This is a genomic window from Streptomyces apricus (assembly GCF_008369065.1).
Taxonomy (GTDB): domain Bacteria; phylum Actinomycetota; class Actinomycetes; order Streptomycetales; family Streptomycetaceae; genus Streptomyces; species Streptomyces apricus.
The window spans coordinates 1-46,923 of the sequence record NZ_VDFC01000001.1 but is presented as its reverse complement, the minus strand read 5'-3'; the positions used below and the strand labels follow the sequence as shown (position 1 = coordinate 46,923).

The window sequence follows — 46,923 nt, the reverse complement described above, 5'->3', positions numbered from 1 at the left end:
CCCCAGCAGGTCCAGGAGGGCGAGGACCCCTGGGACGTCATCGCCCCGCCCGGCTTCGAGCAGGACGGGGGCTCCGGACGGACCGGGGGCTCCGGTGACGGGGAGCGGGGCGCGGAACCGGACGGGGAGACGGGCGCCGGTACGGACGCGCAGGCGCGGCCGGACGGCGACGGGGCCGACGCCGGTGTGCCCGACACCGACGAGGCGGGCACCGGCCGCCAGGGCGACCAGGGCACCAGCACCGTGCACCCCGAGGACCCGGAGCCGCAGGAGTCCCCCGGCTGAGAGTCGGCGGCGCCGCGGGAACGGGAAAGGCCCCGACCGGACGGGGGAATCGCGGTCGGGGCCGTCTGTGGGTGGCCACGGATGGCGGTCGCCTCTCGGCGGTGTGCTCCACAGGGCTTCAGCCGAACGATCTTCCCTGTGGGCGGAAGGTGAGGCCCGGGGACACTGTCCCATCCGCACCCACAGCTGATTTAACGGGAAACTACCGACGAGTGTTCCCAGGTCGGGAAGGTGCGGGCCGTGACGTACGTCACGGCCCGCGGGCGTCGGCGACGACGGTCGCCCGGGGCTAGCCGCCGGTCGCCAGCGGGCTGCCGGACAGGGACGCCAGGAGATGGGCCGGGTCCCGGTAGACGGCGCTCGCCCCGGCCTCCTCCAGGTCCCCGCGGGGGATGCCGCCGCACAGCACCCCCACGCAGCGGACCCCCGCCCGGGAGCCCGCACGCATGTCCCAGACCGTGTCGCCGACGAAGACCGAGTGCTCGGCGGAGGCCCCGACGAGCRCCAGCGCGTGCTGCACCGGCTCCGGGGCGGGCTTGCCCTCCTCGACGTCGTCGGAGCTCGCCGTCGCCCTGATGACGTCGTCGGCGTCGATGGCCCTGCGCAGTGCCGTCAGCTCCGCTCCGCCCGCGGAGGTGGCCAGCACGACGGACCAGCCGTCACGGTCCAGGCGCCGCAGCAGGTCTCCCGCGTCCGGGAACGCGGGCAGCCGTTCGTAGTACGTGCCGTACAGGGTCGTGTGGGCGGCACTGATCGTGTCGTCCTGCGCCGGGTCCCGGTCGTCGCCCAGCAGGTGGGCGACCAGGTCGTCGGAGCCGAGGCCCACCGCCCGGTGGACGGCATGCATCGACACCTGGTGCCCGGCCTGCCGGAACGCCTCCCACCAGGCCGTCACATGGAGGTGGTTGGTGTCGACGAGAGTGCCGTCCACGTCGAACACGGCCGCCCGCTCCATACGCTGTCCCTTCGTCGTGCCGTGGCGCCGTCGTGCTGTCACGCCGTCGCGCCGTTCTCGATCCGCGGGTACCGCGTCGGCGGGCCGGTACGCGTGAGGGGACCGGTCGATCCCGGGGCCGTTCCTCCAGCGTGGCCCAGCCCGGCCGGGACCGCACGGCGGCCGGTCCGGGCGCGTACGGCAGGAGCCCGGCCGGGTGGCCCCGGCCGGGCTCCTCGCAGCCGGCCCCGCGCGCAGGGCCGGCCGGTCCTCGGTGGTGTGCTGTCCCGCGCCGTTCAGGGGCGCGGCCCGGTCAGCCCACCGTCCACTTCTGGTTGGCCGTGCCCGCGCAGGTCCACAGCTGCAGCCGGGTGCCGTTGGCGGAGTTGTTGCCCGTCACGTCCAGGCACTTGTTCGCCTGGGGGTTCACGATGTCGCGGGCCCCGGTCACCACCCACTGCTGCGCGGGCACACCGGCACAGTCCCAGAGCTGGACGGGTGTGCCGTCGGCCGTGCCGCCACCGGCGGCGTCCAGGCACTTGCCCAGCGCCCGGATCGTACCGTCGGAGCCCACGCTCCACTGCTGGGCCGCCGTGCCGTTGCAGTCGTAGAGCTGGACGGGCGTGCCGTTGGCGGGGTTGGCCCCGGCCACGTCGACGCATTTGTTGGCCAGACCTCGGATGGCCGAACCGCCCCCGGAGCTGTCGCCCGTCGTCACCTTGACCTCGTCCACGACGAGCTGCGAGGGGAAGGGGGTGGAGCCGTTGGGGTCACCGGGCCAGTAGCCGCCGACCGCGAGGTTGAGGATCAGGAAGAACGGCTTGTTGAAGACCCACTGCCGGCCGCCCAGGTCGGCGGGGGTGCGGGTCTGGTAGACGGTGCCGTCCACGGACCAGGTGACCCGCTCGGGCGACCAGTCGACGGCGAAGGTGTGGAAGGCGTCGGCGAAGGCCTGGCCGCCGGGCAGGGTGTAGCCGGCGCCTATGCCGCCCGAGCCGGAGTAGCCGGGCCCGTGGAGGGTGCCGTGCACGGTGCCGGGTTCGAAGCCGACGTTCTCCATGATGTCGATCTCGCCCGAGTTGGGCCAGCCGACGCTGCCGATGTCGTTGCCGAGCATCCAGAAGGCGGGCCACATGCCCTGGCCGCGCGGCACCTTCAGCCGCGCCTCGACCCGGCCGTAGGTGGTGGTGAACTTGCCGGAGGTGTTGAGGCGGGCCGAGGTGTACTCGCACCGGCCGTACCAGCACTGGTAGTTGTTCGGGTTCTCGCGGCGGGCCTCGATGACCAGGTGGCCCTGGCCGTCGAGCTTCGCGTTGTTGTTGCCGGCCGTGTAGTACTGCCGCTCGTGGTTGTTGACGTTGTCGCCGGTCTCGACCTGCCACTTGGAGGAGTTGACGCCCGACCCGGCGGGGCCGTCGAAGGTGTCCTGGAACGTCACCGCGGCGGCGCCCGGGGCGGCGGCCGCTCGCGCGGCGTCCGTGCGGCCGGGGTCCGCCTGGGCGGGTCCGATCGCGGCGGACCCGACGAGGACGGCGGAGAGGGCGGCGAAGAGGCATCTGCGGAGCAGGCGTGGGGAGTCCACGGCTCTCCCTTCCGTACGGCGGTCCCGTGGGGGAACGGCCGACTGAGGAGGTGGGGGGTGTGCGCGCTTCGCTTCTTGATTTAAGAAGTGAAGTAAGGGCGCGTCAAGACTCTGGTACAGACCAGCCGTTCACACCCGGGCGTCCCCGGCCCGGGTGTCACACCCCTCGCGGACCCGACCGCGCCGGCTCAGGCCTCGGCCTTGCGGTTCAGCCGCCGTGGGTGCACCGCCCGGCTCATCCGCCGGCCGAGCAGCAGGTAGCCGATCAGCGCGCCGGAGGTGTTGAGGATGACGTCGTCGATGTCGAAGGCGCGTCCGGTGATGAACGTCCCCTGCACCACCTCGACCAGGAGCATCGCCAGGGCGGTCAGCAGGGTCACCCGCAGGATGCCGCGCGTCCCGGGGACCAGCAGCGGCAGCAGCACGCCGAAGGGGATGCCGAGGACGATGTTGCCGCCGATCTGCTTGACCGCGTCCCGCAGCTCCGGCTGGTCCAGGTAGGCCTGCAGCGAGCGGCCCGGGTGGATGTTGTTGTGCGTCAGCGCCTCGGAGGCCGGCGACGGCTGGAGCGTGAGCTTGGCCAGCACGGCGGCGAAGGCCACCATGGCGGCGAGGGCGACGAGCATCACGAGGAGGCGCACGATCAGGGGCGGCCGGCGCCGCTCGCGGGCCGGCTTCGGCTCGCGGGGTGGCCGCGAGGACGGCTTGCGGGCGGCCTTCGGAGCCGGCCGGTCGGCCTTTCCGCCGCGGCGGAGGCGTGACAGCACGGTACGGGGGGCCGATTTCGCGGTGCCCGGGCCCGACGCCGAACGGAGACGGGAAGTGGTGTGGGGGCGTAGCGCTGCGCGGGCCATGCAACCCTCCTGTTTGGAACGGTGATCCGGTGGAACCCGCCTACCCTTTGCGCGGCCGAAGATGCCGCCGGAAAAGGCCACTTGGAGGCACGGCGCCCTGACACGACTGCGCACACGACTGCGCCCACGGCTGCGCACACAACTGCGCCCGCGAACAGCGCAGGGCTGCTCGCGGGCGCGGTACCGGCCGGCGGCTCAGCTGCCGTAGATGACGGTCACCTCCTTGAAGCCGAGCGAGCCGAGCAGGCCCTTGAGCATGCTCGTGGTGTTCTCCTCGGCGCGGGCGGTCAGCTCGCTGTCCTTCGCGGCGTCGCCGATGTGCTTGGCGGCCAGGCGCTGGACGGCCCGCTCGTCGTTGGGGTTGTCCGAGAAGACGTCGCCGAGCCGGTCCAGCAGACCGCGCTGCTTGGAGACGGCGTACGAGTGGTCGGGGTCGAGGGCGGGTTTGCCCAGTGCGGCGTGCGGCAGCCTGAGCACGGCCGACGTGCGGTCCTCGTCGACCTTCACGTCCTCGTCGCGGATCTTTCCGAGATCGACGTAGGAGTCGACGGTGCCCGCGCCCACGTACAGGGTGCGTTTGCCGCGGATCGCGTCCGGCAGGTACTTGGTGTCCTTCTCCAGGTCCACCACCACCTGGAAGTTGCCCGAGGCCGCGTCGTAACGGCTGATGTCCTTGATGGACTTGAGGAGCGTGGGCCCCGTCCGGTCGTGGGTGTCCTCGCGGAACACGTCGCCCAGCCCGGGCAGCACGCTCCACCGCAGACCGGCGAAGATCACCACCAGAACCAGCACGACGGCACTCAGGACCTTCGCCCATCCGGGCACACGCTCAAGGGACGTCGTCATGTGGACCGTCCTCCTTCCTCCCTCCTTCTGCCCGCCAAATCCGGTCACAGACCGTCGTGTTGGCCGAGTGGTGGTGAGAGCGGGGGCAGGCGCGCCGGGGCGGTCCGCCCCGCCCCGGTCGCGGGTCCCTCAGGAGGGCTTCGAGGCGGCCTCGGGGCGGCCCAGGGCCTCGTCCAGGCTCGACCGCGGTGGCATCAGACCGGCCAGTTCGGTCACACGCAGGATGCGCAGGGTCAGCGGATGGGTGCAGACCAGGTGGATCTGCCCGTCGTGGTCCAGGACCCGGCGCCGGGCGCGGTACAGCAGGCGCAGGCCCGAGCAGTCGAAGAACTCGATGTGCCGCAGGTCCAGGACGACCCGGGCGCCCGGACGGCCCGTCGCCGCGTCCAGTGCCGGGATGATGTCCAGCGCGGCGAGGATGTCGATCTCGCCGAGGAACTCCAACACGGTGTGACCGCGGTCCTGGTGGACGCGCAGGTGCGGGGAGTCCGGCCGGGAGTGGTCACGCACGACGACATCACCTCCATAGGGTCACCGGGGACCAGGGTGACGTCGTGCCGCGAGCATAGAGCCGACCTTGGGCGGCGGAAGGCCGCTCCACTGTCCCTCACCCTGCAAGCTACCCTCGTTAGGGCGAATTTCAGCATGTTCGATTGACATATGTCTGCTCTTTAAGAGATGCGCCGCGCGGTGGGTGCGCTCCGTGTCGCTCCACGGCGCTCCGTGCCGCACCGGGAACGCCGGGTGCCCCGTGACGTCCCAGGGAGGTCACGGGGCACCGGACGCAGGTCGACCGGATCTACCTGATCTACCGGACCCGCAGGACCAGCTTCCCCACGGTGCGGCCGGTCTCCCCGGACGCGTGCGCCTTCGCCGCCTCGGCCAGCGGGAACACCTCCGCGACCGTGGCCCGCAGCCGCCCCGCGGTCATCAGCGAGGCGATCGCGGCCATGCCGGCCTGGTCGGCCTCCACGAGCATCTCCGCCGCCCGCACCCCGAGCCCCCGCGCCTCCTCGGCGAGCTCCGCGGCCCCGGACACCAGGAGCGACACCAGCAGTCCGCCCGACCGCAGGGTGCGCAGCGAGCGCGAGCGGTAGTCGCCGCCGATCGTGTCCAGGACGACGTCGACGTCCCGCACGGCCTCGGTGAAGTCCGTCTCCCGGTAGTCGATCAGCTCGTCCGCACCGAGGCCCCGCAGGAACTCGTGCTTGCCGGAACTGGCCGTACCGATCACGTACGCCCCCCGCTCCTTGGCGATCTGCACGGCCAGGTGTCCCACCCCGCCGGCCGCGGCGTGGATCAGCACCCGCTGCCCGGGGCGCAGGTCCGCCGTGTCGACCAGCGCCTGCCACGCGGTCAGCGCGGCGAGCGGCACGGCGGCCGCCTGCGTGTGGTCGACCCCGGCCGGCTTGCGCACCAGGGCCCGCGCCGGCGCGGTGACGTACTCGGCGTGCGCCCCTACGCCGAACGGGTAGGGCAGCATGCCGAAGACCTCGTCGCCCGGCTGGTGGAGCGTGACGCCGAGGCCGACCGCCTCGACGACGCCCGAGACGTCCCAGCCGAGGACGAACGGCGGCTTCCCGAGGAAGTTGCCGTGGGCCCGGTGCTTCCAGTCGGTCGGGTTCAGGCCCGCCGCGTGCACCCGCACCAGTACCTCGCTCGGCTTCGGCCGCGGGACCTCCAGCTCCACCTCCTTGAGGACCTCGGGTCCGCCGAGGACGTCCTGACTGATCGCGCGCATCGTGTTCGCAGTGCTCATGCGCACCAGCCTGCCCGGCTCGGACGGCCGAGGAAATGGCACGATTGCCATTGTCCGATAGGATCGTGCCATGCTGCAGACGCCCCGCGGGGAGCGCCCCGCCCGGACCGGGACCTCCGGCCATCGCGAGCGCCCGGTGTACGACGGACCCGTGGAGCGGGTCGTCGTCCTCGCCCTCGACGGGGTCTACGCCTTCGAACTGGGCATCCCCAACCGGGTGTTCGGCTCTGCCGAGGGCCGGTACGAGGTGCTGACCTGCTCGGTCGACGGACGTCCGGTGCGCAGCAACTCCGACTTCTCGATCATGGTCGAGCACGGCCCGGAGGTGCTGCGTACGGCCGGCACCGTGGTCATCCCGCCCTTCGCGCTGACGGGCGTCGTCGACGGTCTTCCCGGGCCGGTGGCCGACGCCCTCGGGGCCATCGGCCCGGACACCCGGATCGTCTCCATCTGCACGGGCGCTTTCGTGCTGGCGGCGGCCGGGATGCTGGCCGGCCGCCGGGCGACGACGCACTGGCGGCTGGCCGGGCTGTTCCGGCAGCTGTTCCCGGAGGTGGACCTCGACGCCGACGTGCTGTTCGTCGACGAGGGCTCGCTCCTCACCTCGGCGGGGGCCGCGTCCGGCGTGGACGTCTGCCTGCACCTCGTGCGCAAGGACCACGGCAGCGAGCTGGCGAACCATGTGGCGCGGTGCTGCGTGGTGCCGCCCTGGCGGGACGGCGGCCAGGCGCAGTACATCGAGCAGCCCGTTCCCGAGGCCGCGGCGGCGAGCACCGCGGCCACCAGGCACTGGGCGCTGGAGCGCCTCGGCGAACCGCTGACCCTGGCGGGCCTGGCGGACCACGCGGGGATGAGCCGGCGCACCTTCGCCCGCCGCTTCAACGACGAGGTCGGCCTGAGCCCCGGCCGCTGGATCGTCCAGCAACGTGTGCTCAGGGCACGGCAGTTGCTCGAATCCAGCGACCTGTCGGTGGACCGGATCGCCGGGGAGGTCGGGTTCGCCACGGGCGCCTCCCTGCGGCAGCACCTGCACGCGGCGATCGGGGTCTCCCCGCAGGCGTACCGCCGTACGTTCCGGGCGGGCGCCGCGAGCTGACCACCGGCACCAGCACCGTACGGACGTGGTGGGAGCCGCCCGGCCGCTCCGGTGGCGGGTCGGACGCCTCGGGCCGCTACCGGGGCGCGTCCCACGGGACCGCGTGCAGGGCCACGAGCAGGCGCCACACCTTGTGGGCGGTCTCCTCCGGGGTGCCCTCGACGAGCCCGTGCAGCCAGTCGGCGAGGACCCCGGCGAAGGCCGCGGCCACGGCGGAGGCGACGAGCGGGGCCTCGGGCGCGCCGGCCAGTTCGCGTTCGGCGAGGCTGCGGGCGCGCAGGTCCCGGTGCAGGACGAGGCCGAGCGGACCGCCGCCGCCCGGGCTCAGCAGGGCGCGGTACAGCGCCGCGTGCGGGGGCAGGTCCGCGAAGAACGCGAGCAGGGCGGCCGGCGCCGACGCGGGGTCGGGCCGGCCCCGCCACGCGTGCAGGGCGTCCACCGCCTCGCGTACGACATCGGCGCAGGCGTCGACGGCCAGCGCCTCCAGGTCGGCGTAGTGCAGGTAGAACGTGGCCCGCCCGACCCCGGCCGCGCGCGCCAGCGCCGCGACGCCGACCTCCGCGAGCGGCCGCCGGGCGCACTCGTCGAGGAGCGCCCGGCGCAGCTTGGCCCGGGTCCGCTCGGCCCGGGGGTCGGAGGTCACCGGGCGACGAGGACGGCGGTGAGGGCGAGCGCGCCGGGCAGGGCCTGCGCGAAGAGGATGCGGCGGTTGGCGGTGAGCGCCCCGTACAGGCCGGCGACGACCACGCACACCAGGAAGAAGACCTGGGCCTGGAACCGCGTCGGGTCGTCGGCCACCAGGCCCCAGACGAGGCCCGCCGCGAGGAAGCCGTTGTAGAGGCCCTGGTTGGCGGCGAGCGGGGCGGTGGCCCGCGCCATCTCGGGGTCGAAGCCGTGCAGCCCGCGCCCCGGGCCGCGCTGCCACAGGAACATCTCCAGGACCAGGATGTACGCGTGCAGGGCGGCGACGAGACCGACCAGCACATCGGCGAGCGTCTGCATGGGGAGGGCTCCTTCGGGGGTGCGCGGAACGGCCGCGCGGAGAGGAAATTTTTCCTGGACAGGTGTCCAGCTTACATGGACACCTGTCCAGGAAGTGCGGCATCGCGTTCCGTCCCCGGCTCCTGGCCGGAACGTGCCGAGAGCTTCGCGGAGAGGGGCGGCCGGGTTGATCCTTTGGAGATCAAAACCGATAAGGTTCCCCGGAGTGCGGCGAGTTGACGCGAGCGTAAACAGTTGACGCCCGCTGCCCGCGCACACCCGTCGCGGGGCCGACCCCCACGTGACGCAGGCTCCCACCAGAGCTTTTCCCCAGGGCTCTCCCCCCGGAGCCCTCCCCCCGTTTGATCGGGTTGCTCTGAAGGATGCAGATGGAACTCGCCCCTCCCCCGCCGAAGCAGACCAAGGCTCCGGAGGAGACCGCGGCGACCGCCGTCAAGGAACTCGCCGCGCAGGACCCGGGCGGGCGGCACATCTGCTACCGGGCCTTCGTGTCCGGCACGGGCTGGACGGACGCGGTGTGCGACGGTGAAACAGCCGGCACGGTGGGCAAGAGCACGCCGCTCAAGGCCGTCAACATCGCCGTGTCCGGCACCAAGGGCACAACCAGTCGTGCCTACCTCCCCGATCCCGGGTCGGCCGACGGCGAGGGGCACTATCCCGATCCGTTCTCGGACGCCGCCGACGGCATCGACAACTACGTCGGCAGCACCAAGAAGGACGCCCCGAATCTGCTGGGGTTCAGCATCAGCGTCGACGGCGGCGCCGGCAACGTCTGCCAGAACGCCCATGTCCACAACGACGCCTGGCTCGGCCTGCAATGCGACGAGCCAGGCGTCGGGCTGGAGTTCACCTACGCCGGCGCCCACAAGAACGACTTCTGGATCGAAGCGTTCCAACTCACGGTGTGACCTGAACCGATCGCCTGGCCCGCGGCCACCACCGTTACCGTTTCCGTGGCTCCGCAACAGGGCCCCCGGCCTTCGGCTCCGGAGGCATCGACGGAACGCTGACGGGGACGCGTGTCCAACCGCTCGCCACACCTGCTGGAGGCCGAACGGGATCCCAAGCCGACCGGGTTGGGCCTCGCGCCGTTCAGGCAGCCCGGCGCTGAGCGGTGGCAGTGGGGTAGCGGTCTTCCGCTGGGGTCTTTGGCTGTCGTCCTAGTCGGCTCAGGAGCAGGGCGGAGGCCGTTCTCACGCGTGAGAACGGCCTTTCCCGTGTCCGTCCGCCGTCAGGACAGGCGGCCCACATGGGCCAGGGCCTGCTTCAGCAGGGCGCCGTGGCCGCCCGGCATCTCGTTGAGGACCATGGGGGACGAGGCCTCCTCGGGGCTGAACCAGACCAGGTCCAGCGCGTCCTGGCGGGGGCGGCAGTCGCCGGTCACCGGGACGATGTAGGCCAGGGACACGGCGTGCTGGCGCGGGTCGTGGAACGGCGTGTCCCCCAGCGTCGGGAAGTACTCCGCCACGGTGAAGGGCTGCAGCGAGGCCGGCACCCGGGGGAGCGCGACCGGGCCGAGGTCCTTCTCCAGGTGGCGCAGCAGGGCGTCCCTGACCCGCTCGTGGTGCAGCACCCGGCCGGAGACGAGGGCGCGGCTGACCGCTCCGCCCGGTCCCATCCGCAGCAGCAGTCCGATGCTGGTCACTTCACCGCTGTCGTCGACGCGTACCGGCACGGCCTCGACGTACAGGATCGGCATCCGGGCGCGCGCCTGTTCGAGCTCGTCGTGGGGCAGCCAGCCGGGCGTGGTCTCGGTCATGTCAGACATTGGGTGATCATACTTTCAGCCTCTGGTGTCGCGAGCGTGTCGCCCGACACAGCGAATCCGGGGCCGCGGATCGTCCGTGGCCCCGGATCTTCTGTCCGCTCCTCCCCGCGGCAATCGCGGGGTCACTCTCAGGAGGACGGCTGGGCCACCTTCGTCGCCGTGTCGCCGTCGACGGCCGCGGCCAGCTGCGGCACCAGGCGCTCCAGCATGTACGGCAGGCTCAGCACCGAGACGAAGGAGACGGAGTTGCCGTAGTCGGCGCTCTCCTCGACGAAGACCTCGCGGCCCTGCTTCACCACGTCCAGGTCGGAGTAGAGGGCGTTCTTGTGGAGTTTCGCCTTCTCCTTCTCGACGTCCGAGACGATCCAGACGGCGGCATCGGTGTCCAGCAGGTCGGTGCGCTCCTTGCTGATGTTGGCACCGAACTCGTCACCGATGACCTTGTCCAGGTCCGTCGGCAGCTTGAAACCGAGGTCGGTCAGCACCCGGGAGCGCGGGTCCTGGCTGCCGAAGACGAAGATGCCCTCGTACGGCGTCGCCATCACCCCGGTGGACTTCCCGAACTCCGGGTTGTCCTTGGCGGCGGCCGCGAACTCGTCCTCGACGCCCTTCACCAGGTCCTTCGCCGCGGACTCCTGGCCGAGCGCCTTGCCGATGATCTCGGTCTGCTGCTGCCACGGCACACCGAAGTCGTTGAACTCCTTCGGCTGGGCCACGACCGGGGCGAACTTCGACAGGGTCGTGTACTGGTCCTTCGTGATGCCGCCGTAGACCGCGAGGATCAGGTCGGGCCTGAGCGCGGCGATCTTCTCCGTCTGCGGACCCGTGCCGGTGTCCTTCAGCACGGTCGGGACCTTCGCGTCGCCCAGCTTGTCGGCAGCCCAGGGGCCCACGGCGCCCTTGTAGCCGCCGAGCCACTCGGTGGTCCCGACGGGCACCTTGCCGAGGGCGAGCACGGCGTCCTGGTCGGTCAGCCCGACCGTGACGATCCGCTTCGGCTCGGACTTGACGGTGGTGCTGCCGTACTTGTGGGCGAGCGTCACCGGGAAGGCGCTGTTCGCGGACGCGGACTTGTCGGCACCGGCCGAGCCGGAGTCCGAGTCGTCGTCGGAGCCGCAGGCCGCCGCGGTGGTGAACAGGAGGAGCGCGGAGGCGAGCGCCGCGACGAGGCGTGCGCCTCTGGAGGAGCCGGGCATCAGTGGTCCTTCACGGTGGTGGTGTCAGGGCGGTGGTGGTGCGTGGGGGTCCGGTGGGCCGTGTCGCGGGTGCCGGACCACGCCTGCCACAGGGAGGCGTAGGGGCCGGCCGCGGCGCACAGCTCGTCATGGGTGCCGCTCTCCACGATCCGGCCGCCGTCCATGACGACGATCCGGTCCGCGGTGGCGGCCTGGGTGAGGCGGTGGGCGACGACCAGCGCCGTACGCCCCTCGACGGCCCGGTCGGCCGCCTGTTCCAGCAGCCGGGCGCCGGTGCTGCCCGCCTCGGCGGTGGCCTCGTCCAGCACGGCCACCGGGGGATCGGCCAGGACCAGGCGGGCCAGGGCCAGCTGCTGGACCTGCGCCGGGGTGAGGCGGTGCCCGCCGTCGCCGACGACCGTGTCCAGGCCGTCGGGCAGCGCGCCGGCCCAGTCCAGGGCGTCCACCGCGGCCAGCGCCGTACGCAGCTCCTCGTCGCCGGCGCCGGGCCGCGCGAGGCGCAGGTCGTCCGCGAGCGGTCCGGCGAAGACGTGGGTCTCCTGGGTGACCAGGGCGACCGCCAGGCCCTCCCGGGGCGCCGCGCCGCCGGACGTGACCCGGACCGACCCGGGGGGCGTGACGCGGACCGAGCCGGGCGTGACGCGGACCGAACCGGACGTGACGTGGACCGAGCCGGACGTCGGGCGGTGCACGCCCGCGATGAGCTTGGCCAGCGTGGTCTTGCCGGCGCCGCTCACGCCGACCAGGGCCACCCGCTCGCCCGCCCGCAGGGTGAGGTCCACGCCGTGCAGGACGGGGCGGCCCGGCTCGTAGGCGTGGTGGAGGTCCGTCACGGTCACGGTGCCCGCACCGGCACCGGCACCGGCACCGGCACCGGCACCGGCACCGGCACCGGCACCGGCAGCGGCACCGGCACCGCTGTCGTGCTCGGTGTCGATGTCGGTGTCGGGGGCGCGTCCGGCCTCCGGCGGCTCGGGGGACGGCTGGTCGGCCACGCCGACGAGCCGGGCCAGCGCCGCCGTCGCCGACTGCGCGTCGTCGAGGAGGACGAGCGCCGAGTTGACCGGCGCGAACAGGCTGTGGAAGTAGAGCGCCGCGGCCGTGGCCGTGCCGATGGACACCGATCCGTCGCGCACCAGCAGGAACCCGGTGACCAGGACCGCCGCGAGTCCGGCATACTCGGCCACGTGCAGCCGGTTGTAGAAGTCGAGCACCAGCCGTACGCCGCGCAGGGTCAGCTCGACCGCCGCCGACGAACGCCGCTCCACCCGGGCGGTGTGCTCCTCCTCAAGCCGGAACGCCCGTACGGTGCCGGCGCCCGCGACGGTGTCCAGCAACTGCTGCTGCTGGGCCCCGGTCGCGATGCGCTGCTCGGCGTAGAGCGGCACGGCGTTGCGCACGTACCAGCGGGCGGTGGAGGCCTGGACGGGCACCGCGATCAGGGCCGCCAGGAAGAACCGCCAGTCCAGCGCGGCCATCGCGACCAGGGTCAGCGCGATGGCCAGCAGGGAGCGGGCCAGTTCGGGCAGGGCGGAGCGCACCGCCTCGCCGACCACCGAGACGTCCCGGGTGACCCGCGCGGTGAGGTCGCCGGCCCCCGCCTTCTCCACCTGTTCCAGCGGCAGCCGCAGCGCCTTCTCGACGAACCGCTCGCGCAGCCGGGCCAGTACGGTCTCGCCGAGCCGGGACACCAGGGCCAGGCCCGCCATGGTGGCCGCGCCCTGGACGAGGGCGACCAGCACGAGCAGGAGGACCGGCGTGGTGACGCTGCCCGGCGGGCGGTGGTCGGCGACGAGGTCCACGATCCGGCCCAGCAGCGGCTGCACGAGCAGGCCGACCCCGGTGGCCAGGACCAGCACGGCGAAACCGCCGAGTGCCAGCCGCCGGTGCGGGCGGATCAGCTCGCGCACGGCGGCACGGGTACGGGCCTGGGTCGCCGTGGGCAGCAACACCCGCTCGGAGGAAGGGTGTTGCGTTTCGGTCGGAGCGCCGGGCATGCCGTCGCGGGACGGGTCGCTCATGACAGCACCGCCGCTCGGTAGGTCTCGTGACGGGCGATCAGGTCGGTGTGCGGGGCCGTGTCGGTGACACGGCCGCCGTCGAGCAGCGCCACCCGGTCGGTCACGGACAGCAGCGCGGGGCTGGTGGTCACGAGGATCGTGGTGCGGCCCTTGCGGACCTCGCGCAGACCGGCGGCGATGCCCGCCTCGGTCACCGCGTCGACGGCGGTGGTCGGGTCGTGGACCACCAGGACGGGGCGGTCGGCTGCCAGCGCCCGGGCCAGCGCCACGCGTTGGCGCTGGCCGCCGGAGAGGGAGCGGCCGCGCTCGCCGACCGCCGTGTCCTCGCCCCGGGGCAGGGTCTGCGCGACCTGGGTGACCGCGGCGGCCGTCATGGCGGGTTCGGGGTCGGTCGCCTCGGGGGCGGCGGCCGTGACGTTGCCGCGGACGGTGCCCTCGAAGAGGTCCGCGTCGTGGTCGGCCACCAGCATCGCGGTGCGCAGCTCGGCCGGGTCCAGGTCCCGCAGGGGGATCCCGTCCAGCTCGACCGTGCCGGTGCCGGGGTCGGCCCGCCGCGCCAGGAGGTGCAGCAGGTCGGTGGCGTGGGCCGGGTCGGTGGCGACCACGCCCAGCAGTTCGCCGGGTGCGACGTCCAGGTCCACCCCGCGCAGTCCGCCGTGGCCGACGCCGCTGAGGCGCACCGCGCCGCGCACCCGCTGGGGCAGGCTCCGGCCGCCCGCCGTGACGTCGCGGTCCGCGGCCAGGACCTCCGCGACCCGCCCGGCCGAGGCGCGGCCCTGGGCGAGTTCGGCGTTGACCCAGGCGAGGACTTCCAGGGGACCGAGCAGGAAGAGCGCGAGGCCGACCGCCGACACCAACTGGCCCAGGCTGATGCTCCCCTGGGCGGCCAGCCGGCCGCCCACCAGGGCGACGACGGCGATCAGGCAGCCGGTCAGGGACAGCACCATGCCGCTCTGGAAGGCCTGCGCGCGGGCGGCCTTCAGGGTGGCCGCCAGGGAGTCGCGGCTGGTGGTGCGGTAGCGGGCGACGGCCGCGGACTCGCCGCCGATGCCCTTGAGGACCCGCAGGCCGGCCACCAGGTCGGCGGCGACGGCGGAGGCGTGCGCCGCGCGCTCCTGCTCGGCCTCGCTGCGGGCCTCCAGCGGCTTGCTCAGCAGGTGGCCCAGCCACAGCAGGACGGGTGTGCCCAGCAGGACGACGAGACCGAGCAGGACCGAGGTGCGCAGCAGGACGACGGCGCAGGTGAGGATGCCGGCCAGGGCCGCGATCCCGTACATCACCGCCGTGTTGACGCCTCCGACCCGCTTGGCGTCCTCGGTGGCGATGGTGGCCAGCGCCCCGGGCAGCCGGCCCTTCTCGGCGCCGCCGCCGGGGTGCAGCACCCGTCGTACGAGGGAGAGGCGCAGGACGTGCTCGGAGCGCACCGCCGACCGGTCACCGGCCCAGGCGCCGAAGCGGAAGGACAGGGCGAGCGCGACGTACACGACGGCGAGGACCCCGAGCCACAGCAGGAGGGCGCCGGTGTCGGACCCGGTGACGGCCCGGTCGATCACCACACCGATCAGCACCGGGACCAGTGCCTCACCGACCTGGTGCCCGGAGGCGAGCAGCGAGCCGAGGGCGACGTCGCGACGCTGCCCTCCGACCGACTCCCGCAGGACGTCACGTCCCGACGGACTGGTAGGACTCACCCGCAACCCCTCCGGGATCGGACGTAGATAACTTAGGTGAGGCTACTCTAAGTTGCTGGTCTCGGCATGGCCCAGCCCGGCATCACCCGGCGCGACATGGCCCGGCTCGGCATCGCCCAGTGCGGCCCGAGCCGTCCGGGCCGTCCGGACCCCACCGCACGGCTCCCCGGCGCGGCGGCACGGGGAGTCGTGTCGCCGCACCCGGCCGGGGCCGGCCCCTCAGGCGGTCGGTACGGCCACGGGGACCGCGTCGTGCGCGCGGTGGGTGAGCAGCGAGTCGAGGATCTCGCCGGACCGCACCGCCGTGGTGGACAGCAGGGTCGAGGTGAGCCCGTGGGTGTGCTCCGTCGCGCCCTGCAGGTAGATGCCCGCCGTGACGTCGGGGGTGAGTTCGACCCGGTGGTCGCGCCCGACGCGGACGGCGTCCTTGTCGTCCCGCAGGCAGAGTTTCGCGGTTCTGCCCAGGAGGGAGTCGAGGTCTCTGGGGCGGTAGCCGGTCGCGTGGACCAGGAGGTCCGCGGAGATCACCTCCCGTTCCCCGGTGGGCAGGTACTCGACGGTGACCTCCAGGTGGTCGTCGAGGGTGCGCACGTCCCGGATGCGGGAGACGTTGCGCAGCTGCAGCCGCTCGCGGCCCTGGACCTTCTCGCGGTACATCGTCGCGTACAGCGACTCGATGAGATCCATGTCCACCACCGAGTAGTTGGTGCTGCGGTGGTAGTCGACCAGGGACTGCTTCACCTGCGGCGTGGACCGGAAGTAGACGTCCACGGCCTCCGGGTCGAAGATCCGGTTGGCGAACGGGCTGTCGTCGGCGGGCGTGTACCCGTACTTCGCGAAGATCGCGCAGATCTCCGCCCCGGGGAAGGACCGGTGCAGGTAGTCGAGCGCCTCGGCGCCGCTCTGGCCCGCGCCGAGCACCAGGACGCGGCGCACCGCGTCGCCGTCGCCGGAGGCGTGCAGCTCGCGGACGCGCGGCACGAGCTGGCTGTTGTGCCAGATGCGGTCCGACAGGGCGGTGTCCGGGGGCAGATGGGGCTCCAGGCCGACCGCCACCGAGATGTTGCGGGCCCGCCGGGTGACCGTCCGGCCCGGCTCGCCGGGCACGCGGCTGACGACGTCGAGCCAGCGGACCTCGCCGTCAGGTCCCGTCACCGGCTCGACGGAGACCACCTCGTCCGAGTAGTCGACGAGGTGCGCCACCCGCGCCGCCGCCCACTCGAAGTACTCGTGGAACTCGATCCGCAGGGGGAACAGCGTCTTCGCGTTGAGGAAGTCCACCATCCTGCCCCGCTCCCGCAGGAAACACAGGAAGCTGAAGTCGCTGGTCGGGTTGCGCATGGTGACCAGGTCCTTGAGAAAGGAGACCTGCATCGTGGCGTCCTCGATGAGCATCCCCCGGTGCCATCCGAACGACGGCTGGCGCTCCAGGAACCCCGCGCGGATCCGGTCCCCCGGAGCGGCGTGGGCGTTGTGTTCCTCGACCGCGATGGCCAGTGCGAGATTTGACGGCCCGAAACCTATTCCGAGCACGTCAAGAACAGCGTCGGGCTCGTCGTGCAGTGCGTTCACCGCGACTTTTCCTTCCCCTAGACGCCCTGATGGTAAATAAGGTTAGCCTTACCTTGCAATGGTGTGTCCTAGGAGAGGATCGAGTATGCGGGTCGTCATGTTCGGCTATCAGACCTGGGGGCACCGCACCCTCCAGGCTCTGCTGGAGTCCGACCACGAGGTGGTCCTGGCCGTGACCCACCCCAGGAGCGACCACGTGTACGAGAAGATCTGGGACGACTCGGTGGCCGACCTGGCCGAGAAGCACGACGTGCCGGTGCTGCTGCGCAACCGGCCCGACGACCCCGAACTGCTCGCCGCCCTCAAGGACGTGGAACCGGACCTGATCGTCGCCAACAACTGGCGCACCGTCCTGCCGCCCGAGGTCTTCGACCTGCCGCCGCACGGCACGCTCAACATCCACGACTCGCTGCTCCCGGCGTACGCGGGCTTCTCGCCGCTGATCTGGGCGCTCATCAACGGCGAACGCGAGGTGGGCGTCACCGCGCACCGGATGAACGCCGAACTCGACGCCGGGGACGTCCTGTTGCAGCGGGCGGTGCCGGTCGGCGCCACCGACACCGTCACCGACCTGTTCCACCGCACGGTCGACCTGATCGCCCCGGTCGTCGAGGAGTCGCTCGACCTCATCGCCTCGGGGCGTGCCCGGTGGATCCCGCAGGACCGCAGCAGGGCGAGCTTCTTCCACAAGCGGTCCCTGGAGGACAGCCGCATCGACTGGACCTGGCCCGCCGAGGACATCGAGCGGCTGGTGCGGGCCCAGTGCGACCCGTACCCGAACGCCTTCACCCACCACCGCGGGCAGCGGATCGGGATCGTCGGGGCCGCGGTCTCGGAGGGCTGCTACGGCGGCACCCCGGGGCGCATCTTCATCCGCGAGGGCGACGGCGTGGTGATCGTGGCCGGCGCGCAGGCCAGGAGCGGCCGGCTGCGCGGGCTGGTCGTCAAGCGCGTACGCACTGAGGACGGGGCGGAGCACGCGGCGACCGACTACTTCCGCACGATGGGCGGCTACCTGACCGCGCGCCCGTGAGCGGCACGGCGGTCGCCGGCCCGGCGCCGGTGGCCGGAGCGGTGGCCGGAGCGGCGGCAGCCGCGTCCGCCCCTGCGGCGGGCCGCGCCGAGGCGCTCGCGTCCCTGCGCGGGCACACGGTCCTCGTGAAGTACGGCGGCCACGCGATGACCGACGACACGCTCCGGCGGGCCTTCGCCCAGGACGTCCTCACCCTGCGCGCGGCCGGCGTCCGGCCGGTCGTGGTGCACGGCGGCGGCCCGCAGATCGCCGCCCACCTGGACCGGCTCGGCCTCAGGTCCGACTTCCTGGGCGGGCTGCGGGTCACCACCCCCGAGACCATGGAGGTCGTACGGATGGTGCTGTCCGGCAAGGTCCAGAAGGACCTGGTCGGACTGCTGAACGAGCACGGGCCGTACGCGGTCGGCCTCAGCGGCGAGGACGGGCACACCCTCACCGCGGTCAAGCGGTACGCCGAAGTGGCGGGCGAGCGCGTGGACATCGGCCTGGTCGGGGACGTCGCCCGGGTCGACACCGGGGTGGTGCGCCTCCTGCTGGAGGGCGGCCACATCCCGGTGGTCTCCTCCGTGGGCCGGGGCGAGGACGGGCAGGTCTACAACGTCAACGCGGACACGGCGGCCGGTGCGCTGGCCGCCGCGCTGGGGACCCGGGTCCTGGCCGTCCTCACCGACGTGCCCGGGCTGTACGCCGACTGGCCTACGAGCGAGCGGGTCGTCGACCGGATCGGCGCGGCCGAGCTGGAGCGGCTGCTGCCGGGTCTCGGCGGCGGCATGGGGCCCAAGATGGAGGCGTGCCTGCGGGCCGTCAGGGGCGGGGTGGGGGTGGCCCGGGTGCTGGACGGGCGCGCCCCGCACGCCCTCCTGGACGCGCTGGCCGGCGCCGCCGGGACCGGCACGACGGTCGTGCCGGACGCGACGGCCTCCGCGTCCCCGGGGTCCTCGGCGTCCCCGGAGTCTGCGGCGTACCTGGTGTCTTCGGAGGCCTCGGTGACGTCGGCGCCCCCGCTGCCCTCGACGGTCCCGGTGGCCTGAGACGTACGCGGTGGCCTGAGACGTGCGCGGTGCCCGGCCGGAGGACGTTCCCGGCCGGGCACCGCGTGTTCGGGGCTTGAACACGATCCGGCGCTCAGCCTTCGGACCGTGTCGTCAGCGGCTCCGTCAGCCGTCGCTGGTCGTCACCTTCACCTCGTCCACGACGAGTTGCGAGGGGAAGGGGGTGGAGCCGTCGGGGTCGCCGGGCCAGTAGCCGCCGACCGCGAGGTTGAGGATCAGGAAGAACGGCTTGTCGAACACCCAGGCGTTGCCGTTCAGGTCGGCCGGGGTGCGGGTCTGGTAGACGGTCCCGTCCACCGACCAGGTGATCTTGTTCGGTGCCCAGTCCACCGCGAAGGTGTGGAAGTCGTCGGCGAATGCCCGGCCGTCGGGCAGGGTGTAGCCGGCGCCTATGCCGCCCGAGCCGGAGTAGCCGGGCCCGTGGAGGGTGCCGTGCACGGTGCCGGGTTCGAAGCCGACGTTCTCCATGATGTCGATCTCGCCCGAGTTGGGCCAGCCGACGCTGCCGATGTCCTGGCCGAGCATCCAGAAGGCGGGCCAGATGCCCTGGCCGCGCGGGATCTTCATCCGGGCCTCCACGTGCCCGTACGTCGCGGTGAACTTGCCGGAGGTGTTGAGGCGGGCCGAGGTGTACTCGCACCGGCCGTACCAGCACTGGTAGTTGCCGGGGTTCTCGCGGCGGGCCTCGATGACCAGGTGGCCCTGGCCGTCGAGCTTCGCGTTGTCGTTGCCGGCCGTGTAGTACTGCCGCTCGTGGTTGTTGACGTTGTCGCCGGTCTCGATCTGCCACTTGGAGGTGTCGACGCCGGATCCCGCGGCGCCGTCGAAGGTGTCGGAGAACGTCACCGCCGCCGCTGCCCGCGGAGTGGGGTCCGCGTGGGCAGGGGCGACGGCGGCGGCCGCGACGAGTGCGGCGGGCAGGGCGGCGAGGAGGCATGTGCGGAGCAGACGTGGGGAGCCCACGACTCTCCCTTCCGCGGGCCGCTCCGGACGGAGGCGGGCCCACTGAGGTGGGGGGATGCTTCGCCTCTCGTTCTAAGAAGTGAACGAAGCCGGTGTCAAGGCATAGGTACGGACCTTCGGTCCCACCGGCCTCATCTGCCTCTTACGGTCACCGTTCGGCCATACGACGCACACAAGCCCCGTCCTCGGCGCCGCCCCTAGTCGGCCGTCCGCACCGCTTCCGCCGGGGCCGGCGACGGGTCCCCGTGGTGGCGGCCCATCGGGATGACCAGGGGGGTGTGGCTGACCGGGTCCATGGTGATCCGGCAGCTCAGGTCGAAGACGTCCTCGACGGTCTCGGCGGTGATGACCTCGGCCGGGCTGCCCTCGGCGACGATCTTCCCGGCCTTCATGGCGACGACGTGGTCCGCGTACCGGCAGGCCTGGTTGAGGTCGTGCAGCACCATGACGACCGTGCGGTTCTCCCGGCGGTTGAGGTCGGKGATCAGGTCCAGGACGTCGATCTGGTGGGCCAGGTCGAGATACGTCGTCGGCTCGTCGAGCAGCAGGACGGGCGTGCCCTGGGCGACGGCCATGGCGATCCAGGCGCGCTGCCGCTGGCCGCCGGAGAGTTCGTCGACGGGCCGGTCGGCGAGGTCCGTCATGTCGGTGGCGGCCAGCGCCCGGTGCACGGCCTGCTCGTCCGCCTTCGACCACTGCCGCCACCAGGTCTGGTGCGGTGAGCGCCCGCGGTTGACCAGGTCGACGACGGTCAGCCCCTCGGGTGCGACCGGGCTCTGCGGGAGGATGCCCAGGCGCTGTGCGAGTTCCCTGCTCGGGATGGACTGCAGGGCCCGGCCGTCCAGGTGGACGGCCCCCTCCTTGGGTGCCAGCAGCCGGGCGAGGGCCCGCAGCAGGGTGGACTTCCCGCAGGCGTTGGCGCCGACGATGGCCGTGATCCGGCCGGGCGGCACGGCCAGGTCGAGGCCGTCGACGACCAGCCGGTTGTCGTACGCCAGCCGCAGACCGCTCGCGCGCAGGTCGGGATCGGCCGGTGCGGGGTCGGCCGCTACGGGGTCGGTCGGTACGTGATCGGTCGGTACCGAGTCGCTCGTCGCGGGACCGCTCGGCACGGAATCCGTGGGCAGGGGGCCGGTGGACATGGGATCAACCTCCTGAACCCGCGCGGTTGGCGCGGACGAGCAGCCAGAGCAGGACCGGTGCGCCGAGCACGCCGGTGACGATGCCGACCGGGAGTTCCGTGCCGGGGACGAGGGTACGGGCCAGCAGGTCGCCGCCCAGGACCACGAGCGCCCCGGTCAGCCCGGAGGCCACCGTGGGCGGCCAGGCCGTGCCGGCGAGCCGCTGCGCGATCTGCGGGGCGGCGAGCGCCACGAAGGCCACGGGCCCCGCGGACGCGGTGGCGAAGGCGATCAGGCCGACCCCGGTGAGCAGGATGGCCAGCCGTACGGGCTGGACGCGCGTCCCCAGGCCGGTGGCCACGTCGTCGCCGAGCTGGAGGGTGCGCAGCAGCCGGCCGAGCAGCAGGGCCGTCGGCAGCAGCACGGCCAGCGCGACGGCCAGCGGGCCGACCTGGCCCCAGGTGCGGCCGTTGAGGTTGCCGACCAGCCAGCCGAGCGCGGCCTGGGCCTGGAAGCGGCCGCCCTTGGCCACGAGGTAGTCGGTGGCGCTGGTGCAGATCCAGGCGACGCCGATGCCGACCAGGATGATGCGGTACCCGGTGGTGCCGCGCCGCCAGGCCAGCGCGTACACGGTCAGGGCGGTGACCAGGGCGCCGAGCAGTCCCAGCGCCTGGGTGCCGAGGCCGCCGTCCCAGCCGAGCACGATGCCCGCGACCACGGCGGTGCCGGCGCCCTGGGTGAGGCCGATCATGTCGGGGCTGGCCAGCGGGTTGCGCGTCATGGTCTGGAACAGGGCGCCCGAGACCCCGAAGGCGATCCCGGCGAGCAGTCCCACCAGGGCGCGCGGCAGGCGCAGTTCCTCCACCACGAGGACGGTGCCGGGATCGCCGGAGCCCACGAGGGCCCGGACGACCTCGGTGAAGCCGATCGGGTAGTCGCCGGTCGTCAGGCCCCAGCAGAAGACCAGGAAGGTGGCCGCGGCGAGCACCGCCGACAGCACCACCAGCCGGGGGCGGAAGAGACCGGAGACGGGCGGCACGGCCAGCCGGTAGGCGCGGAGGCGGGCGGTGCCACCCGAACCACCGCCGTCGTCGAGGGACTTGGACGAGGGCTGCGGCGCGAGGGTGGTCTTCGGGTCCGGCATGCTCACACCTCCGCCAGATTGCGCCGACGGACCATGGCGATGAAGAACGGGCCGCCGATGAAGGCGACCAGGACGCCCGCCTGGATCTCCGTGGGCCGGGCCACGAGCCGTCCGAGGATGTCGGCGGCGAGCAGCAGCACGGGCGCGAGCGCGGCCGACAGGGGCAGCAGCCAGCGCTGGTCGGGACCGATGCCCGCCGACTGGGCCAGTACGCGGGCCACATGGGGGACCACCAGGCCGATGAAGACCACCGGGCCGATGACCGCGACCGCGGCCCCGGTGAGCAGCGTGATGGCCGCGACGCCCGCCAGCCGGACCAGGCCGAGACGGCGGCCGAGCGAGGCGGCCACGTCGTCGCCGAGGGCCAGGCTGTTGAGGGCCGGGGCGCAGGCGAGTGCCAGCACTCCGCCGATGACGAGGAACGGCAGGACCCGCCACACCATGCCGGTCTCCGCCTCGGCGAGCGAACCGGCGGACCAGAAGCGGTACTTGTTCAGCGCGTCCACGTCGGTGAGCACGATGGCCTGGGTGAAGGACCACAGCATCGAGGTGACGGCGATGCCCGCGAGCGCCAGCTTCACCGGGGTCATCCCGGACCGTCCCAGGCCCCCCAGCAGATAGACGGCCACCGTGGCGACCAGCGCCCCGGCGAACGCGAACCACACATATCCGTAGAGGGAGTTGATGCCGAGCACGCCGACGGCCAGCACGATGGCGAAGGACGCCCCGGCGCTCACCCCCAGCACCCCGGGATCGGCGAGCGGGTTGCGGGTCAGGGCCTGCATCAGCGCCCCGGCCAGCCCGAGGGCCGCGCCCGCGGTGAGTCCGAGCGCGGTGCGGGGCACCCGCGCGGACCAGACGACGTTGTCCACGAAACGGCTCGGGGCCTCGCCGAACAGCGCCCTGATCACCTGGTCCGGCGGGATGTTGGCCGCGCCGAGGGCCAGCGAGAGCAGACAGAGGACCGCCAGGACGGTGCCCAGCAGTGTCACCAGAAGGACGGGGCGCACTCTCGTGCCCGTCACCGTGCGGTCTCCAACGGCCGGCTCCCTTAGGTTAGGCAGGCCTTAATCGTAGTGGGGATCACGGGGTCCGCCGCGACGGGGCCTTTTGGTTAGGTAATCCTTACCTTAGTATGACCTGCGGTCCTCCGGCTGAGCCGGTTCCGCACCCTCTGGAGGCACGGTCAGCTGTGTCCGGTTTCGAAACGCGTGCGTCCGGCGTCGACGACGGAGATGTGACGGCGTACTGGCGCCGTAGGCTCGATCCCCTCCCGCAGGAGGCGGTCCTCCCCACCGACTTCCCGTACCCGCTCGCACCCGGCGGGGAGCCGCGCACCGTCAGCCGCACCCTGGGCGCGACGGCCGACGAACTCACGCACCTGGCCGCCTTCGTGGCACTGCTGCACCGCTACGGCGGCGCGCACGACATCACCGTCGGCCACCGGGGACTGCCGCTCCGGGTCGCCCTCGACGGCGGGACCGCGTTCGCGGAACTGGTCCGGCGCGTGTCGCGGGCGCACGAGGAGGCGGCCGCCCACCGCATCCGACTGGCCGCCCTCGTCGCGGAGTTGGGGCCGGAGCCGACACGGGGCGGAGGGCTGCTGTTCAACACGGCCTTCGACACGGCCTTCGACACGGCCTTCGGCGAGGTCTCCGGCGAGACCTCCGGTCAGGCCGAAGGCACTGTGGACCTCGCCCTGGAAGTCCGGTCCGGCAGCGTGCGGGTGACGTACCGTCAGGACCTGTTCCGGGAGGAGACCGCGCGGCGGACCGCCGGACACTACGCCACCCTGCTCGCCGACGCGCTCGCCCGGCCTGACACCCCGGTCGGCGAACTCGACCTGCTGGACGCCGAGGAACGGCACCGGGTCCTGGTGGAGTGGAACGACACCGACCACGACGTCCCCCTGCGCACCTGGCCGCAGATATTCGCCGAGCAGGTCCGGCAGCGGCCCGACGAGATCGCGCTGGTCTTCGAGGACACCCGGCTGACCTACGCGGAGCTGGACGAGCGGGCGGCCCGGCTGGCCCACGCGCTCGTCGCGCGTGGCGCGGGCCCCGAGCGCGTGGTGGCCCTCGCGGTGCCCCGCTCCGCCGAACTGATCGTCGCCGAGGTCGCCGTCCTGAAGTCCGGCGCCGCCTACCTCCCGGTGGACACCGACTACCCGGCCGACCGCATCTCCTACATGCTGGCCGACGCGCGCCCCGCCTGCCTGGTCACCACCGCCGAGGTCGCCCGGGACATCCCGCCGGCCGAGGGCATGGACGTCGTGGTGCTGGACGCGCCCGACACCGTACGGGAGCTGGAGCGGGCGCGGCCGTCCGGGCCCGACCTCGCTCCCGGCGCCCTCCGCGTCGGCAACGCCGCCTACGTCATCTACACCTCCGGCTCCACCGGCCGCCCCAAGGGCGTGGTGCTCTCCCACGCCGGAGTCGCCAAGCTGGTCGCCACCCAGAGCGAGCGGTTCGGCATCGGACCGCACAGCCGGGTCCTGCAGTTCGCCTCGCCCAGCTTCGACGTGGCCTTCTGGGACCTGTGCCTCGGGCTGCTCTCCGGCGGCCGGCTCGTCGTCGTGCCGGCCGAGCTGCGGGTGCCCGGCGCCCCGCTCGCCGACTACGCCCACGCCCACGGCATCACCTTCATGATCCTCCCGCCGGCGCTGCTCGCCGCGATGCCCGAGGACGTCGAACTGCCGCCCGCCACCCTGCTGGCCGGCACCGAGCGGGTCTCGCCCGAACTGGTCGGCCGGTACGCCCGCGGCCGCATGATGTTCAACGCGTACGGCCCCACCGAGGCGACCACCAACTCCACCCTCGGCCTGTGCGACCCCGACACCCCGGCCGGCACGATCGTGCCGATCGGCGTCCCCGACCCCGGGACCCGCGCCTACGTGCTCGACGCGCGGCTGCAGCCGGTACCGGCCGGTGTGCCGGGCGAGCTGTACCTCGGCGGCGCCGGACTCGCCCGCGGCTACCTGGGCCGGCCCGACCTGACGGCCGAGCGGTTCGTCGCCGACCCGTTCGGCGCGCCCGGCGAGCGGCTCTACCGCACCGGCGACCTGGTGCGCTGGAAGGCCGACGGCAGGCTGGAGTTCCTCGGCCGCGCCGACGCGCAGGTGAAGATCCGCGGCTTCCGCATCGAGCCCGGCGAGATCGAGTCCGTGCTGCGCGCCCACCCGGCCGTGGAGCAGGCCGCGGTCCTGGTCCGCGAGGACCGCCCGGGCGACCGCCGGCTCGCCGCCTACGTCGTCCCCTCGCTGGACGCCGACCGGGACTTCGGCGAGCAGGTCCAGGAGTGGAAGGACCTGCACGAACTGCTCTACTCGGCGGCCGGGTCCGAGGGCCGCCAGGACGGCTCCCACGTCTCTCAGGACTCCCAGGGCTTCCAGGGCGCCCGGGGCTTCCGGGAGAACTTCGCCGGCTGGAACAGCATGTACGACGGGCTGCCCATCCCCGTGGCGGAGATGCGCGAGTGGCGCGAGGCGACCCTCGCCCGCATCGCGGAGCTCGCCCCGCGCCGCGTGCTGGAGATCGGCGTCGGCAGCGGCCTGCTGCTCTCCCGGATCGCCCCCGCCTGCGAGGAGTACTGGGGCACCGACCTGTCCGAGGAGGCCGTACGGGCCCTGCGCGGGCAGGTCGACGCCGTGCCGGAGCTGGCCGGCCGCGTGCACCTGGACGCGCGGCCCGCCCACGACACCGACGGGCTGCCCCGCGCCCACTTCGACACGATCGTCCTCAACTCCGTCGCCCAGTACTTCCCGGACGCGGACTACCTCACCGACGTCATCGGCGCCGCCGCCGAGCTGCTGGCCCCGGGGGGACGGCTGTTCATCGGTGACGTGCGCAACGCCCGGCTGCTGCGCTGCCTGCGCGCCGCCGTGGAGACGCGCCGTGCGGCCGACCCGGCGGACAAGCAGGCCCTGCGGGCCGCGGTCGAGCGGTCGGTCGCCTGGGAGGGCGAACTGCTCCTCGACCCGGACTACTTCGCCGCCCTCGACGGCTTCGACGCCGACATCCGCGTCAAGCGCGGCGCCCACCACAACGAACTGACCCGCTACCGCTACGACGTCGTACTCCACCAGCGCACACCGACTGCGGCCGCATCTTCGGCCCCGGCCCCGGACCCGGCCGGGGGCGACGAGGTCGCCTGGGCCGAACTGGCCGCCGGCGGCGACCCCGCGGACGGCCGGCGCGGCCCGGACGCACTCGGCGCCCTGCTCGCCGGGCGCACCACCCCGCTGCGCGTCACCGGTCTGCCCAACGTCCGCCTCGCCGAGGACCTGGCCGCGCTGTCCGCCGTGGACGACAGCAGCCGTGCCGCGTCCCCCGCGGGCGCCCCGGACCCGGAGGAGCTGTACGCCCTCGCCGCCCGGCACGGCCTGGAGGCGGCCGTCACCTGGAACGGGGGCGCCGACGACGGCAGCCTCGACGCGGTGTTCGGCCCCACCGGAGCGACAGGGACGACAGGGCTGTACCGACCCTCCGGCGCCGCCCTCCACGCCAACCGCCCGGCGCCCTTCCGCGACGTGCACTCCCTCATGAAGGCCCTGCGCGCCCACGCGGCCGAGCAGCTGCCCGAGTACATGGTCCCCTCCGCCGTCGTCCCGCTGGACCGCCTCCCGGTCACCCCCAGCGGCAAACTGGACGGCGCCGCCCTCCCGGTGCCCGACTACGGCGCCCTGAGCTCGGGACGCCCGCCGCGCGACGCCCGCGAGGAAGTGCTCTGCGCGGCCTACGCCGAGGTGCTCGGCCTGCGCTCGGCGACCATCGACGACGACTTCTTCGCGCTCGGCGGCGACAGCATCACCGCCATCCAGCTGCTCGTCCACGCCCGCCGGGCCGGCCTGCGGCTCAGCTCCCGCGACGTCTTCCGGCACCGGACGGTCGCGGCCCTCGCGGAGGCCGCGGACGTCCGCACCGGTACCGCCGCGGACGCCGCCCCCGGCAGCGGCGCCGGTACCAACGGCACCGGTACCGCGGACGAGGAGACACCCCTCGTACGGCTCACGGAGGCCGAACTCGCCGCCCTGCAGGGCGAGTACCCGGTCACGGTCCAGGAGCTGCTGCCGCTGAGCCCCCTCCAGGAGGGCTTCTACTTCCACGCGCTCGTCGACGGCGCCGACCGCGACGCCTACGTGGTCCAGCAGGCCCTCGACCTGTCAGGACCGGTCGACGCCGGGGCGCTGCACCGGGCCGCCCAGCGCGTCCTGGACCGGCACGCCCCGCTGCGGGCCTGCTTCCGGCCGCTGCCCGACGGGCGCCCCGTGCAGATCGTCGCCGAGGGGCTCGCACTGCCGTGGCGCGAGGTGGACCTGTCGGAGCATCCGCACGCCTCGGCCGACGCGGTCGCCGCCGAGGAGCGGGCCCACCGCTTCGACCTCGCCCGCCCGCCCCTGCTGCGCTGCGCCCTCGTCCGGCTCGGCGCGGACCGCAGCCGCCTCCTGCTCACGTTCCACCACAGCGTCGCCGACGGCTGGTCGCTGCCCGTCCTGCACCGCGAGCTGCTGGCCGGCTACGGCGAGGACGCCGCCCCGCTGCCCCGGGTCACCCCGTACCGCACCTACCTGCGCACGCTCGCGGCCGCCGACCGCGAGGCCGCGCGCGAGACCTGGCGCGGCGCGCTCGCCGGGGTCGAGGAGCCCACCCGGCTCGTCGAGGCGCCCGCCGACGGCGGCCCGATCACCCCCGCCCAGGTCCGCGTGGAGCTGTCCGAGCAGGTCACCGCTCGGCTGTCGGCGCGCGCCCGCGAGCTGGGCGTGACACTGGGAACCGTCGTCCAGGGTGCCTGGGGCCTGCTGCTCGGACGGCTGACCGGCCGCCAGGACGTGGTGTTCGGCACCACCGTCTCCGGCCGGGACGCCGAGGTCGAGGGCATCGAGTCCATGATCGGGCTGTTCATCAACACCCTGCCCACCCGCTTCCGCTGGGAGCCCGCGGACACCCTCGCCGGTCTCGTCGGGCGGCTCCAGGACGAGCAGGCCGCCCTGCTGGACCACCAGCACCTCGGTCTCGCGGAGATCCAGCGCGTCGCCGGACTCGCGGGCAGCGGCGAGCTGTTCGACACCCTCGTCGTCTTCGAGAACTACCCCGCCGCCACCGGCCTCGCCGACCCCTCCGGCCGGATCCGGGTCACGGGCCACGAGTTCCACGACGCCGTCCACTACCCGCTCGCCCTGATCGTGAAGCCGGGCCGCCGCCTCGACCTGCGCCTCAAGCACCACGCGCGGCGGCTCGACGCCGACGCCGTGCGCGGCGTCGCGGACCGGCTCACCCGGATCCTGCACGCCCTGGCCGCGGACCCCGGGCAGCCGGCCGCCGCCCTGGAGCTGCTGTCACCGGCCGAGCTGTCCGACGCCCACCCGGCCGGCGAACGGCGCGAGGTGCCCGGCACCACCCTCGCCGCGGCCTTCGGGGAGCAGGCCGCCCGCACCCCGCGGGCCACCGCGGTCGTGTACGGGGACGAGACCCTCACGTACGCCGAACTCGACGCCCGTGCGGAGGGGTTCGCCCGGCGGGTCCGTGCGACGGGCGCCGGCCCCGGTACGTTCGTCGCGGTCGCCGTACCGCGTTCCACCGCCCTGATGGTGGCCCTGCTCGGCGTGCTCAAGTCCGGCGCCGCTTACCTCCCGGTCGACGTGGATTACCCGGCCGACCGGGTGACCCACATGCTCACCGACTCCGGGGCGACGACGGTCGTCACCACCATCGGCACCGCGCACCGGCTCCCCGAGGTCCCGGGTCTGACCCACCTCCTGGTGGACGCGCCGGCCGACGAGCAGCGGCCCGCGGCCGGACCGGGCGCCCCGGCCGGACCCGACGACCCCGCCTACCTGATCTACACCTCCGGCTCCACCGGGCTGCCCAAGGGCGTCGTCCTCACCCACCGCGCCATCGTCAACCGGCTGGCCTGGATGCAGGGCGCGTACGGGCTGACCGCCGACGACCGCGTGCTGCAGAAGACCCCGGCCAGCTTCGACGTCAGCGTCTGGGAGTTCTTCTGGGCGCTGTGCGAGGGCGCCGCGGTGGTGCTCGCCCGCCCGGACGGGCACCGCGACCCCGCCTACCTCGCCGGCCTGATCCGCGAACAGGGCGTCACCACCCTGCACTTCGTGCCGTCGATGCTCGAAGCGTTCCTGCAGTCCGAGGAGATCACCGCCGACCCCGCGTGGGCCGCCTCCCTGCGGCGCGTCCTCAGCAGCGGCGAGGCCCTGCCCGGCGCCGCCGCGGCCCGCTGGCTCGACCTCACCGGCGTACCGCTGCACAACCTGTACGGCCCCACCGAGGCCGCCGTCGACGTCACCCACCACCCCTACGACGGCGCACCCGGCACCACCGTGCCCATCGGCCGCCCGGTGTGGAACACCGGCCTGCGCGTCCTGGACACCTGCCTGCGCCCGGTCCCCGCGGGCGTACCGGGAGAGCTCTACCTGACGGGCGTCCAGCTCGCCCGCGGCTACCACGCGCGGCCCGGCCTGACCGCCGGGCGGTTCGTCGCCGACCCGTACGGCGGGCCCGGCGAGCGCATGTACCGCACCGGCGACCTGGTGCGCCGCCGCCCCGACGGGGTCGTCGAGTACCTCGGCCGCACCGACCGCCAGGTCAAGATCCGCGGCAACCGCGTCGAACTCGGCGAGATCGAGGCGGCGCTGGTGCGCCAGGACTCCGTCGCGCAGGCGGCCGTCACCGTCGCGGACGGCGCCCTGGTCGCCTACGTGGTCCCGGCCCGCGACGCCCGCCCGGAACCCGCGCGGCTGGCCGAAGGGCTGTCCGCGGCGCTGCCCGCAGCCGTGGTGCCCGGCGCCTACGTCGTCCTGGACGCCCTGCCGCTGACCCCCAGCGGCAAGCTCGACCGGGCCGCCCTGCCCGCCCCGCAATCAATGCGCGCCGAGGTGCGCGCGCCCCGGAACGAGCGCGAGCGGGCGCTCACCGGGATCTTCGCCGCAGTGCTCAAGCTCGACGAGGTCGGCATCGACGACGACTTCTTCATGCTCGGCGGCGACAGCATCACCTCCATCGGCGTCTCCAGCCGCGCCCGCCGGGCCGGCCTGGACATCGGCCCGCGCGACGTCTTCGCGCACCGCACCCCCGCGGCCCTGGCCGCCGCGGCGGCCCCGGTCGCCGAAGTGCGGTCCCTGCGCTCCGAGTTCGCCCTCACCGCCGAGGAGACCGAGCGCGTCCACCGCCTCAGCCCCGGCCCGGTGGACGACATCTGGCCCCTCGCCCCGCTCCAGGAAGGCCTGTTCTTCCACTCCACGTACGACGCCGGCACCCTGGACGTCTACACCGTCCACGAGTCCTTCGACCTGGCCGTCCCGCTCGACACGGACCGCCTGCGCACCGCCGTGCGGGTCCTGCTGGAGCGCACCCCCGGCCTGCGCGCCGGGTTCACCAGCGAAGGGCTGCGCCAGCCGGTGCAGTTCATCGTCCGCGACCCGGAGATCCCGCTCGAAGAGGTCGACCTGTCCGGGCTGCCCGCCGACGAACAGGACGTCCGGCTGCGGGAGCTGACCGAGGCCGAGCGCTCCCGGCGCTTCGACCTGACCCGCCCGCTGCTCTTCCGCATCCTCGTCGTGCGCCTCGGCGCGGAGCGCGGCGACCGCATGGTCGTCGGGCGCCATCTGCTCCTGTGGGACGGCTGGTCCGCCTGGCTCTTCCTCGACCAGCTCTTCGCCCTCTACGCGTCCGGCGGCGACCCGGCCGGTCTCGCCGCGCCCGGCTCGTACCGCGACTACCTGACCTGGCTGGAGGCGCAGGACACCGACGTCGCCACCGGCGCCTGGCGCACCGCCCTGGCCGGACTCGACGAGCCGACCCTGCTCGCCGCCGCCGACCAGGGCCTGGAGCCGGCCATCCCGGAGAGCCTGGACGCCTTCGTCCCGGACGAGGTGGGGACCCGGCTGCGCGAGCTCGGCCGCCGGCACGGGCTGACCCTCAACACCGTGCTCAACGCGGCGTGGGGCCTGACCCTGGCGAGCGCGACGGGGCGTACCGACGTCGTCTTCGGCACCACGGTCGCGGGCCGGCCGAGCGAGGTGCCGGAGATCGAGAACGTCATCGGCATGTTCCTCAACACCGTCCCCGCCCGCATCGCCTACGACCCCGCCGAGCCCGTGCTCGCCCTGCTGCGCCGCGTCCAGGACGAGCGGCTGGCCGTCATGCCGTACGAGTACCTGGGCCTGGGCGTGCTGCAGGCCGAGACCGGGCACCGGCGGCTGTTCGACACCCTCTTCGTGCTGCGCAACAGCGACACCGAGGAGCGGCTCGCGGAGCTGAGCGAGCGGCACGGGGCCACCGCCGTCGCCAACGTCGACGCCACGCACTACCCGGTCAACCTCGTCGTCACCCCGGGCCGCAGCATCCGGGTCACCCTGACCCACCGGGCCGACGTCGTCGCGCGTCCACAGGCCCAGGACCTGCTCGACCGGTTCACCCTGCTCCTGGACCGCCTCACCCGCGACCTCGGCGCCCCGGTGGGCCGCGTGGACGCCCAACTGCCCGCCGAGCGGCGGGAGCTGGAGCGCGAGCGGGCCGAGGGGCGGGTGCCCGACCCCGAGGACACCGTCGCCGACCTGCTGGCCGCCCAGGCCGCGGCCACGCCCGGCACCACCGCACTGGTCTTCGGCGACGAGACCCTCACGTACGCCGAACTCGACGCCCGCATCAACCGCATGGCGCACCTGCTGCTGGAGCGCGGCGCCGCCCCCGAGCGGGTCGTCGCGCTCGGCCTGCCCCGCTCGCTCGACATGGTCGTGGCGCTGTTCGCCGTACTGCGCACGGGCGCCGCCTACCTGCCCCTGGAACTGGACTACCCCGACGACCGCCTGGTGGCGATGCTCCAGGACGCCCGGCCCGCGCTCCTGCTGTCCAACGCCGCCGTCTCCGAGCGGCTGGCGGCGGCCGGCACGCCCCGCGCGCTGCTGGACGACCCGGCCGTCGTCGCCGAACTCGCCGCGTACCCGGCTCACTTGGAGCAGCGGCGGTTCAGCCTGGAGCACCCGGCGTACGTCATCTACACCTCCGGCTCCACCGGCCGGCCCAAGGGCGTCGTCACGCCCTACCGCGGCCTGACCAACATGCAGCTCAACCACCAGCGGGAGATCTTCGCACCGGCCATCGCCTCGGCGGGCGGACGCCGGCTGCGCATCGCCCACACGGTGTCCTTCGCCTTCGACATGTCCTGGGAGGAGCTGCTGTGGCTCGTCGAAGGACATGAGGTGCACATCTGCGACGAGGAGCTGCGGCGCGACGCCGAGGCCCTGGTCGCGTACTGCGAGACGAACCGCGTCGACGTCGTCAACGTGACGCCCACCTACGCGCACCTGCTGATCGAGCAGGGCCTGCTGGAGGGTCACCGGCCGCCGCTCGTGCTGCTCGGCGGCGAGGCCGTCTCCGAGACGGTGTGGAACCGGCTGCGTGACACCGAGGGCACCTACGGCTACAACCTCTACGGGCCGACCGAGTACACCATCAACACCCTCGGCGGCGGCACCCTCGACAGCGCCACCCCGACCGTCGGCCGTCCGATCCGCGGGACCCGCGCCCACATCCTGGACGCCTGGCTGCGGCCCGTCCCCGAGGGCGTGCCCGGCGAGCTGTACATCGCGGGCATCGGCCTGGCCCGCGGCTACCTCGACCGGCCGGGCCTGACCGCCGAACGGTTCGTCGCCGACCCCTTCGGTGAGCCCGGCGAGCGCATGTACCGCACCGGCGACCTCGTACGCCGGGGCCCCGACGGCAACCTCGACTTCCTCGGCCGCACCGACGACCAGGTCAAGATCCGCGGCTACCGGGTGGAGCTGGGCGAGATCGAGACCGCCCTGTCCCGGCATCCGCAGGTCGCGCACGCGGCCGTCGTCGTGCGCGACGAACGGCTCGTCGGGTACGTCGTCCCGGCCCCGCTCACCGGCGACGACCGCGACGGCGCCGAACGCGAGCAAATCGGCGAGTGGCAGGAGATCTACTCCGACGAGTACGAGGAGATCAGCACCGCCGTCTTCACCGAGGACTACGCCGGCTGGGACTCCTCCTACGACGGGCGCCCCATCCCCTTCGAGGAGATGCGGGAGTGGCGCGAGGCCACCGTCGCGCGGATCCGCTCGCTGCGCCCGCGCCGCATCCTGGAGATCGGCGTCGGCTCCGGCCTGCTGCTGTCCAAGCTGGCCCCGGCGGCCGAGGCCTACTGGGCCACCGACTTCGCCGCCCCCGTCATCCGCAAGATCGGCGAGGAACTGGCCCAGGACCCGGAGCTGGCCGCGCGGGTCACCCTGCGCGCCCAGCCCGCCGACGACCTGACCGGCCTGCCCGCGGACGGCTTCTTCGACACGATCGTCATCAACTCCGTCATCCAGTACTTCCCGAGCGTCGACTACCTGACGTCCGTGATCCAGGGCGCGATGCGGCTCCTGGCCCCCGGCGGCGCCCTGTACGTCGGCGACGTGCGCAACCTGCGCCTGGCCCGGACCTTCCAGACGGAGATCCAGCGGGCCAAGGGGGTCACCGGGGAGGGCCTGGAGCGGGCCGTCGAACGCGGACTGCGCCTGGAGAAGGAACTCCTCGTCGACCCCGACTACTTCACCACCCTCGGCCACCGCGTCGACCTGCGCACCAAGCGCGCCCTGCACCACAACGAACTCACCCGCCACCGCTACGACGCCGTCCTGTACGCCGGCGAGCCGGACCTCGCCCTGGAGCGCGTCCCGTCGGTCGGCTGGAGCGCCGACCTCGACGTGGCGGACCTGGTCCGCGCCGTCACCCCGCTGCGGTTCACCGGCGTCCCGGACGCCCGCGTGGGGGCTGCCGGGGGAGTGGACCCCGAGACCCTGCACGCCCTCGCCGCCCCGCTCGGCTGCCGGGTCCTGACGACCTGGTCGCGCGAAGTGGGCACCTACGACGCCGTGTTCGTCGCCGCGACCGGATCCGGCGAGGCTCCCGGCCGCACCGCCGGGCTGTACCTGCCCGGAGGCGGCGAAGCGCCCTACGCCAACGAGCCCACCGCCGCCCGCGGCGCGAACAGCCTGGTGCGGCGGCTGCGCGAGGACCTCAAGCAGCAGCTGCCCGACTACATGGTCCCGGCCGCGTTCGTCACCCTCGACCGGCTGCCCATGAACGACAACGGCAAGCTCGACGTGCGCGCCCTGCCCGACGCCGAACCGGCCGTCGCGCTCGGCACCGGCCGCGGACCGCGCACCCCGCGCGAAGAGGTGCTCTGCCGCCTCTTCGCCGAGGTCCTCGGCCTGCCCGAGGTCGGCGCCGAGGACGGGTTCTTCGACCTGGGCGGCCACTCCCTGCTCGCCACCCGCCTGATCAGCCGCGCCCGCACCGAGTTGGGCGCCGAACTGGCGATCCGCGACCTCTTCGAGGCGCCGACCCCGGAACTGCTCGCCATACGGGCCGACGCCGGACGCCCCGCCCGGCCCGCCGTCGTCCCCGCCGAACGGCCCGCGCGCATCCCGCTCTCACCGGCCCAGCGCCGCCTGTGGCTGGTCGAACGCATCACCGGCAGCGGCGTCGCGTACAACTTCCCGCTGGTCTTCCGGCTGCGCGGCGCACTGGACCCCGACGCGCTGCGCACCGCCCTGCACGACGTGGCGGGGCGGCACGAGGCGCTGCGCACGGTGTTCCCCGAGCACGACGGGGAGCCGTACCAGCACATCGTCCCCGCCGCCGAGGCCGTGCCCGCCTTCACCGTGACGGACTGCGCCGAGGACGCGCTGGACGCGCTCGTCGAGGTGGCCCAGCGCCGCCCCTTCGACCTGTCCCGCGAACTCCCGCTGCGCTGCGAGGTGTTCCGCCTCGGCCCGGCCGACCACGTGGTGGCCGTCGTGCTGCACCACATCACCACCGACGAGTGGTCCGACCGGCCGTTCCTCGCCGACCTGGACACCGCGTACGCGGCCCGGGCGGCGGGCACGGAGCCCGGCTGGACCCCGCTGCCGGTCCAGTACGCCGACCACACCCTCTGGCAGGACGAGCTCCTCGGCCAGGTCGGCGAGGAGCAACGCGCCTACTGGACACGGACCTTGAGCGGCCTGCCCGACGAACTGCCGCTGCCCCTGGACCGCCCCCGCCCGGCCGCGCCGACCGGACGCGGCGGCAAGGTGCGCCTGGACCTGCCCGCCGCCACGGGGCGGGCCCTGCGCGACCTGTCCACCGCCACCGGCACCAGCATGTTCATGCTGTTCCAGGCCGCCACCGCGACCCTGCTGCACCGGCTCGGCGCGGGCGACGACATCCCGCTCGGCGCCCCCGTCGCGGGCCGTACGGACGACGCGCTCGACGACCTGGTCGGCTTCTTCGTCAACACCCTCGTCCTGCGCACCGACCTGTCCGGCGAGCCGACCTTCCGCGAACTCCTGTCCCGTGTAAGGGAGTCGGCCCTGGAGGCGTTCGCGCACCAGGACCTGCCCTTCGACCAGGTGGTGGAGGCGCTCAACCCCGAGCGGGCCGCCGGCCGCAACCCGCTCTTCCAGGTCATGCTCGGCTACCACCACCGGCCGGACGGCGACCCCGACGTGCTGGGCCTGCCCACCGAGTGGACCGACATGGACACCGGACAGGCCAAGTTCGACCTGCACTTCACCTTCGTGGACGAGACGCCCGCGGACGGGACGGACCGCCTGGTCCTGCTCCTGGAGTACGCGACCGACCGGTGCGACGACGCGACCGCGCGGCGCCTCACCCACCGTCTGGTCCAGCTGCTGGAGCAGGCGGCCGCCGCGCCGGACCGGCCGGTGCGGGAGCTGGACGTCCTCGACGCGTCCGAGCGCGCCCTCGTGCTCACGGACTGGAACGACACGTCCCACCCCACGGACACGACGACTCTCCCCGAACTGTTCCGCGCCCAAGCGGCCCGTACGCCCGACGCCTTGGCCCTGGTCTTCGGCGGGGAGCGCCTGACCTACGCGGAGCTGGACGCGCGCGTCGAGCACACCGCACGGGTGCTGGCCGGGGCGGGCGTGGGCCCGGAGACGACGGTGGCCGTGGCCCTGCCGCGCTCGGCCGACCTCGTGGTGGCCCTGCTGGCCGTGCACCGCGCGGGCGGCGCCTACCTCCCGCTGGACACCGCCCTCCCCGCGGAACGCCTCGCATTCATGCTGGAGGACACCCGCCCGGTGCACGTGATCCGCGACGCCCTCCCGGCGGGCGGGTACGGCGAACTGCCGCGCTCCCACGACCCGTCGAGCGCGGCGTACGTCATCTACACCTCCGGCTCCACCGGCCGCCCCAAGGGCGTGGTCGTGCCGCACGCGGGCATCGTCAACCGCCTGCTGTGGATGCAGGACGCGTACGGCCTGGACGCGGACGACCGCGTGCTGCAGAAGACGCCCGCCGGTTTCGACGTCTCGGTGTGGGAGTTCTTCTGGCCGCTGATCACCGGGGCGGCCCTGGTGGTCGCCGAGCCGGAGGCCCACAAGGACCCCCGCCACCTCGCGGAGCTGATCCGGCGCGAGGCCGTCACCACCGTCCACTTCGTGCCCTCGATGCTCCAGCTGTTCCTGGAGGAACCGGCCGCCGCCGCGTGCACGGGCCTGCGCCGCGTGCTGTGCAGCGGCGAGGCGCTGCCCGCGCCGCTCGCCGAGCGCTTCCACCGCACGCTCGCCCCCGTCGAGCTGCACAACCTGTACGGGCCCACCGAGGCCTCCGTCGACGTCACCGCCACCCGGGTGCACCCCGGCMCCGCACCGGTGACCATCGGCCGGCCGGTGTGGAACACCCGCCTGTACGTCCTGGACGCCGCGCTGCGGCCGGTGCCCCCGGGCGTCGCGGGAGAGCTCTACCTCGCGGGCGCGCAGCTGGCCCGCGGCTACCTCGACCGGCCGGGCCTGACCGCCGGGCGGTTCGTCGCCGACCCGTACGGCGGGCCGGGCGAGCGCATGTACCGCACGGGCGACCTCGCCCGCTGGACCTCCGGCGGCGAGGTCGAGTACCTGGGCCGCACCGACGACCAGGTCAAGATCCGCGGCTTCCGGGTCGAGCCCGGCGAGGTCGAGGCGGTCCTGGAACGGCACGCGACCGTCGCCCGCGCCGTCGTGACCGCGCACGGCCAGCAGCTCGTGGCGTACGTCGTCCCGGCGGCCGGCCGTGCCACCGACGCCGCGGAGCTGCGCCGCCGCACCGCGGCCGAACTGCCCGAGCACATGGTCCCCGCGGCCTTCACGGCCCTGGACGCCCTGCCGCTGACCCCCAGCGGCAAGCTCGACCGCAGGGCGCTGCCCGCGCCCGACTTCGCCGCGGGGACCACCGCCACCCTGCCGCGCACCCCGCGCGAGGAGGTCCTGTGCGGCCTGTTCGCCGAGGTCCTCGGCCTCGGACGGATCGGTGTCCACGACGACTTCTTCGCCCTCGGCGGCCACTCCCTGGTCGCCATGCGGCTGGCCGCCCGGGTGCGGACCGCACTGCGCGTCGAGGTGTCCCTGCGCACGCTCTTCGAGGCGCCCACGGTCGCCCGGCTCGCCGAACGGCTCGGTGAGGAGGCCGCCGGGCACACCGCCACCGGCCTGCCCGGCCGGCCGCTCCTCGCACCCGCCGACCGGCCCGAGCGCCTGCCGCTCTCCTTCGCCCAGCAGCGGCTGTGGGTGCTGTACCGGGTGGAGGGCCCCGGCGCCACGTACAACATCCCGCTCGCCTGGCGGCTCACCGGACCGCTCGACACCGGCGCGCTGCAGCGCGCGGTCGACGACCTGGTGGCCCGCCACGAACCGCTGCGCACCGTCTTCCCGGAGGAGGACGGGCGCGCCTACCAGCGGATCCTCGCGCCGCGGGAGGCACCCGTCCCGGTGCGCACCGAGGCCGTCGCCGACGAGGAGGAACTGGCCGCGCGGCTCGCGGAGGCCGCCGGGTACGGCTTCGCGCTGGACCGGGAGGTGCCGCTGCGCGTGCACCTCCTGCGCACCGCCGAGGACGAGCACGTCCTGCTGCTCCTGCTCCACCACATCGCGGGCGACGAGTGGTCCGACCGGCCCCTCACCCGCGACCTGGCCGCCGCCTACGCGGCCCGCGCGGCGGGCCGGGCCCCCGAACGGGCGCCGCTGCCCGTCCAGTACGCCGACTACAGCCTCTGGCAGCGTGCGGTGCTCGGCGACGAGAAGGACCCGGGCAGCCTCGCCGCCCGGCAGCTCGCCTTCTGGCGGCGGGCGCTGGACGGACTGCCCGAGGAGCTCGCGCTGCCCGCCGACCGGCCGCGCCCGCTGGAGGCGAGCTACCGCGGCGGCGCCGTCGCGATGCCCCTGGACCCGGAGCTGACCGCCGCGCTGCGCGAGCTGGCCCGCTCCGGCGACGTCAGCGTGTTCATGGTCGTCCAGGCCGCGGTGGCGGCCCTGCTGACCCGGCTGGGCGCGGGCACCGACATCCCGCTCGGCAGCCCCATCGCCGGACGCACCGAGGAGGCGCTGGAGGACCTGGTCGGGTTCTTCCTCAACACCCTGGTGCTGCGCACCGACACCTCCGGCGACCCGGCGTTCCGCGACCTGCTGGCCCGGGTGCGGGAGACCGACCTGGCCGCCTTCGACCACCAGGACGTGCCGTTCGAGCGCGTGGTGGACGCCCTCAACCCGGCCCGCTCGCTCTCCCGGCACCCGCTGTTCCAGGTGATGGTGGTGTACCTCGCCGCAGCCGGCGGCGACGGGGACTTCCTCACCGGCCTCGACGCCCGGCGCGAGGAGACCGGCGCGGCCGGCGCCAAGTTCGACCTCTCCTTCGACTTCGTGGAACGCGCGGACGGGGACGGCGTCGACGGCGTCCTGGAGTACAGCACCGACCTGTTCGACCACGCGAGCGCCGAGGCCGTCGCCGCACGGCTGGTGCGCCTGCTGCGGGCCGTGGCCGCCGACCCCGACATCCCGATCAGCCGGATCGACATCCTCGGCGACGCGGAACGCCGGCGCATCCTCACCGAATGGAACGACCGGCCCGCGCCCGCCGCGCCGACGACCGTGCCCGCCCTCTTCGAACGCCAGGCCGCGCTCTCGCCGGACGCACCGGCCGTCGCCTCCGACGGCGTCGCGCTGACGTTCGCCGAGCTCGACGCGCAGGCCAACCGGCTCGCCCGGCTGCTCGTCGCGTACGGCGCCGGACCCGAACGGCTCGTCGCGCTCGCCCTGCCCCGCACCGCCCGCACCCTGCTGGCGATCCTCGCGGTCCACAAGGCGGGCGCCGGCTACCTGCCGCTCGACCCGGACGCCCCGGCCGGGCACCTCGCGGACACGCTGGACGACGCCCGCCCCGTCCTGACGCTCACCACCCGGGAGCTCGCCTCCGTACTGCCCGCCGGCGGACCGCCGCTCCTGGAGCTCGATGCCCCCGCAACGGCGGAACTGCTCGCCGCGCAGGCCGCGACCGCTCTCACCGACGCGGACCGCACCGCGCCGCTGACCCCGCGCCACCCGGCGTACGTCATCTACACCTCGGGCTCCACCGGCCGCCCCAAGGGCGTCGTCGTCACCCACGAGAGCGTCGGCAACCTCTTCCACAGCCACCGCGAGACGCTGTACGCGCCCGCCAAGGCCCTCACCGGACGGCGGCACCTGCGCGCCGGGCACGCCTGGTCGTTCTCCTTCGACGCCTCCTGGCAGCCGCAGCTGTGGCTGCTCGACGGGCACTGCGTCCACGTCGTCTCCGACGAGACCCGCCGCGACCCGGAGCTCCTGGCGGCGGCCGTCGCCGAGCACGGCTTCGACTTCCTGGAGATCACGCCGTCGTTCTTCGCGCAGATGGCCGACACGGGCCTGGTGCGCGAGGACGGCAGCAGCCCCCTCGCGGTTGTCGGCGTCGGCGGCGAGGCCGTACCGGCCGCCCTGTGGGACCGGCTCGGCAAGCTGGAGGGCACCGAGGCGTTCAACCTGTACGGGCCCACCGAGTCCACCGTCGACGCGCTGGTGGCCCGGGTGCGCGACAGCGACCGGCCGCTGGTCGGCCGTCCCGTCGCGGGCACCCGCGCCTACGTCCTCGACGACCGGCTGCAGCCCGTGCCGCCCGGCGTGACGGGCGAGCTGTACCTGGCGGGCGGCGGCCTCGCCCGCGGCTACCTGGGCCGCCCCGCCCTGACCGCCGAACGCTTCGTGGCCGACCCGTTCGGGGAGCCCGGCTCGCGGCTCTACCGGACCGGCGACCTGGCCCGCTGGACCGCCGACGGGCGGATCGACTACCTGGGCCGCGCCGACGACCAGGTCAAGATCCGCGGCTTCCGCATCGAACCCGGCGAGATCGAGTCCGTGCTCACGGCTCACCCGGACGTCGCCCAGGCCCTGGTGACGGTACGTCAGGACGGCGCTCGCAAGCTCCTCGTGGCGTACGCGGTCCCGGCCACCGGAGCCGCGCCCGACCCGGCCCGGCTGCGCGCCCACGTCGGAGCGCACCTGCCCGACCACATGGTCCCGGCCGCCGTGGTCCTCCTGGACCGGTTCCCGGAGCTCGCCAACGGCAAGCTGGACCGGGCCGCCCTGCCCGCCCCGGACTTCTCCGCACTCTCCACCGGCCGGGCCCCCGGCACCGAGCTGGAGAAGACCCTGTGCGCCGTGTTCGCCGACGTGCTCGGCCTCGCCGAGGTCGGTGCCGACGACGACTTCTTCGCCCTCGGCGGCGACAGCATCATGGCGATGCAGCTCGTCAGCCGGGCCCGCGCCGCGGAGGTACGGATCACCCCGCGCCTGGTGCTCAGGCACCGCACGGTCGCCGCACTGGCGGAGGTGGCCACCACCACCGCGGCCACCGGCAGCCGCCCGGCCGACGACGGCACCGGCACCGTGCCGCTCACCCCCGTCATGCACTGGCTGCGCGAACTGGGCGGCCCGACCAGCGGCTACCACCAGTCGGCCCTGGTCCGGACACCGCCGGCCCTGGACCACCCGAAGCTCACGGCCGTACTACGAGCACTGGCCGACCACCACGCGATGCTGCGCGCCACGCTGGTGCGCACGGACGGGGTCACGGACGGCCGCGAGCAGGGTGCGCCGCAGGCGCCCCGTAAGGGGCGCGGGGAACTGCGCGACCAGCCCCCACTGACCCGCAGCCGACGGACGACCGCCTCCGAGGAGGCCTGGAACATCACCGTGCCGCCCCCCGGCTCGGTGGACCCCGCATCCTGGATCGAGCGGATCGACGTCACCAGCCTGGACGCCGAGGAACTGCGGACGGCCGTCGCGGACGCCGCCCACGCCGCCCGCGCCGCCCTCGACCCCGAGGCCGGGACCATGGTGCGGGCCGTGTGGTTCGACGCGGGCGCCGAGCCCGGCAGGCTGCTCCTGATGGCCCACCACCTGGTCACCGACGGCGTCTCCTGGCGCATCCTGCTGCCGGACATGGAGGCCGCCTGGCGGGCCGTCCGGGAAGGGCGCCCGGTGGAGCTGCCGCCCGTCGACACGTCCTTCCGCACCTGGGCGCGCAAGCTCACGGAACTGGCCCAGGACCCGGCCCGGGAGGCCGAACTGCCCTTCTGGACCGGCGTCCTGGAGGGCGCGGCACCCCTGCCGCTGAAGAGCCCGCTCGACCCGGTGCGCGACACGGCCGGCACCGTACGGCGGCTGGAGCTGCGGCTGCCCGCCGAGCACACGGGCCCGCTGCTGTCCGCCGTGCCGTCCGCGTTCTCCGCGAACGTCAACGACGTCCTGCTCACCGCTCTCGCACTCGCCGTGGCCGACTGGCGGCGCCGCCACGACGACGGCCCCGGCGGCCCCGTCCTGGTCGACCTGGAAGGCCACGGCCGCGACGAGGAGGTGGCCAGGGACGTCGACCTGTCCCGTACGGTCGGCTGGTTCACCAGCGTCTTCCCCGTGCTCCTCGACCCCGGTCCCGTCGACCTGGACGCGGCCCTCGCGGGCGGCCCCGCCGTGGAGGAGGCGCTCGACCGGACCCGGCGCCACCTGGCCTCGCTGCCCGCGAACGGCACCGGCTACGGCATGCTCCGCCACCTCAACCCCCGTACCGCACCGGTCCTCGCGGACTTCGCGGCACCGCCCATCGAGTTCAACTACCTCGGCCGCTTCGGCATCCCCGAGGCCACCGACTGGTCCTACGCCCCCGAGGAGGAGGTCTCCGACATCGGCGCCGAGCCGGAGATGCGCGAGGGCCACGCGCTCGGCATCAACGTCGTCACCGAGGACCGCGCCGGCGGACCCGTCCTCGCCGCCCACTGGTCCTGGCCCGCGGCGGTCCTCGACGAGGAGGCGGTACGCGACCTGGCGCAGAGCTGGTTCCGCGCCCTGAAGGCCCTGGTCGCCCGCGCGGCCGACCGCGACTAGACCAACATCCCTGTTCAGACTGTGAGGTGGAGGAATCCCGTGAGCACCAACCCGTTCGAGAACCCCGAGGGCACCTACTCCGTGCTCGTCAACGACGAGGGCCAGTACAGCCTGTGGCCCGACTTCGTCGACGTGCCGGCCGGCTGGACCGTCGTCCACGGCCCGGCCCCCCGCCAGGAGTGCCTGGACCACATCGAGGTCACCTGGACCGACATGCGCCCCAGGAGCCTGGTGGAGCGGACGGCGGCGGAACAGACCGGCTGAGGCCCCCGCGATGCTCACCACGAGACTGACGAACGGCCGCTTCCTCACCATGGACCCGGCCCGCCCCGTCGCCCGCGAACTGGGCGTCTGGCGGGGCCGGATCGTGGGCCTGGACGAGGAGGTGGCCGCCCTGCCCGCCGACAGGACCGTGGACCTCCAGGGCGCCACCGTCCTGCCCGGGTTCATCGACAGCCATGTGCACCTGGCCTGGACCGGCCTCAAGGCGGCCACGCCCACCGTGGCGCCCTGCCGGTCCGTCGAGGACGTCCTGGCGGTGGTGGCCGAGACGGCGGCGCGTACGCCGGAAGGGGGCTGGGCGCACCTCGCGGGGTACGACCAGCGGGGCCTGGGCCGCCACCTGACCGCCGCAGAACTCGACAAGGTCGCCGCCGGGCGCAAGGTGTTCCTGATGCACGACTCCGGGCACGGCTGCCTGGTCAACTCCGCCGTCCTGGACCTGCTGCCCGCGCGGCTCCGCGGCGGGGACGGCTTCCTCGCCGAAGGGGCCATGGGGGCCGCCCGGGCGCTGCGGCTGCCGCACGCGCAGCAGGAGCTGGCGGACGCCATCGGGCACGCCGCCCGCACCTGTCTGGCCGAGGGCGTCACCGGCTGCGCCGAGGCGGGCATCGGCGGCTCCCTGCTCGGCCACAGCCCGGTCGAGCTGGGCGCGTACCAGCTCGCCCGCGAGCAGGGGAAGCTGCCCCTGCGGGTGCAGCTCATGGTGTCCGCCGACCGGCTGCACCCGGTCGGCGCGCACGAGGACGACGGCATCCCCCGCGCCCTCGACCTCGGCCTGCGCACGGGGTTCGGCGACGAGGGGCTCTCGGTCGGCGCGCTGAAGGTCTTCACCGACGGCGGCATGATGGCCCGTACCGCCGCCCTGAGCAGCTCCTACGAAGGGCTCGACCACGGGGGCGAGCTCCAGGACGACCCCGAGGTGCTCGCGGCCACCATCGTCGACGGCCACCTCGCGGGCTGGCAGCTCGCCGTCCACGCCATCGGCGACCGCGCGGCCGACGTGGCCCTGGACGCCCTGGAGCGGGCGCAGCGCCTGCGGCCCCGGCCGGCGGCCCGGCACCGCATCGAGCACGCGGGGCTCATCAGGCCGGACCAGCTGGACCGGATGGCGCGCCTCGGCGTGGCCGCCGTGGTCCAGCCGAACTTCCTGCGGTACTTCGGCGACGACTACGCGCAGATCATGGGGGAGGAGCGGGCGCCCTGGCTGTACCGGGGGAGGGGCTTCCTCGACCGGGGCATCACCCTGGTCGGCAGCTCCGACCGGCCCGTCGCCGACGGATCGCCGCTCAGGGCGATCCAGTTCATGGTCGAGCGGGCCTCGGCGTCGGGTCAGGTCATCGGCCCGGACGAGGGCATCACCGTGCTGGAGGCCCTGCACGCCTACACCGTGGCCGGCGCCTTCGCCTGCCACTGGGAGGACGGCGCGGGCACCCTCACCCCGGGCAAGCGGGCCGATCTGGTGGTCCTGGGCGACGACCCGACGCGGATCGACGTGTCGCGCATCGGCGACATCGAGGTGGTCGCGACCTTCGTGGCGGGGCTGGAGACCGAGGGGGCCGCGCTGTAGGCCCACGGATCCCTGTGCCTTCGGGCGCACCCTGCCCGGTGGGAGCGGGGCGCCCGCCGTCACCGGGCAGGGTGCGCCCGCCGTCATCCGCTGCGCGCCGCCCTGCCGTGCAGCAGGTGGCGGATCAGCTGGTCGGTGGTGCAGACGACACCGGTCCGGGCGATCCACCGCAGGGCCATGGAGTGGTCCTCGGCGCAGAGGTCGGCGACCGCGTCGGCCACGACGAACGGCTGGATGTCGTGCATGAAGGCGTCCGCCGCCGTGAGCAGGATGCCCAGGTGCGCCCGTACCCCGCACAGGATCAGCTGGTCGCGCCCCTCGGAGCGCAGCAGCCTGCCGAGGTGGCTGCGCAGGAACGCGTTGTGGCGGACGTTGACCATCAGGTGCTCGCCGACCCGGGGCGTGAGCGGCGCCACCACGGCCGCGTCCCCGTCGGGCCCCGGACCGGTGCCGGGCCCGTGGACGTCATTCGTCTGACCGTGCGGACCGGGGTGCTGTGCGGCGGGTTCGGCGCTGAAGACGACCGGCATGCCGAGGGTGCCCGCGAGTTCGCGCAGGGCCGAGATGTTGTCGATCAGCTCCACGACCGGGGAGCAGTCCGGCGGGAAGGCCCGGACGAAGTAGTTCTGCACGTCGTGCACCAGCAGCGCCGCCCGCGCCGGGTCGATCGTCCAGGACGGGCCGGACGCGGGGACCGCGGCACGGTCGGGCATGGCGTAGGAGGTGACGGCGGGCAGGACCATGGCGGACTCCTCCCTGGTGACGGGGTAGCCGGGCCCGGTAGGGGAACTTAGCTTAGCCTAAGCTAAGTTGACGGACGAGTGCCGGGGTGGCCCGAACCGGTCACCGCCGCGGGCGGATCCGCTGTTCAATGGTCCGGCGGACGCGAACGCCACGCGGAAGGAGCCGTCCATGTCCCCTGCCGCGGTGCCGCCGGTCGGCGCGCGCATCCGCCAGGCGCGTACGGCGAAGGGCATGAGCCTGCGCGGACTGGCGCGGGAGATCGGGGTGTCCGCGAGCCTCATCTCGCAGATAGAGACCGGCAAGAGCCAGCCCTCGGTGAGCACCCTGTACGCGATCACCACCACGCTCGCCGTCCCGGTCGAGTCGCTCTTCGGCGCCGCCGGGGAGGAGCCGGCACCCGTGACCGCCGCCCTGCCCGGCGCCGAACCGGACGCGCGGGGGCGGGCGCTCGCCGCCTTCGCCGCCGCGGCCGGCCGCGGGACCGGCCCGCTGGCCGCCAGGGGTGAACGGGAGGTGCTGGAGCTGGACTCGGGCGTCGTGTGGGAGCGGCTGGGCCGGGTCCCCGGGGCCGACGTCGACTTCCTGCTCGTCACCTACCCGCCCGGCGGGTCCTCCTCCGGCCCGGGCGCCCTGATGCGGCACCCGGGGACCGAGTACGGCTATCTGACCTCGGGCGAGCTCGTCCTGACCCTCGGCGCCGAGGAGTACGTGGTCCGGCCCGGCGACGCGGTGGGCTTCGAGTCGGCCACCCCGCACCGCTACCGCAACGACGGCCGCGAACCCGCCGTCGGTGTCTGGTTCGTGTTCAGTGTGCCTTGACACGTCCCCTTGGCGGTCGTTCACTCCCCAGGAGGGTGGTGGTCACCATGGCGATCCGCACGTTCGGACCGAACGCCGTCGACTGGGAACAGCGCATCGACCTCGACCGGCTGCGCGGGGAACGGCTGGCCCGCCTCCACGAGGCCCTCGGCCGTAGCGAGCTGGGCGCCCTGCTGAGCTTCGACTTCGCCAACATCCGGTACATGTCCGCCACCCACATCGGCACCTGGGCGATGGACAAGCTGATCCGCTTCGCGCTGCTCGTCCGCGGCGGCGAACCGGTCGTCTGGGACTTCGGCTCCGCCGCCCGCCACCACCAGCTGTACACCCCGTGGCTCGCCCACGGCGGCGACAAGGACGGTGACGGCCAGGGCCCGCCCACCGGCGCCCGCGCGGGCATCTCCACCCTGCGCGGCGCCTTCCACCCGGACGCCGGGATCGCCGCGGACGTCGCCGCGAAGATCGCCGCCGAACTGCGCGAACACGGCCTGGCGGACGAGCCGCTGGGCGTCGACCTCGCCGAGATGCCCGTCCTGCACGCCCTGAAGGAGCAGGGCATCGACGTCGTGGACGGCCAGCAGGTGTTCCTGGAGGCCCGCCGGATCAAGACGCGCGACGAGATCTCCCTGCTCACCCAGGCCTGCTCGATGGTCGACGCCGCCTACGAGGAGCTGTACGGCTACTTACGGCCGGGCGTGCGCGAGAACGAGTGCGTCGGGCTCGTCAGCAAGGTTCTGTACGACCTGGGCAGCGAGTACGTCGAAGGCGTCAACGCCATCTCCGGCGAACGCTGTTCACCGCACCCGCACGTCTACAGCGACCGCCTGATCCGCCCCGGCGACCCCGCGTTCTTCGACATCCTGCACAGCCACCTCGGCTACCGCACCTGCTACTACCGCACCTTCGCCGTCGGCAGCGCCTCACCCGCGCAGCGCGACGCGTACGTCCGCTGCCGCGCCTACATGGACGAGGCGATCGCCCTCGTCCGCCCCGGCGCCMCCACCGCCGACATCGTCGAAGTGTGGCCGCGCGCCCAGGAGTTCGGCTTCCCCGACGAGACCGCCGCGTTCGCCCTGCAGTACGGGCACGGCGTGGGCCTGTCCATCTGGGAGAAGCCCGTCTTCAGCCGTCTGGTCTCGCCCGCCCACCCCGAAGTCCTCGAAGAAGGAATGGTGTTCGCGCTGGAGACGTACTGGCCCGCGGCGGACGGCTGGTCGGCGGCGCGCATCGAGGAGCAGGTCGTCGTCACCGCCGACGGGTGCGAGGTGATCACCAAGTTCCCGGCGGAGGAACTGCTCGTGGCGGGCCGCAGGTACTGGACCGCCGGCGGCGCGCTCGACACCCGCCGCGAGGCCC

28 protein-coding genes are annotated in these 46,923 nt (G+C 73.8%); 10 read left to right on the top strand and 18 right to left on the bottom strand.

Translation table 11 applies throughout. From position 1 onward, the window contains the following. Window positions 1-285: hypothetical protein (locus tag FGF04_RS00140; RefSeq protein WP_149509098.1), on the top strand; the 285-nt coding region annotated here is incomplete at its 5' end. 289 nt (window positions 286-574) lie between these two features. Here the strand turns inward: FGF04_RS00140 and FGF04_RS00135 are convergent. The 6 genes from FGF04_RS00135 to FGF04_RS00110 form a co-directional block, all read right to left on the bottom strand. Continuing rightward, window positions 575-1,240, bottom strand: a complete 666-nt coding sequence (locus FGF04_RS00135; protein ID WP_149509097.1) for an HAD family hydrolase — start codon at window positions 1,238-1,240, stop codon at window positions 575-577. Window positions 1,241-1,532: 292 nt separating this feature from the next. Next, window positions 1,533-2,801, bottom strand: a complete 1,269-nt coding sequence (locus tag FGF04_RS00130) for a glycoside hydrolase family 16 protein (protein ID WP_149509096.1) — start codon at window positions 2,799-2,801, stop codon at window positions 1,533-1,535. A 188-nt stretch (window positions 2,802-2,989) separates the two neighbouring features. Beyond that, complete coding sequence (locus FGF04_RS00125; RefSeq protein ID WP_149509095.1) at window positions 2,990-3,655, bottom strand: VanZ family protein; 666 nt, start codon at window positions 3,653-3,655, stop codon at window positions 2,990-2,992. 195 nt (window positions 3,656-3,850) lie between these two features. Continuing rightward, window positions 3,851-4,501, bottom strand: coding sequence for a DUF4230 domain-containing protein (locus tag FGF04_RS00120; protein ID WP_149509094.1), 651 nt, complete (start codon window positions 4,499-4,501; stop codon window positions 3,851-3,853). Between the two features lie 129 nt (window positions 4,502-4,630). Further along, window positions 4,631-5,011 (bottom strand): anti-sigma factor antagonist, encoded by a 381-nt coding sequence (locus FGF04_RS00115; protein ID WP_149509093.1) that lies wholly within the window; start codon window positions 5,009-5,011, stop codon window positions 4,631-4,633. A 298-nt stretch (window positions 5,012-5,309) separates the two neighbouring features. Continuing rightward, window positions 5,310-6,260: an NADP-dependent oxidoreductase gene (locus FGF04_RS00110; protein WP_149509092.1), complete on the bottom strand. Its 951-nt coding sequence runs from the start codon at window positions 6,258-6,260 to the stop codon at window positions 5,310-5,312. 70 nt (window positions 6,261-6,330) lie between these two features. Between FGF04_RS00110 and FGF04_RS00105 the strand changes: the two genes are divergently transcribed. Continuing rightward, entirely contained in the window at window positions 6,331-7,356 is a 1,026-nt protein-coding gene (locus FGF04_RS00105) for a GlxA family transcriptional regulator (RefSeq protein ID WP_149509091.1), read from the top strand. 76 nt (window positions 7,357-7,432) lie between these two features. Here FGF04_RS00105 and FGF04_RS00100 read toward each other — a convergent pair whose 3' ends face one another. Together FGF04_RS00100 and FGF04_RS00095 are read right to left on the bottom strand one after the other, a co-directional pair. Beyond that, window positions 7,433-7,999: a TetR/AcrR family transcriptional regulator gene (locus FGF04_RS00100; RefSeq protein WP_149509090.1), complete on the bottom strand. Its 567-nt coding sequence runs from the start codon at window positions 7,997-7,999 to the stop codon at window positions 7,433-7,435. Then, window positions 7,996-8,358: a DUF1304 domain-containing protein gene (locus tag FGF04_RS00095; protein WP_149509089.1), complete on the bottom strand. Its 363-nt coding sequence runs from the start codon at window positions 8,356-8,358 to the stop codon at window positions 7,996-7,998. Before FGF04_RS00095 ends, FGF04_RS00100 begins: the two co-directional genes overlap by 4 nt. 368 nt (window positions 8,359-8,726) lie before the next feature. On the opposite strand from FGF04_RS00095, the gene FGF04_RS00090 reads away from it, so the two are divergent. Beyond that, window positions 8,727-9,266 carry a hypothetical protein gene (locus tag FGF04_RS00090; protein ID WP_235882100.1) on the top strand — a complete coding sequence of 180 codons (540 nt, stop codon included), beginning with the start codon at window positions 8,727-8,729 and terminating at the stop codon, window positions 9,264-9,266. A gap of 323 nt (window positions 9,267-9,589) precedes the next feature. Here FGF04_RS00090 and FGF04_RS00085 read toward each other — a convergent pair whose 3' ends face one another. The 5 genes from FGF04_RS00085 to FGF04_RS00065 form a co-directional block, all read right to left on the bottom strand. Further along, window positions 9,590-10,117 carry an NUDIX hydrolase family protein gene (locus FGF04_RS00085; RefSeq protein WP_149509103.1) on the bottom strand — a complete coding sequence of 176 codons (528 nt, stop codon included), beginning with the start codon at window positions 10,115-10,117 and terminating at the stop codon, window positions 9,590-9,592. A 137-nt stretch (window positions 10,118-10,254) separates the two neighbouring features. Next, window positions 10,255-11,322, bottom strand: coding sequence for an iron-siderophore ABC transporter substrate-binding protein (locus tag FGF04_RS00080; RefSeq protein ID WP_149509087.1), 1,068 nt, complete (start codon window positions 11,320-11,322; stop codon window positions 10,255-10,257). Continuing rightward, window positions 11,322-13,343, bottom strand: a complete 2,022-nt coding sequence (locus tag FGF04_RS00075) for an ABC transporter ATP-binding protein (protein ID WP_235882099.1) — start codon at window positions 13,341-13,343, stop codon at window positions 11,322-11,324. The genes FGF04_RS00080 and FGF04_RS00075 overlap by 1 nt, the downstream gene beginning before the upstream one ends. Beyond that, the gene (locus tag FGF04_RS00070) at window positions 13,340-15,034 is read right to left on the bottom strand and encodes an ABC transporter ATP-binding protein (RefSeq protein ID WP_149509086.1); all 1,695 of its coding nucleotides are present in this window, start codon (window positions 15,032-15,034) and stop codon (window positions 13,340-13,342) included. Before FGF04_RS00070 ends, FGF04_RS00075 begins: the two co-directional genes overlap by 4 nt. Before the next feature lie 219 nt (window positions 15,035-15,253). Then, complete coding sequence (locus FGF04_RS00065) at window positions 15,254-16,606, bottom strand: lysine N(6)-hydroxylase/L-ornithine N(5)-oxygenase family protein (protein WP_149509085.1); 1,353 nt, start codon at window positions 16,604-16,606, stop codon at window positions 15,254-15,256. A gap of 85 nt (window positions 16,607-16,691) precedes the next feature. Here FGF04_RS00065 and FGF04_RS00060 point away from each other — a divergent pair, with 85 nt between their 5' ends. Then, window positions 16,692-17,639 (top strand): methionyl-tRNA formyltransferase, encoded by a 948-nt coding sequence (locus FGF04_RS00060; RefSeq protein ID WP_149509084.1) that lies wholly within the window; start codon window positions 16,692-16,694, stop codon window positions 17,637-17,639. Then, on the top strand, window positions 17,636-18,670 hold the full coding sequence (gene argB, locus FGF04_RS00055; protein ID WP_408055568.1) for an acetylglutamate kinase: 1,035 nt from the start codon (window positions 17,636-17,638) through the stop codon (window positions 18,668-18,670). Before FGF04_RS00060 ends, argB begins: the two co-directional genes overlap by 4 nt. A gap of 126 nt (window positions 18,671-18,796) precedes the next feature. Here argB and FGF04_RS00050 read toward each other — a convergent pair whose 3' ends face one another. The 4 genes from FGF04_RS00050 to FGF04_RS00035 form a co-directional block, all read right to left on the bottom strand. Then, the gene (locus FGF04_RS00050; protein ID WP_149509083.1) at window positions 18,797-19,654 is read right to left on the bottom strand and encodes a glycoside hydrolase family 16 protein; all 858 of its coding nucleotides are present in this window, start codon (window positions 19,652-19,654) and stop codon (window positions 18,797-18,799) included. A gap of 197 nt (window positions 19,655-19,851) precedes the next feature. Next, window positions 19,852-20,796: an ABC transporter ATP-binding protein gene (locus FGF04_RS00045; RefSeq protein ID WP_149509082.1), complete on the bottom strand. Its 945-nt coding sequence runs from the start codon at window positions 20,794-20,796 to the stop codon at window positions 19,852-19,854. Window positions 20,797-20,800: 4 nt separating this feature from the next. Continuing rightward, window positions 20,801-21,919: a FecCD family ABC transporter permease gene (locus tag FGF04_RS00040; RefSeq protein ID WP_149509081.1), complete on the bottom strand. Its 1,119-nt coding sequence runs from the start codon at window positions 21,917-21,919 to the stop codon at window positions 20,801-20,803. Window positions 21,920-21,921: 2 nt separating this feature from the next. Next, window positions 21,922-22,944 carry a FecCD family ABC transporter permease gene (locus FGF04_RS00035; protein WP_235882098.1) on the bottom strand — a complete coding sequence of 341 codons (1,023 nt, stop codon included), beginning with the start codon at window positions 22,942-22,944 and terminating at the stop codon, window positions 21,922-21,924. 167 nt (window positions 22,945-23,111) lie between these two features. Here FGF04_RS00035 and FGF04_RS00030 point away from each other — a divergent pair, with 167 nt between their 5' ends. From FGF04_RS00030 to FGF04_RS00020, 3 genes are read left to right on the top strand one after another with little or no spacing between them, the layout of a single operon-like run. Beyond that, entirely contained in the window at window positions 23,112-42,155 is a 19,044-nt protein-coding gene (locus FGF04_RS00030) for a non-ribosomal peptide synthetase (RefSeq protein ID WP_235882097.1), read from the top strand. 39 nt (window positions 42,156-42,194) lie between these two features. Further along, window positions 42,195-42,419: an MbtH family protein gene (locus tag FGF04_RS00025; RefSeq protein WP_149509079.1), complete on the top strand. Its 225-nt coding sequence runs from the start codon at window positions 42,195-42,197 to the stop codon at window positions 42,417-42,419. Between the two features lie 10 nt (window positions 42,420-42,429). After that, on the top strand, window positions 42,430-44,004 hold the full coding sequence (locus tag FGF04_RS00020; RefSeq protein WP_149509078.1) for an amidohydrolase: 1,575 nt from the start codon (window positions 42,430-42,432) through the stop codon (window positions 44,002-44,004). 83 nt (window positions 44,005-44,087) lie between these two features. Here FGF04_RS00020 and FGF04_RS00015 read toward each other — a convergent pair whose 3' ends face one another. Then, the gene (locus tag FGF04_RS00015) at window positions 44,088-44,747 is read right to left on the bottom strand and encodes an isochorismatase family protein (protein ID WP_188113902.1); all 660 of its coding nucleotides are present in this window, start codon (window positions 44,745-44,747) and stop codon (window positions 44,088-44,090) included. Window positions 44,748-44,916: 169 nt separating this feature from the next. On the opposite strand from FGF04_RS00015, the gene FGF04_RS00010 reads away from it, so the two are divergent. Continuing rightward, a complete protein-coding gene (locus tag FGF04_RS00010) occupies window positions 44,917-45,567 on the top strand; it encodes a helix-turn-helix domain-containing protein (RefSeq protein WP_149509077.1) in 651 nt (216 codons plus the stop codon). A 47-nt stretch (window positions 45,568-45,614) separates the two neighbouring features. Beyond that, window positions 45,615-46,923: M24 family metallopeptidase (locus FGF04_RS00005; RefSeq protein WP_149509076.1), on the top strand; the 1,309-nt coding region annotated here is incomplete at its 3' end.

Excerpts from the sequence above, each read along its gene's own strand:
- FGF04_RS00125 (WP_149509095.1), bottom strand. The coding sequence starts at position 3,655 with ATGGCCCGCGCAGCGCTACGCCCCCACACCACTTCCCGTCTCCGTTCG.
- FGF04_RS00120 (WP_149509094.1), bottom strand. The coding sequence starts at position 4,501 with ATGACGACGTCCCTTGAGCGTGTGCCCGGATGGGCGAAGGTCCTGAGT.
- FGF04_RS00110 (WP_149509092.1), bottom strand. The coding sequence starts at position 6,260 with ATGAGCACTGCGAACACGATGCGCGCGATCAGTCAGGACGTCCTCGGC.
- FGF04_RS00105 (WP_149509091.1), top strand. The coding sequence starts at position 6,331 with ATGCTGCAGACGCCCCGCGGGGAGCGCCCCGCCCGGACCGGGACCTCC.
- FGF04_RS00095 (WP_149509089.1), bottom strand. The coding sequence starts at position 8,358 with ATGCAGACGCTCGCCGATGTGCTGGTCGGTCTCGTCGCCGCCCTGCAC.
- FGF04_RS00090 (WP_235882100.1), top strand. The coding sequence starts at position 8,727 with ATGGAACTCGCCCCTCCCCCGCCGAAGCAGACCAAGGCTCCGGAGGAG.
- FGF04_RS00085 (WP_149509103.1), bottom strand. The coding sequence starts at position 10,117 with ATGACCGAGACCACGCCCGGCTGGCTGCCCCACGACGAGCTCGAACAG.
- FGF04_RS00080 (WP_149509087.1), bottom strand. The coding sequence starts at position 11,322 with ATGCCCGGCTCCTCCAGAGGCGCACGCCTCGTCGCGGCGCTCGCCTCC.
- FGF04_RS00075 (WP_235882099.1), bottom strand. The coding sequence starts at position 13,343 with ATGAGCGACCCGTCCCGCGACGGCATGCCCGGCGCTCCGACCGAAACG.
- FGF04_RS00060 (WP_149509084.1), top strand. The coding sequence starts at position 16,692 with ATGCGGGTCGTCATGTTCGGCTATCAGACCTGGGGGCACCGCACCCTC.
- FGF04_RS00040 (WP_149509081.1), bottom strand. The coding sequence starts at position 21,919 with ATGCCGGACCCGAAGACCACCCTCGCGCCGCAGCCCTCGTCCAAGTCC.
- FGF04_RS00020 (WP_149509078.1), top strand. The coding sequence starts at position 42,430 with ATGCTCACCACGAGACTGACGAACGGCCGCTTCCTCACCATGGACCCG.
- FGF04_RS00015 (WP_188113902.1), bottom strand. The coding sequence starts at position 44,747 with ATGGTCCTGCCCGCCGTCACCTCCTACGCCATGCCCGACCGTGCCGCG.
- FGF04_RS00010 (WP_149509077.1), top strand. The coding sequence starts at position 44,917 with ATGTCCCCTGCCGCGGTGCCGCCGGTCGGCGCGCGCATCCGCCAGGCG.